General features: G+C 41.8%; 52 protein-coding genes, 2 tRNA genes, 1 other RNA gene and 1 pseudogene (1 of these 56 cut by a window edge). 35 read left to right on the plus strand and 21 right to left on the minus strand.

All coding sequences use genetic code 11. The features are described 5' to 3' along the window. The first annotated feature begins 277 nt into the window (after positions 1-277). The 4 genes from ME3_RS06695 (at position 278) to glmM (ending at position 6771) form a co-directional block, all read left to right on the plus strand. Positions 278-1129 carry a tol-pal system YbgF family protein gene (locus ME3_RS06695; RefSeq protein WP_156785844.1) on the plus strand — a complete coding sequence of 284 codons (852 nt, stop codon included), beginning with the start codon at positions 278-280 and terminating at the stop codon, positions 1127-1129. After that, positions 1114-2733 (plus strand): tRNA lysidine(34) synthetase TilS, encoded by a 1620-nt coding sequence (gene tilS, locus ME3_RS01765; RefSeq protein WP_007476561.1) that lies wholly within the window; start codon positions 1114-1116, stop codon positions 2731-2733. The genes ME3_RS06695 and tilS overlap by 16 nt, the downstream gene beginning before the upstream one ends. A gap of 137 nt (positions 2734-2870) precedes the next feature. Continuing rightward, complete coding sequence (gene ftsH, locus ME3_RS01770; RefSeq protein ID WP_007476563.1) at positions 2871-4904, plus strand: ATP-dependent zinc metalloprotease FtsH; 2034 nt, start codon at positions 2871-2873, stop codon at positions 4902-4904. Between the two features lie 517 nt (positions 4905-5421). Next, the gene (gene glmM, locus ME3_RS01775) at positions 5422-6771 is read left to right on the plus strand and encodes a phosphoglucosamine mutase (RefSeq protein WP_007476564.1); all 1350 of its coding nucleotides are present in this window, start codon (positions 5422-5424) and stop codon (positions 6769-6771) included. 455 nt (positions 6772-7226) lie between these two features. Here glmM and ME3_RS01780 read toward each other — a convergent pair whose 3' ends face one another. Both ME3_RS01780 and ME3_RS01785 read right to left on the minus strand, forming a co-directional pair. Then, entirely contained in the window at positions 7227-7664 is a 438-nt protein-coding gene (locus tag ME3_RS01780; protein ID WP_007476567.1) for a phage holin family protein, read from the minus strand. A 3-nt stretch (positions 7665-7667) separates the two neighbouring features. After that, positions 7668-7997 (minus strand): ElaB/YgaM/YqjD family protein, encoded by a 330-nt coding sequence (locus ME3_RS01785; RefSeq protein WP_007476569.1) that lies wholly within the window; start codon positions 7995-7997, stop codon positions 7668-7670. A gap of 937 nt (positions 7998-8934) precedes the next feature. On the opposite strand from ME3_RS01785, the gene exbB reads away from it, so the two are divergent. Both exbB and ME3_RS01800 read left to right on the plus strand, forming a co-directional pair. Beyond that, positions 8935-9747, plus strand: coding sequence for a tonB-system energizer ExbB (gene exbB / locus ME3_RS01795; RefSeq protein WP_007476574.1), 813 nt, complete (start codon positions 8935-8937; stop codon positions 9745-9747). Further along, positions 9744-10310, plus strand: a complete 567-nt coding sequence (locus tag ME3_RS01800; RefSeq protein WP_007476576.1) for a biopolymer transporter ExbD — start codon at positions 9744-9746, stop codon at positions 10308-10310. Before exbB ends, ME3_RS01800 begins: the two co-directional genes overlap by 4 nt. Before the next feature lie 304 nt (positions 10311-10614). On the opposite strand, the gene dut is transcribed toward ME3_RS01800, so the two are convergent. From dut to ME3_RS01820, 4 genes and pseudogenes are all read right to left on the minus strand, one after another. Continuing rightward, positions 10615-11205 (minus strand): dUTP diphosphatase, encoded by a 591-nt coding sequence (gene dut / locus ME3_RS01805; protein WP_007476579.1) that lies wholly within the window; start codon positions 11203-11205, stop codon positions 10615-10617. Positions 11206-11635: 430 nt separating this feature from the next. Continuing rightward, positions 11636-12386 (minus strand): annotated as a pseudogene (locus ME3_RS01810) (VIT1/CCC1 transporter family protein). A 446-nt stretch (positions 12387-12832) separates the two neighbouring features. Then, the gene (locus tag ME3_RS01815; protein ID WP_007476584.1) at positions 12833-13402 is read right to left on the minus strand and encodes a disulfide bond formation protein B; all 570 of its coding nucleotides are present in this window, start codon (positions 13400-13402) and stop codon (positions 12833-12835) included. A 34-nt stretch (positions 13403-13436) separates the two neighbouring features. After that, positions 13437-14039, minus strand: coding sequence for a YqaA family protein (locus tag ME3_RS01820; RefSeq protein ID WP_007476586.1), 603 nt, complete (start codon positions 14037-14039; stop codon positions 13437-13439). Between the two features lie 235 nt (positions 14040-14274). Between ME3_RS01820 and ME3_RS01825 the strand changes: the two genes are divergently transcribed. After that, positions 14275-14359 (plus strand) — tRNA-Leu (locus tag ME3_RS01825). Positions 14360-14550: 191 nt separating this feature from the next. Here the strand turns inward: ME3_RS01825 and ME3_RS01830 are convergent. From ME3_RS01830 to ME3_RS01840, 3 genes are all read right to left on the minus strand, one after another. Further along, the gene (locus tag ME3_RS01830) at positions 14551-15126 is read right to left on the minus strand and encodes a hypothetical protein (RefSeq protein ID WP_007476593.1); all 576 of its coding nucleotides are present in this window, start codon (positions 15124-15126) and stop codon (positions 14551-14553) included. A gap of 395 nt (positions 15127-15521) precedes the next feature. Continuing rightward, the gene (locus ME3_RS01835) at positions 15522-17459 is read right to left on the minus strand and encodes a toprim domain-containing protein (protein WP_007476595.1); all 1938 of its coding nucleotides are present in this window, start codon (positions 17457-17459) and stop codon (positions 15522-15524) included. Positions 17460-17617: 158 nt separating this feature from the next. Then, on the minus strand, positions 17618-18673 hold the full coding sequence (locus ME3_RS01840) for a YdaU family protein (RefSeq protein WP_007476597.1): 1056 nt from the start codon (positions 18671-18673) through the stop codon (positions 17618-17620). A 420-nt stretch (positions 18674-19093) separates the two neighbouring features. Between ME3_RS01840 and ME3_RS01845 the strand changes: the two genes are divergently transcribed. The 4 genes from ME3_RS01845 (at position 19094) to ME3_RS01860 (ending at position 21377) form a co-directional block, all read left to right on the plus strand. After that, positions 19094-19411 (plus strand): transcriptional regulator, encoded by a 318-nt coding sequence (locus tag ME3_RS01845; protein ID WP_007476598.1) that lies wholly within the window; start codon positions 19094-19096, stop codon positions 19409-19411. A gap of 349 nt (positions 19412-19760) precedes the next feature. Next, the gene (locus tag ME3_RS01850; RefSeq protein WP_007476600.1) at positions 19761-20150 is read left to right on the plus strand and encodes a hypothetical protein; all 390 of its coding nucleotides are present in this window, start codon (positions 19761-19763) and stop codon (positions 20148-20150) included. Between the two features lie 6 nt (positions 20151-20156). Continuing rightward, complete coding sequence (locus ME3_RS01855; protein ID WP_007476602.1) at positions 20157-20345, plus strand: hypothetical protein; 189 nt, start codon at positions 20157-20159, stop codon at positions 20343-20345. Positions 20346-20726: 381 nt separating this feature from the next. Further along, positions 20727-21377, plus strand: a complete 651-nt coding sequence (locus ME3_RS01860; RefSeq protein WP_007476603.1) for a YqaJ viral recombinase family protein — start codon at positions 20727-20729, stop codon at positions 21375-21377. A gap of 446 nt (positions 21378-21823) precedes the next feature. Here ME3_RS01860 and ME3_RS01870 read toward each other — a convergent pair. After that, positions 21824-21898 (minus strand) — tRNA-Thr (locus ME3_RS01870). Between the two features lie 202 nt (positions 21899-22100). On the opposite strand from ME3_RS01870, the gene ME3_RS07295 reads away from it, so the two are divergent. The 3 genes from ME3_RS07295 (at position 22101) to ME3_RS01880 (ending at position 24048) form a co-directional block, all read left to right on the plus strand. After that, positions 22101-22235: a hypothetical protein gene (locus ME3_RS07295; RefSeq protein WP_280641479.1), complete on the plus strand. Its 135-nt coding sequence runs from the start codon at positions 22101-22103 to the stop codon at positions 22233-22235. 247 nt (positions 22236-22482) lie between these two features. After that, positions 22483-23778: a UDP-N-acetylglucosamine 1-carboxyvinyltransferase gene (gene murA / locus ME3_RS01875; RefSeq protein WP_007476604.1), complete on the plus strand. Its 1296-nt coding sequence runs from the start codon at positions 22483-22485 to the stop codon at positions 23776-23778. 90 nt (positions 23779-23868) lie between these two features. Next, positions 23869-24048, plus strand: coding sequence for a hypothetical protein (locus ME3_RS01880; protein WP_156785846.1), 180 nt, complete (start codon positions 23869-23871; stop codon positions 24046-24048). Between the two features lie 29 nt (positions 24049-24077). Here the strand turns inward: ME3_RS01880 and ME3_RS01885 are convergent, their stop codons facing one another. The 4 genes from ME3_RS01885 to ME3_RS01895 all read right to left on the minus strand — a co-directional run bounded on the left by ME3_RS01885 (position 24078) and on the right by ME3_RS01895 (position 26863). Further along, positions 24078-24941: a TIGR00282 family metallophosphoesterase gene (locus tag ME3_RS01885; protein ID WP_007476606.1), complete on the minus strand. Its 864-nt coding sequence runs from the start codon at positions 24939-24941 to the stop codon at positions 24078-24080. Positions 24942-24944: 3 nt separating this feature from the next. Beyond that, entirely contained in the window at positions 24945-25553 is a 609-nt protein-coding gene (locus ME3_RS01890; RefSeq protein ID WP_007476607.1) for a 5-formyltetrahydrofolate cyclo-ligase, read from the minus strand. Between the two features lie 383 nt (positions 25554-25936). Further along, a non-coding RNA gene (gene ssrS / locus ME3_RS06775) (6S RNA) lies at positions 25937-26097 on the minus strand. Positions 26098-26167: 70 nt separating this feature from the next. Further along, the gene (locus ME3_RS01895; protein ID WP_245256336.1) at positions 26168-26863 is read right to left on the minus strand and encodes a tetratricopeptide repeat protein; all 696 of its coding nucleotides are present in this window, start codon (positions 26861-26863) and stop codon (positions 26168-26170) included. A 28-nt stretch (positions 26864-26891) separates the two neighbouring features. Between ME3_RS01895 and ME3_RS07130 the strand changes: the two genes are divergently transcribed. Further along, positions 26892-27188: a hypothetical protein gene (locus tag ME3_RS07130; RefSeq protein WP_039952367.1), complete on the plus strand. Its 297-nt coding sequence runs from the start codon at positions 26892-26894 to the stop codon at positions 27186-27188. A 45-nt stretch (positions 27189-27233) separates the two neighbouring features. On the opposite strand, the gene ykgO is transcribed toward ME3_RS07130, so the two are convergent. From ykgO to purE, 3 genes are all read right to left on the minus strand, one after another. Then, positions 27234-27359 (minus strand): type B 50S ribosomal protein L36, encoded by a 126-nt coding sequence (ykgO, locus tag ME3_RS01905; protein WP_034990194.1) that lies wholly within the window; start codon positions 27357-27359, stop codon positions 27234-27236. 774 nt (positions 27360-28133) lie between these two features. Then, positions 28134-29246 (minus strand): 5-(carboxyamino)imidazole ribonucleotide synthase, encoded by a 1113-nt coding sequence (locus tag ME3_RS01915; protein WP_007476609.1) that lies wholly within the window; start codon positions 29244-29246, stop codon positions 28134-28136. Further along, the gene (purE, locus tag ME3_RS01920) at positions 29230-29745 is read right to left on the minus strand and encodes a 5-(carboxyamino)imidazole ribonucleotide mutase (protein ID WP_007476610.1); all 516 of its coding nucleotides are present in this window, start codon (positions 29743-29745) and stop codon (positions 29230-29232) included. The genes ME3_RS01915 and purE overlap by 17 nt, the downstream gene beginning before the upstream one ends. Positions 29746-30653: 908 nt before the next feature. Between purE and infA the strand changes: the two genes are divergently transcribed. The 17 genes from infA to ME3_RS02015 all read left to right on the plus strand — a co-directional run bounded on the left by infA (position 30654) and on the right by ME3_RS02015 (position 51189). Beyond that, positions 30654-30872, plus strand: a complete 219-nt coding sequence (gene infA, locus ME3_RS01925) for a translation initiation factor IF-1 (RefSeq protein ID WP_004857577.1) — start codon at positions 30654-30656, stop codon at positions 30870-30872. A gap of 306 nt (positions 30873-31178) precedes the next feature. Further along, entirely contained in the window at positions 31179-31808 is a 630-nt protein-coding gene (locus ME3_RS01935; RefSeq protein ID WP_007476637.1) for a Maf family protein, read from the plus strand. Between the two features lie 353 nt (positions 31809-32161). Next, complete coding sequence (gene yacG / locus ME3_RS01945) at positions 32162-32341, plus strand: DNA gyrase inhibitor YacG (RefSeq protein ID WP_007476638.1); 180 nt, start codon at positions 32162-32164, stop codon at positions 32339-32341. A 518-nt stretch (positions 32342-32859) separates the two neighbouring features. Beyond that, positions 32860-35442: an ATP-dependent chaperone ClpB gene (clpB, locus tag ME3_RS01950; RefSeq protein WP_007476639.1), complete on the plus strand. Its 2583-nt coding sequence runs from the start codon at positions 32860-32862 to the stop codon at positions 35440-35442. 1150 nt (positions 35443-36592) lie between these two features. Next, the gene (locus ME3_RS01955) at positions 36593-36922 is read left to right on the plus strand and encodes a hypothetical protein (RefSeq protein WP_007476640.1); all 330 of its coding nucleotides are present in this window, start codon (positions 36593-36595) and stop codon (positions 36920-36922) included. A 393-nt stretch (positions 36923-37315) separates the two neighbouring features. Continuing rightward, on the plus strand, positions 37316-38641 hold the full coding sequence (locus tag ME3_RS01960; protein WP_007476641.1) for a phage terminase large subunit: 1326 nt from the start codon (positions 37316-37318) through the stop codon (positions 38639-38641). A 437-nt stretch (positions 38642-39078) separates the two neighbouring features. Continuing rightward, positions 39079-40935, plus strand: a complete 1857-nt coding sequence (locus ME3_RS01965; protein WP_039952459.1) for a portal protein — start codon at positions 39079-39081, stop codon at positions 40933-40935. A 515-nt stretch (positions 40936-41450) separates the two neighbouring features. Next, positions 41451-42245 (plus strand): hypothetical protein, encoded by a 795-nt coding sequence (locus ME3_RS01970; RefSeq protein ID WP_007476645.1) that lies wholly within the window; start codon positions 41451-41453, stop codon positions 42243-42245. Positions 42246-42391: 146 nt separating this feature from the next. Then, complete coding sequence (locus ME3_RS01975; protein WP_007476647.1) at positions 42392-43510, plus strand: N4-gp56 family major capsid protein; 1119 nt, start codon at positions 42392-42394, stop codon at positions 43508-43510. Between the two features lie 159 nt (positions 43511-43669). Beyond that, positions 43670-44383: a phage adaptor protein gene (locus ME3_RS01980; protein WP_039952462.1), complete on the plus strand. Its 714-nt coding sequence runs from the start codon at positions 43670-43672 to the stop codon at positions 44381-44383. A 119-nt stretch (positions 44384-44502) separates the two neighbouring features. Continuing rightward, entirely contained in the window at positions 44503-45966 is a 1464-nt protein-coding gene (locus tag ME3_RS01985) for a hypothetical protein (RefSeq protein WP_007476650.1), read from the plus strand. 168 nt (positions 45967-46134) lie between these two features. After that, positions 46135-46659 (plus strand): hypothetical protein, encoded by a 525-nt coding sequence (locus ME3_RS01990; protein WP_007476653.1) that lies wholly within the window; start codon positions 46135-46137, stop codon positions 46657-46659. Then, positions 46656-47780 (plus strand): tail fiber domain-containing protein, encoded by a 1125-nt coding sequence (locus ME3_RS01995; protein WP_007476655.1) that lies wholly within the window; start codon positions 46656-46658, stop codon positions 47778-47780. The genes ME3_RS01990 and ME3_RS01995 overlap by 4 nt, the downstream gene beginning before the upstream one ends. After that, a complete protein-coding gene (locus tag ME3_RS02000; protein WP_007476657.1) occupies positions 47777-48760 on the plus strand; it encodes a tail fiber protein in 984 nt (327 codons plus the stop codon). The genes ME3_RS01995 and ME3_RS02000 overlap by 4 nt, the downstream gene beginning before the upstream one ends. Positions 48761-49031: 271 nt before the next feature. Continuing rightward, positions 49032-49286 (plus strand): hypothetical protein, encoded by a 255-nt coding sequence (locus ME3_RS02005; protein ID WP_007476658.1) that lies wholly within the window; start codon positions 49032-49034, stop codon positions 49284-49286. 65 nt (positions 49287-49351) lie between these two features. After that, entirely contained in the window at positions 49352-50014 is a 663-nt protein-coding gene (locus ME3_RS02010; RefSeq protein ID WP_007476660.1) for a lysozyme, read from the plus strand. A gap of 728 nt (positions 50015-50742) precedes the next feature. Then, positions 50743-51189 (plus strand): hypothetical protein, encoded by a 447-nt coding sequence (locus ME3_RS02015; protein ID WP_007476662.1) that lies wholly within the window; start codon positions 50743-50745, stop codon positions 51187-51189. A gap of 480 nt (positions 51190-51669) precedes the next feature. Here the strand turns inward: ME3_RS02015 and fdhE are convergent, their stop codons facing one another. After that, positions 51670-52569, minus strand: a complete 900-nt coding sequence (gene fdhE, locus ME3_RS02020) for a formate dehydrogenase accessory protein FdhE domain-containing protein (protein ID WP_007476664.1) — start codon at positions 52567-52569, stop codon at positions 51670-51672. A gap of 604 nt (positions 52570-53173) precedes the next feature. Between fdhE and ME3_RS02025 the strand changes: the two genes are divergently transcribed. The 3 genes from ME3_RS02025 to ME3_RS02035 all read left to right on the plus strand — a co-directional run bounded on the left by ME3_RS02025 (position 53174) and on the right by ME3_RS02035 (position 55507). Next, positions 53174-53413 carry a hypothetical protein gene (locus ME3_RS02025; RefSeq protein ID WP_007476666.1) on the plus strand — a complete coding sequence of 80 codons (240 nt, stop codon included), beginning with the start codon at positions 53174-53176 and terminating at the stop codon, positions 53411-53413. 239 nt (positions 53414-53652) lie between these two features. Next, positions 53653-53979 (plus strand): hypothetical protein, encoded by a 327-nt coding sequence (locus ME3_RS02030; RefSeq protein WP_156785848.1) that lies wholly within the window; start codon positions 53653-53655, stop codon positions 53977-53979. Between the two features lie 820 nt (positions 53980-54799). Further along, complete coding sequence (locus tag ME3_RS02035; protein WP_007476670.1) at positions 54800-55507, plus strand: DUF4167 domain-containing protein; 708 nt, start codon at positions 54800-54802, stop codon at positions 55505-55507. 11 nt (positions 55508-55518) lie between these two features. Here the strand turns inward: ME3_RS02035 and ME3_RS02040 are convergent, their stop codons facing one another. The 3 genes from ME3_RS02040 to ME3_RS02050 all read right to left on the minus strand — a co-directional run. After that, entirely contained in the window at positions 55519-55974 is a 456-nt protein-coding gene (locus ME3_RS02040; RefSeq protein WP_007476672.1) for a hypothetical protein, read from the minus strand. Positions 55975-56522: 548 nt separating this feature from the next. Continuing rightward, positions 56523-57563: a PAS domain-containing sensor histidine kinase gene (locus ME3_RS02045; protein WP_007476674.1), complete on the minus strand. Its 1041-nt coding sequence runs from the start codon at positions 57561-57563 to the stop codon at positions 56523-56525. After that, positions 57563-57671 carry the end of a response regulator gene (locus tag ME3_RS02050; RefSeq protein WP_007476677.1) on the minus strand. Its footprint extends 686 nt past the window's final position, so 109 of the gene's 795 nt are visible here — the last part of the coding sequence; its start codon lies off the right edge, out of view; the stop codon is at positions 57563-57565. The genes ME3_RS02045 and ME3_RS02050 overlap by 1 nt, the downstream gene beginning before the upstream one ends.

Genomic DNA, 57671 nt, shown 5'->3' on the forward strand with positions numbered 1-57671 from the left:
CCCGCCTCTCCCCCCGAGCAGGGGTCCATCTTCTGATCAGAGTTTGGGCACATTGGTTGTCCAAAGCATGGGTCCAACTCTTCCCCCGAGTGTGGGCCCGTCTTCTGGTCAGAGTTTGGGTACATCGTCCGCCCATAGTATGGACCCGCCTCTCCCCCCGAGCAGGGGTCCATCTTCTGATCAGAGTTTGGGCACATTGGTTGCCCAAAGCGTGGGTCCATCTCTTCCCCCGAGTATGGACCCACTTTTTGTTTACAGTGTAGATGTGGCGCAAAAGGTGGCTGCGGATCGTCAGGATACTCTTCTTAAAGACAAAGATTTGGATCTTCTTTTGCGTGCGATACAGGGGGTTCTAGAGCGCGATAAACGGGGAGAGAGGGAAGAGCATTTGTTTCGGCAACACTTGCTTGATCTTTTTAATCAAGAGGGCTCTTTTCGTTATTATTGCCCTTCGAATAACCCTTATTTAAAGGAGGCAGCTCAGGTGATTAAGGGGCAAGGTGGAAGCCAAGATGAAAGTCAAGAGGAAGCGGTTTCAACTGGCAAGTACAATAAGGAGCAAGGGAGGAAAAAGAAGCACAGCAGAAAAAGGGGTAAGAGTGGTGTTGTTGATGGTATGGATGATGAGCGTAAAAATGGCATAAAAGCAGGGCATGGTGAGTATGTACAGCGTGGGGAGCAAGAGCGCGAAAAGGATGGTGTTGCCAAACAGGTGGACGGGGATGAAGACCAACGCTTATTGCCTAAGAAACTCTACAAGAAGGGCTATCATTTTATTCTTTCTGCCAATTATGCTGAAGCTGAAAAAGCTTTTTGTGCTTTTCAAAAGCGTTATAAACAAGACCCTTTAGTTGGTGATGCTGTTTTTTGGTTAGCAGAATCTTTGCTTGGGCAAGAGCGCTATCATGAAGCTGCGCAGGTTTATTTGTATGTATGGTATACGTATAAAAATACCTTATATGGTTCTGAAATTTTGCTAAAATTAGCGATGAGTGTGTCTGCTCTTGGTCAAAATAAAGCGGCTTGTGATGTTTTTGCTGACATTCCAAAACACTACCAAACGTTAGAGTGCGTTTTTTGTAAACGCCTAAAACAAGAACAGAGTCGTTCTCAGTGCTCATTCAATTAGCAAAAATTTTTAAGAAGTCAGATTTTTCCCATTGTCAGAAGTTGATTGTGGCAGCTTCTGGGGGGGGTGATTCGCTGGCTTTGTTGTTTTTGCTTAAAGATTATTTTAAGATACTGCTTTCTCCCCCTGAGATTATTGTTGTTACGGTTGATCATCAATTGCGTGAAGAATCAGCGTGTGAAGCTCAGAAGGTGGCAGAGATTTGTCGCGCTTATCAGATTAAGCATGTCATTATGCGGTGGGAAGGCACGAAGCCAAAGACAGATATTTCTCAAAAAGCACGTGTTGCACGGTATGATTTATTGTTCCAAGAAGCTGAAAAACAGGGTGCAACGCTCATTATGACAGGGCACACTCTCAATGATCAGGTTGAAACCTATTACATGCGCTGCCAACGTGTCTTAAAGGATAAAGCGGTTTCACAACAGGGCGGGCGGGGTGATGAGGTTTTTGCTTTAAGATCAGAAGGTGGGAGTTTTGTTAGTGTAGAACAGGGTGATGAGGCTGCTGGTGCGCGGTGTGGTGTTGAGGTTGTGGGTGTTTTACGAGAGGGGGAGCGGGGTGATTATAATAATACGTGGGAGGAAATGGATGTGATAAGCCCGTTAAAAGACACTAATGTTTTGAAAGACAATGGTGAATTGATTGAACGTGGTTTGTCTTGTATTGCGCGTGAAGCATTGTTGCGCCGAAAAGTGCGTTTGATTCGCCCACTACTTGGCATTAAACGCGATACATTACGCGCTTATTTGCGTTTGCGAGGAATAGCATGGATTGATGATCCGACGAATGATGATTTACATTTTGAACGCGTACGTGTGCGCCGTTCTATTCATTTTAAAAACTTTTCCGAAGTTGCTCAAAAAGTCAATGAAGCTGCATTAAAACGGCGTCAATACGCGCAGATGATTGCTGATTTGATTCTAGCCTTGGATGTTGTTGTTGAGTATGGGCGATGTTTTATTGAAAGGCCTGCGCCTTTTTTATGCCGTCATCCCGGTTTTCCATTTGTTGTGGGGTTATTTGCTGTGTTGATGGGAGGCAGCTCTTATTTGCTTGCATTTCAAAAGTTGAGCGCTCTTAATCAAAAACTGTGTTTCCACTCTTTAGAAAAAAAGCGCTTTACTTTGGCTGGGTCTCTTATCGAATATAGTCAAAAGGGGATTGCTTTTTGGCGTGAAGCACGAAATATTCAAGAAGCAATCATCCTTCCTGGGCAAACCCTTTTATGGGATGGGCGCTATCAGATCACCAATCATGAGAGAGATGCCCTTAAAGTGCGCGCAGCTGATCTTGTTCATTTAAAACAGTTTTTTAGGTATGGAAAATATTGTTCCAACACTCATATAATTAAGGAGGGTGAGGTGATTAGGGATATGGTTGATTTTGAAGCTATGGTTGATCGTAAACGACCTCATTTTCCTTCGTTGCAATCTCTTCCATTGGTTTTAGGGGCCAAAGGCATTGATATTCCAGAGCTTTCTCACCTCTTTTGTCGCCATAAAGTGACCGTGCAGCGCATTCTTGCACCCTTTAACTGGCTATCGTTACGCGAAGATGCCGCTCTTATTAATGTTGTAGAACCTTTTTTTAACATTACGTGAAAACATTATGTGAAAAAGATGCAGAAAAATCACTTTAAAAAATGATAAACATCTTATTCATGTCTTGGCAAGGCGTGGACAAGATTATATGTTACTCATTATTCTATAAAAATTTATATCTGATAAATGGACTGAATATGAATTCCAATTACCGCTCCCTCATGATTTGGGGGTTCATTGCCTTAGTACTCATTGCGTTATTTTCTTTTTTTAATGGAAGCACCCAGCGGACTGGGAGTAGTGAGCTTTCCTATTCTGATTTTTTAAAGAAAGTCGAGAATAATGAGTTTACAACTGTGACCATCCAAGGTCAAAAATTAACAGGACAGACTGCTGATCGTCGAATCATTTCAACTTATGCACCAAGAGATCCCTCTTTGGTACAGAAATTGGAAGATAAGAAGGTCAATGTGAAGGCTGTGCCTGAAAGTTCTGGGAATAGTATCTTTCTCAATTTATTGTTCTCTCTTCTTCCTGTTATTATTATCGTTGGGGCGTGGATCTTTTTTATGCGACAAATGCAAAATGGATCACGTGGTGCAATGGGTTTTGGGAAATCAAAAGCAAAATTGCTAAGCGAGGCGCATGGACGGGTCACCTTTCAAGATGTTGCTGGTGTTGAGGAAGCAAAGCAGGATTTACAAGAAATTGTTGATTTTCTACGTGATCCACAAAAATTTCAACGTTTAGGGGGGCGTATTCCCCGTGGGGTTTTACTCGTTGGGCCACCAGGAACCGGAAAAACCTTGCTTGCACGCTCTGTTGCTGGGGAAGCTAATGTTCCATTTTTTACCATTTCAGGGTCAGATTTTGTGGAAATGTTTGTGGGTGTTGGGGCAAGCCGTGTTCGTGATATGTTTGAACAAGCTAAAAAAAATGCTCCTTGCATTATTTTTATTGATGAAATTGATGCGGTTGGGCGTCATCGTGGTGCAGGACTTGGCGGTGGAAACGATGAACGTGAACAGACATTAAACCAATTGCTTGTTGAAATGGATGGGTTTGAACCTAATGAAAGCATTATTTTAATTGCTGCAACAAACCGGCCAGATGTGCTTGACCCTGCTTTGTTAAGACCAGGGCGTTTTGATCGACAAGTTGTTGTGCCAAACCCTGATGTTGCTGGGCGTGAGCAGATCTTGAAAGTTCATGTGCGCAATGTGCCTTTAGCGCCCAATGTTGATTTGAAAGTTTTGGCAAGAGGAACACCAGGATTTTCCGGTGCTGATTTGATGAACCTTGTTAATGAAGCTGCTTTAATGGCTGCAAGCCGCAACAAAAGAGTGGTGACAATGCAAGAGTTTGAGGATGCAAAAGATAAAGTTATGATGGGGGCTGAACGCCGTTCAACCGCTATGACACAAGAGGAAAAAGAATTAACCGCCTATCACGAAGCAGGGCACGCTATTGTGGCTTTAAATGTGCCTGTTGCTGACCCTGTTCACAAAGCAACAATTGTGCCAAGAGGAAGAGCTTTGGGGATGGTTATGCAATTGCCTGAAGGCGATCGTTATTCCATGAGCTATCGGTGGATGATTTCACGCTTGGCTATTATGATGGGTGGAAGAGTGGCCGAAGAATTAAAATTTGGGAAGGAAAATATCACATCTGGTGCGGCTTCTGATATTGAACAGGCCACAAAATTGGCACGTGCTATGATCACACGGTGGGGATTTTCTGACATGCTTGGCAATGTTGCTTATGGCGATAATCAGGATGAAGTTTTTTTAGGTCATTCGGTTGCAAGAACGCAAAATGTCTCTGAAGAAACGGCACGTATGATTGATGCGGAAGTGCGCAGACTCATTGATGATGCTTATAAAAGTGCAACAAAAATTCTTACAACAAAAAAGAAACAGTGGTTCGCCTTGGCGCAAGGCTTGTTAGAATATGAGACATTAACTGGTGCAGAAATTAACGAAGTGATTGCGGGTAAACCACCTTCACGCACACAGGGTAATGATCATGTGCCTTCACGTACTTCATCTGTGCCTAAGACAGGTGGTAAGGGTGGAAAAGAAAAGCCCAAATCTTCTGCTGCGGAAAAGAAAACGGATGTTACTGAGAAAAAGGTGCGTAGTTCTAAAAGTGCTTCTAAAAATACGCTAAAAGCAAGTGATGACAAGAAGGTGAAAGCAAAGAGTGATTTTAAGAAAAATCCAGATGCTTAAAAATGGATGGGTGGTGCTCAATACAAAAACTTCCCCTTAAGATTTGAGTAAAGTAGTAAGCAGCAGGGTTTTAGTGACTTAAGTCGGGGATTTTAACGATAAGTGAGAGGTTTTTGGCTGGTGTGTAGGCTTTCTTGTGCATGCAGACAAGTTTTGAAGAGATGGAAGAGTGTTAAGGTGTTGCTTTAGTGGATTATCTATTGGGAACAGGATTTTTGTGCGTGAGTAAAGGTTGTTTATCTCAATAGGTTCGTGCGAGAGGTTGGTCTTTTTTTAGAGATTGGGGGCTTTGTGAGAAGGGGTTTAGGAGTGGTCCTGAAGAGCGAGGTTTGTTGAGAGCGGTTGGTAATTTGGCAGAGATTGATGGGGGCATTTTGGTGAGCTGAGTGGTTTGTGGTTTAAAGGGGTGATAGCTTGAGGGGGGCGATGTTTCCTGAAGGGGCTGTGATAGAGTGGTTGGTAATTAATTTGAGAGGTTAATGACCCAAAGGGTCTTCTGGGTGGAAAGGGAGAAAAGATGGCGCAAAAATATTTCGGAACAGATGGTATTCGGGGGAAAGCCAATTGTTTTCCTATGACACCAGATTTTGCCATGAAAGTGGGGATGGCTGTGGGTGTTTTTTTTCGATCACAAGGGCAGCCGTGCCGTGTGGTGATTGGTAAAGATACTCGATTGTCTGGTTATATGCTCGAAAATGCTTTGGTTTCAGGATTTACCGCTGCTGGAATGGAAGCTTTCTTGCTTGGGCCTGTGCCAACCCCTGCTGTTGCCATGCTTTGCCGTTCTCTGCGGGCAGATATTGGAGTGATGATTTCTGCTTCTCATAACCCTTATTACGACAATGGAATTAAGCTTTTTGGCCCTGATGGTTTTAAGCTTTCAGATAAAATTGAAGCAAAAATTGAACAATTACTTGAGAAAGATCTTTCACATTCTTTAGCAAGTTGTGCAGAAATTGGGCGTGCAAAACGGGTTGAAGGGGATATTTACCGTTATATTGAATATGCAAAACGCACGCTGCCGCGTGATGTGCGTTTGGATGCTTTGCGTATTGTGGTTGATTGTGCCAATGGTGCTGCATATAAGGCTGCACCACTTGCTTTATGGGAATTGGGTGCAGAGGTTATTGCGATCAATCATGAGCCTAATGGTTTTAATATTAATCAAGAATGTGGATCCACTGATCTGACTTCTTTAAAGGAAAAAGTTCATGAGGTACGTGCCGATGTGGGAATTGCTCTTGATGGGGATGGTGATCGTGTTTTGATGGTTGATGAAAAAGCCCAGACCGTGGATGGTGATCAATTGATTGCGGTGCTTGCTGAGCATTGGCACAAAACTGAGCGGCTACAGTGCAATGGTGTTGTGACAACCATTATGGCAAATCTTGGACTGGAGCGTTTTTTAAATGCTAAAGGGTTGGATTTGTTACGTACTAAGGTTGGGGATCGCTATGTTGTCGAAGCGATGCGTGAGAAGGGTTATAATGTTGGTGGGGAAAATTGTGGACACATTGTCTTGAGTGATTTTGGGACAACAGGTGATGGGTTGGTTGTTGCTTTGCAGATTTTAGCGTGTATGAAAGAAAGCCAACTTTCGATGAGCGAGCTGTGTAAGCGTTTTGAGCTTGTGCCTCAAATTTTGAAAAATATAACAATTAAAGACAAAAATGTATTGAATAAATCTCCGGTCAGAGCTGCGATTGATCAAGTAATAGAAAGGTTGGGAAAAGAAATACGATTGGTTATTCGTGCTTCTGGAACCGAGCCGTTGATCCGTGTGATGGTTGAAGGTGATGATACTAAAGCCATTGAAACTATTGCGGCAGATATTGCAGATGTTATTGTGCGCAATGATCGTGTTTAGAATGCTTCAAGTATGGCTGTAGAATGCCCTTCCTGTGGGAGGGGATGTTTTAAGAGAGATCTAAAGCGCCTTATCTTGTGGGGGATTTTGGGTGGTTGAGGATTACTCTTTCCACTAAAGGCTGGTGAAAACAAATCGCGGCTATAAGCTGAATTAAATCAATCCTATTCGTTTATCATTCTGATGAGGGTAATAGGGTTTACTTTATTCGTATCTTTATGTGCTTGAGGTTTTCTCAATATTTCATGAGCGAATTTGGTTAAAGGCGTGTGTGCTTTTTACACAGGTGAATGTGCGGGGAAGAAGATGAGGGTGCTTTATTAAGGGAGCGTACTTGAGAGGGGACAGATGTGCTCTTGTGGGACAAGGTTGTGCTTTTTGCAGAGGAAAAAGGCACATTCTCTCGGTATAGAAAGAATGTGCCTTTGGGGGGTGAATCACAATAGCTATATGTTTTAAAAGTGATCTTTTTTATCTTTTTGCCACAAAAAGTAAGCTGCAAGTCCCAAGACTGGCAATCCTAATTTAACAAGAGGCAAGTATTTTCCCAGCATTGCGATGCTGGAAAGAGTTGACTCTGTCATAAACTTACGGTGCTGTTCTTTATAGTATCTTTGAGAATTGCGTTGTTGATATGCTTTGAAAAACCGACTTAGCAAAACACTTAATCCTGCAACAAAAAACCAAATGAATACCATTGTTGTGGCTGCTCCAACTGGGTGCATTACTAAACGCAATGCAAGAAAGCTCAAGACATTTAAAAACACTAGAGCTATCAATAATGAAAACCCAATAATCCCAAAGCAAATTGCTTGGATACGGATCTGTCTGATCAGATTTTTGAGATTTCCACCAGTCAATTGGTATAGTAAGGATATAATAGACATTTGCATGGGTTAACGGCGGATCAAGTAAGAGAGAACAAAACCAATACCCGCTGCAACTAAAACACTCTTGCTAGGATTTTTACGTACATATCTGCTTAAATTATGTTCAAAATCACTTAAAACGTCTTTGGCTTGTGATGCAATGTCTTCACCATTGTCTTTTATTGAGGTGTAGAGTTTTGTTGCTTTGTTTTTGGCTTCGCTTAATAATGTATTTGAACCAAGGTCACTTAGTGCTGAGGTTATGTTTGCCATTTCACTGCGTAATTGTTTCAATTGAGCGTGCAGGTCTTTTTCTGTTGATGTTGCTCTGTCATCTACTGTTTTGTTGTTTGCCATAATGATTCTTCTTTCTTTTTCTTGGGTTATTTTTGATTCATGGTGAAGGTCATCACCTGAGTCAAAGATTTGAACATTCGTTAATGTTTAATGCCGCTAAATCATATTGGTTCCATGTGTTATACAATTTATAAGTGTATTTTATAAATGTTGTTTTTCTTCAAGGAGTCTTGATGGTGTAAGATAGGTTACGCAAAAATTCTTTCATGGCATGGACAAAATTTTTATGATTCTTTTTTTCATGAGGTTTTGCGACAGTCTATGTCCCCCTTTGTGATTGAACTGTTAGATTTTATAAATAAACCTATGATTGTATATGCGAACTTGTGGGGGTATGGGCTCTCTTTAAGAGAAATGCATAAGCGCATGAGAGGGGTATGCATGCGGGGTGTGAGTGGGGGGGTGCTGAGGCGTGAGGGGGTAAGGGTGGTGCTGGGGCTTAGGTTTGAAAGGGTGGGAATAAACGGGCAGACTTGGGAAGAGGAGTGATGATGTGTGGGAGAGAGGAGGTTCTGGGTGTTGTGTGGTGTGCGAGCTTGGAGGAATGTGGGTACTATTGTGGGATTAGTGTGAGTGGGAAAGATGGTCAGGGTAGTTAAGCAGGAGAGGGTTTGGAGTGTGCTTGAGAGGGGGAAGATGTGTTCTATAGGGGTAGGTTGGGTGCACCGATATGGAGGTGCGTGAGGTATGGGGATGTTGAAGCGTGAAAGGAATATGCGTTGAGGGGGAGGGATATACATGAGGTATGTGAGTGTATGGTTGGGGTTTTAAGAGAGGTGTGTGAACGGCTTTAGGTTGTGTGGGTGAATGATTGGGTTTTGTGAGCAAAAGTGATGGTACTTTTTATTATAAACTGGACTTGATTTGTCTTCTTTTATTTTTTATAACCTGTTTTTTAAAGGAGGGGGAGGATCATTTTGGAGATTTGTGAGAAACAATGGAATCTGCAACAGGGGCTTTAGATAAGAGTTTTACTCTATTTTCGGCGGGTGATTTTTCTCCCTTGTCGATGTTCATGGCTGCCGATAGGGTTGTACAGGCTGTGATCGTTGTGTTGATGCTTGCTTCTCTTATATCTTGGACGATTGCTCTGGCTAAAATTATTGAAATAACATGGGCAAAGCGCAAAGCACGTCGTACATTGCAGTTTGTTCTAAACGCTCAAACTTTCACACATTTGACCTCTGATTTCAAAAATCAGCAAGAAACAAATTTGGTTTTTCTGGGGGCAGGTGCAGTCTTTTTGGAAGAAACGCTCAAAGAGGTAAATCTTTCTACTCAGCAGGTTGTCTTTATCAAGTTTCAAGGTTCCAGAGAGCGCAGAGATGACGATGCTACTTTGTGTGCTTTCAATGAGGGGGTGAAAGAACGGGTACATTTGCTTTTAGCTCGGTGTGTGCTAACTGCTACAAGACGCATGGCTTATGGGACTGCTGTTCTTGCAACCATTGGTACTATTGCGCCTTTTGTTGGGCTTTTTGCAACCGTTTGGGGGATTATGAATGCTTTTATTGGGATTGCTCAAACTCAGACAACGCGCTTGGATGTTGTGGCGCCCGGAATTGCTGAAGCTTTGCTTGCAACGGCTGTGGGGCTTTTTGTCGCTATTCCTGCTGTTGTTATGTATAATGGTTTAACGCGTGCTCTTAATGGATATCGAAATGATTTAGGGGATATTGCTGCTACTATTGAAAGGCTTTTGAGCCGTGAACTCGACCAACAAAGACAGCAAAAAAGCCGCAAACAATGAAAACAGACTATCATAATGAATATGAGGGCGATGATTTTCAGGTTCAAAGTGAGATCAATGTAACACCTTTTATCGATGTTGTTTTGGTGCTTCTTATTGTGTTTATGGTGGCTGCACCTTTGGCAACATCTGTTATTTCTGTTCAGTTGCCCTCTGTAACAAAAACACCTGTTTCCCAACCTGATAAGCCTCTTTATATTACCTTACAAAAGGATCATTCTTTTTATGTTGGCGACACTCTTGTGGAGGAGGGAGAATTTATTGAGATCTTGTCTAGAGAAACTCAAGAAAATTTAGAGACAAAGATTTTGATTCAAGCAGATGAAGAAATCGACTATGGCCGCGTTGTCAATGTGTTGGATCAGTTGCAAACAGCTGGATATACAAAAATTGGTCTTGTGGGAATGCACAAAACTTTAAACCATGATGAAGGGAGAAATGGTAAGGAAGAAAACAGGGGTGATAGGGGGAATAATGGTAAGGGGGATGGTAATGGAAGCAGCAATGGTGCAGGGAGAAATGGGGGTAATGGAGGGAACAATGGTAATGGAGATAGCGGGTAAAGAGCCTGCAGCTGATACCACGTTTTTTCATGAATAAGGTTTTTTTATGAGCCTGAAAAGAGAAGAGCCTTTCTCTTGAAGATAGTGGGCAAGGTGTTTTTTCAGATAAAAAAGCTTTCGTTTTCCAGAAGTGGAGAGGGGTTTGTTTGTGTTACTTGCGTGGTGATGGGAGAGGCATTCTCTTATAAAAATGCGCTAAGAGGTTGCGTTTTAAAGCAGGAGAATAGCTTTTTAAAAGCGCGGGGGGTCTAGCACTTTATAGAGGTGCGGGGGGGGATAGATATTAGGACCGCGGGGGGGATTATTAATTGTGCCCTGTTGAGCCAAAGCCGCCTGTTCCACGCCCTTGTGTGTGGTTTTCTTCGTGCGTTCTACATGGGGTGTTTTCTTGATTTGGTTCGATGACATGGACATCGACTTGAGTAACGGGTGCGATGACTGTTTGTGCAATGCGCATTCCACGTTGAATGGAAAAATCTTCTTGCCCTAGATTGATGAGAAGAACTTTTACTTCACCACGGTAGTCACTGTCAATGGTTCCGGGGGTGTTTAAGCATGTGATGCCATGTTTTAAAGCCAAGCCAGAACGTGGACGTATTTGTGCTTCATAGCCAGATGAGAGGTGGAAAATTAAACCTGTGGGGATGAGGGCACGTTGCCCAGGAGTTAAAACGATTGTTTCATTTTCTGCCAATGCTGCCCGCAAATCAAGACCAGCAGAGCCAGCTGTAGCATATTGGGGAAGATCTAAATTTTGTCCGTGGGCAAGGCGTTCTACTGAAAGGGTACGCTTTTGTGAAGAGGTGGAGGAAAAATCACAAGAAGAGGTACTCTTTTGGCTGTGTGCATGAGCACTGTGAGAAGGGTGAGACGAAGTGGAGGAGGGGTGAGGCATAACGTAGAGTTTCCAAAATATAAACGACGGCAACTCACTTTAACAAAAGCTTCCAAGCAAAACAAGCCGGCAAAGATTTGCAGGTGGAGGGTTATGTGGGGGTGCTAATAATGGCCTACTGATGAAGGTATGCCGATGAGAGGTTACTGATGGAGGTTTGCCCGAGAAGAGGCTATCGGTGAGGCACAAGGAAGTATGAGAGGGGATGAAAAAATCACAAGAAGAGGTGCTCTTTTGGCTGTGTGCATGAGCATTGGGAGAAGGGATGTGAGATGAGGTGGAAGAGGGGGGTGAGGTGGTGAAGTCGAAAGAGAGGTGAAGAGGCGATGAGGTAGAGGGATGAAATGAAAGATGGGGTGGAGAAGCGTGAGATGAAGCGGGAGAAGGGGGATGATGAGGTGGGGTGGGAAGAGGAATCAGGCGTTTTTGTTTATATGCTGCCAATTAGGATACCTGTTGCAAGGACTAATGCTCCACCCACGATGACTTGGAAAGAAGCGCGCCAGAAAGGCGTGGCCATCAATTTATTTTGAATCCAGACAATAGCTCAGAGTTCAAAAAATACGATGAGACAAGCAAGGGTTATTGCAAGGTAAAAGTTGTCAATAAGATAAGGAAGAGCATGGCCTTAGCCCCCCAAGCATTGTCATGACGCCGTTGGCAATGCCTCTTTTTAATGGAGAACCACGCCCCGATAATTTTCCATCATCATGGGCTGCTTCGGTAAAACTCATTGAAGGACCTGCACCAATTGCAGCAGAAAAATCTATCAAAAAAGTTTGATAGGTATCACCTGTTGCAAAGGCTGCTGCAAAAGTGGGGGCAAGGGTTGAGACAGGTCCATCCATTAAGCCTGCAAGGCCAGGTTGAATCCACGTTAAAAGTGTTTGTTTATGTGTTTGCGTTTGTGATGGGGTGGCTTGATTTTCTCCTTGTGCTGTTTGAAAATTTGCTTCTTGGAGGGGGATATCTGAAAGGGAGGGCTCATTAGGTGAGGGGTGTAGAGTTGTTGCATGAATGTTGCAAGCCATGCGCAGAGATTTTTGAAAATGCTCAAGCTCTTTGGTGCCCATTTTGGCAAGGATTGCAGCTTGCTCTGGGCAATGTTCTTGTAAGGCTTTGGGATATTTTAAATAAAGTGCTGCTTGTTTTTCTTGTAATTTGAGAACACAAGCGACCATTTCTTGGCATAAAGGGGGCTCAAAGGCATTATGAGATGAAGAGGGGGAAGAAGATGAAGGGGGCTTTGACATTGTTGCTCTCATTATTAGAATAATTCTAAAATGTAGGGCATAAAACAAAAGTCAATTTTGGATATCACTGGATATCAAAACTCAATCGTGGGTGTGAAATCAATCTTGAATGTAAAGTCTAATTTTGGGGATGGAGTTAATTTTAAGTGTAGAGTGCCTTAAAGTTTAGCTGCACTGTAGGGTACGGGTTGTGTTGTAGGATGCAGTTTGGGTTATGGGTGGTGTGAATTTGTGTAGGGTGTGTAGAGAAAGGGATGCGCTTAAGAGGGCGTGCGGGTGTGTACACGGGTGGCGCGTGTTAGAGGGGGGTATGTGCCTTGTGTTAGAAGGTAGCGCTATAGCTTTGCAGATTTTTGCTCTATGGTGTTTATTTTTCATCCATCATTTGAGAGGAGCCCTTTGGATGCTACATACAGACTAAGGAGCATGAACAACAAACTGGCAAGGACATTCCACCCAGCAAATGACAGAAAAAGGAAGCGCATTGGTGCTTGAGCACAAGAGGGAGATGCTGGAGGCTTTTCCAGTGAAGTAAAAAGCTGGTCTACACCTGTTGTGAGTGTTGTTGTATTTAAGCTGCAGTGGGCTGGTGCTGGCCAAAAGTGATATTCAACACCGGTATGATAGATTGCAAGCCCAAGGCTTGTTGCCATGAGTACGAAAACGCATATGAATAAAAACCGTACCAGAGAGGGTAGGCAAGAAGCCCATGCTAAAAGGCCTGCTAAGATTAAAAGCGGGAGAGCTCCATAATAGGGAAGGCGCTCAAGCAGGCATAAGTGGCATGGAAGATAACCACCGATAATTTCAAAGCTTAGTGCGATAGCCAGTGTGGCGACAAGGCAAAGGGTTAGAAAAAAGGCCCACAAACTTTGCTCTTTATTGCTTTGTTTGCGATAAAGATGTTTCTTCATAAAGCATTGGCAAGACAAAGAGGCATTCATTTAACATATTCCTTTAAGTGGACGAGGAATGATTTTAAAAAGCAGAGAACAATTTATAGACTAAGAGGTTATAGACTAACAAGAGAAGAATCAAACCAATGGGCACAAACCACCTAAAGTGACGAAGGAGCAGATCGATCGCTTTTTGACCAAAACGTTGAATAAACCAGGCAAAAAGATAAAAACGAGCCCCACGCGCTAAGAAACAGATGACAATAAAAAGCGGGAGAGGTACGCCCATGACCCCTGATAAAAGCGTGACAAGTTTGATGGGTGGAAAATGGAAAAGCCCTGATGTAATCAGTAAAATTACGAGAAATTTTAGTGTTGCAGCATTTTGAAATGTCTGAAAACTTTCATATTTACCGTAAAATTCTAAAATCGGTTTAGCGATGGTGTCGTAAGCATAAAAACCTATAATCCAACCAAATGCTCCCCCTAAAGTAGAGCACAATGTGCCAATTAATGCATAGTGATAGGCTTTTTGCGGGCGAACAAGCGCCATTGGAATACACAAGACATCAGCCGGAATCGGAAAAAAGGAACTTTCAAAAAAAGCAATAAACCCAAGCCAATGTGGCGCTGTGCGACGCTGTGCTAATGATACGACCCATGCTTTTAATTTGGTTAACATCATGGTTTTAAAGCCCCTATAGTATAGTTTCCCCTATAGTTTTTTCACATATTTTAAAATTAAACCAGGTCAATTCAATAGGTTAAACATGATGCATAGACTTTAAAAAACAAAAGTCCAGTTAAAAAATAAAAGTCCAGTATTGACGAATCTCTACTTCTTCATATAGTGCAAGAGAAAAGGGCACAAGCTTGTCTTGTGTCTTGATAAAGCTGCAGTGTGATAAAAACTACAGTGTGCGGGTGTGGTGGAACTGGTAGACGCGCCAGACTCAAAATCTGGTTCCGAGAGGAGTGTCGGTTCGAGTCCGACCACCCGCACCATAGACAAACTTCTTGCAGACATGGATGTTTGCTTGGGTAAATGAAGAGGTGCGTTTACTTGAGAGAGACCCGAGGGTGTATGCTGTTTTTTCAATTTAGTGCAGTGGGGAGGGATTTCGCTCCCTTTGTTGAATGGGGGCACTGTTTTTGGAGTTGAGGTGGGGGAGTTTTTAGCGTTTATTTAAGACTATTTAAGTTTTTGCATAACCCCAATAGGTTGCCATTAGATCTAGACAATCGCGTAAATGATCGGCAAGAGAATTTTGCCTGCGTTTTAAAGGGCTTAAATCTTTGATTGATTGGTTATAGCCGATTACTTGCTCAACAAGTTGATAGCCAAGAACACCCAGTTGAATCTTAATCGCTTGTAATTGATCTGTTGCTTCCATTTGGCGTTCAAGGGTATCTGTATAATAATGTCCGCCATCGACTTTTTGACGGGTGTAATCGATGCCCATGTGTGTGTTACCTTGTTGTATGTTCCAATAATAATAAAAACGTTCTGCTACTTTATATTGTGCTTTGCTGATATGTCCTTTTGCATATAAAAGGGCAATGGGGCGGCTATGGGCGTTAGAAACTGCAACAATGGTGCGTGGGTTGCTGGGGCTTTCTTGATGGGTTGGTTGAAAATAAGGATTGCTTGTTTCGATAAGCATTTCTTCTGTTTTTAGGTGGCCAATGCGCTGGTGTTTTGTATATGGGTGTGCATAATTTACAGCGTTCTTTTTGAGTGCACTGGTATTTTTATCGTGTTGATATTTCATTGTTTTCCTCCTTTAAGATGAAAAATGTATCAGAAGATTTTCAAATGAAAGTGAAAGGGATTAAATGAGAATGGGGTGGGAGGGTTTTTAAATAAGAATGGGGGTTTTAAGAAAATGGGAGGGGATGAGTGAACATAAGAGGGTGATCAGTAAAAATGATAGGGGTTAAATGAAAATAAGGGGGTAAATGAGGGTGATGAGGATGAGTGAAAACGGGTTTTAAGTGAGAAAAAATTACTAAAGTGGTGTGTGTTAACATGGGCTCTTTATGGTGTGAGTGTTTTTTACGCTGTGGAGTGTTTTTAAAGATGGAGGAGTATTCTTTAGGGGATGGTTTTGTTTTTTAGGGGTGATTTGTTTTTAAGGTGTGACGTGTGTTGGGTGGTGGGTGTGCTTTAAGGGGTGAGGCAAGGCTGCATTGTTGGGCAGGGTTGTAAGAGAGGGGAGGTTGTATGTTCCTTTTGTGATTGTGAGGGTTGTGTGTTTGTGTGCTCTTGGGGATGTGATAAAGAATGAGGTTGTGATGAGGGATGTTTGTCTGTGAATTCAAGATAATGGCGAGGTTCTTGGTGGGGTGTTGAAGAACAACGGTAGCGGTAGGTTTTAGGGTCAAACCAAAGGCCGATTTTTCCTTCAAAATCGCCTGAGCGTTGTTTGGCGATGTTCATAATTACCCCGGGGCGGGCTGCTAGTTCAGCTTTTTCTGTTGCACGTTGGGCTGAAAGAATTTTATCCTCTAAAGAGCGGTTGCGCCAGATGGTAATGATATTAAACGCATTGGCTCCAATTTCTGAAGCTCCTTTTATGTCTTCAGTGCCAGGAATATCTTTCTCTATACCACTTTTGCGTGCATGGGCGACAAGGTGAACGTGCACTGCATTTAAGATTGCCCAGTCAACAATTTTATAGACTGCTTGTTCTTGTCCTGTGTAATCATCTGCTGCGATTCCAAGCCGCATTAAACTGTCGATAATAAATTGATCACAGCCATATTTTGCACGGCAATAGTCAAAGACATCAAGCAGGGTTTGGATGCCTGATTTACCTACGTGTTCATACAAAATAAGACCGTCATCTAAAAAGTGAAGAATCTGTTCAATCATGGTTTTTGTTGGTTGGTGTTCTCCCCCTGTTTGCCTGATGAGACGGCGAAGCGATTGTTCCCCCTTCATTTCGAGTGAGGCTAAACAAAGACGGCTTTTTTGTGCAATCCAATGGACAATACAGTCTGATAACAATTGGCTTTTGCCGGCACCGCTTGCACCGCTCCAAAGGGTTAATTCTGCTGGGCGAAAATACAATTTGCCATTTAACTTTGGATAGGGAAGTGTGTAGCCGAGATGTTGTTTGGGAGTGGGCCAAAACAACTCGATCACCTGGTTGTGATAATCAGATGCACGTTTTAATCCCTCTGGTGCAAAGCTTTGGGCTTTTGAAAAAGCTGCTTTTATGGTTGAAGTCTCGACACCTGCTTTTAAACAGTCATTGGCATCTTTACAGGGCAAGTGGACACGATAACATCGATGGCGACCAAGCCTATGGGCAATTTCAAGGGCTGCTTCTTCACCTGGCTTGTCCATGTCGGTTGCTAAGAAAATTTTCTCGAAAGGTTCTAGATGATCGAATTCATTTTCAATCCAAGCGTGTTTTCCCCCCTTGCCCCCTCCAAAGGGGACTGATAGGGCTGGGTACCCATAGGCTGCTAATGAAAGTGCATCAATTTCTCCTTCGGTGATAACAAGGGTGCGCTGTGTTGGGCAGAGAGCCTGCCAGCCAAATAAAATCGGTTCACAATGAGAGGCTGTAGGTTTTGCTTTTGCACCGTCTTGTGCGGCGCGCACTTTTACCAAGGCAAGTCTGCCATCGGGCTTATAAAATGGAAAAATGATCTGGTTTCCATCTTCTTGGATGCGATAACGTTTTAAAATATCCAAGGGGATATGCCGTTTTGTGTGTAAATAATTTTTCACCTCATGGCGGGGTTCGCCTCCTTTTGGAACAGGGGGAAGGCGATAGGGATGACGTGGGGCCATAAAGGGTTTTGGGCGTGAAAGATTTAAGTAAGAACGGGCTTCATTTAATGCTTGAGAAAGGCTGATCCCTTTAACAGCACACCATAGGTCTAAAAGGTCACCGCCACTTCCTTCTGCAAAATCATACCACAGACCTGCTTTGCTGCCTTTTAAACAAAGTGATAAGCTTTGACCCGGTTCACCTTGTGTGCTGCCCACAATCCAATCATTACTGCGTTTTTTCCCTTGTGGGAGAAGTATTTGTGCAACCGATTCTACTTGAGATGCAAGCTTTTGTTTGATTTCAAAAATCGTGTTCATGTTCCCCTGCTTGTAGTAGTCTATATCGTGTTTGTGTTGTGTTTGAAGTTTATGTTTGTGTTGTGTTTGTATGGCACTTGAAGTTATGTTTGCATTGGTTTGCTGGTGTTACTTTGTTTGTCTGGTTGTATTGGCTTGGGTTTTGATTTGGGTTTTTGTTACTTTGCTTGATAATTGATAAGGTTGCGGTAAAGGGCATCTTCTTGAGTGCTGTGAGGCAGTGTGTTTGAGCCAGGTGATAAAGCGCAAAGCCTTTCTTGATTTTCTTTTAATCGCTCGATTTCACGCCGATACCAATTGCGCCATGTGGCTGACCAGTCGACCTTTAGGGCTTGTTTGCCGCTTTTAGCATGCCAATAGTCGCGAAATTTCTTTTCTTGCCAGCGGGCTTGTTCTTCGCTCAGACCTTCTGAGATTGCTGCGTGAATGTCGCCCATCCAGTTGGCAGGAAGGCGGTGGCCTTTCAAGCTTTTTGCGGTGGAAGAATGCGCGCTGGAGTAGGATTTTGTTTCAGGATATGTGGTGGCAAGGTTTGGTGCGAGGAGTTCAGTGGCGATGTGCTCAGTGGGGAGGAGCTCGATGGATGATGAGAGGGTGGTGGAAGAATGAATGGTGGATGGGTATAGAGCGGTCTGCTCAGTGGAATGCTCAGCGGGGTGCTTTGTGGAGTGGGATTGTGTAGGGAGATGTTTTGTGGAGTGGGATTTGGTATCAGAACAGACATCCTTCTTTTGTGAAACACCGTTAGGTGTTTTTTTTTCTTCCTTCTGAGCTTTTGAGTTAAGTTCATCATCTGTAGGGCATGTGTTGAGCAGATGTTGAATTTTTTCATTGATTTTTTTACGTTTTTGTGCCGAAAAACGACCTGCAGAAGATTTTTGTTCAAGCAATTGTGCGCGCTCACGGAACACATTTTCGCATCGCTTATTCCATAATCCACAGGTTAAATTTAAAATCTTGCCTTCTGCAATCAACATTTCTAAAACATTAATAAAAGTTCGCTTATCACAACCACAAAGGCGTGCTAAACGTTCTTCTGATAAATCTAAAGGACGGCCCCTTGCATAAATTTCATTAAGAAGAATTGTATAAATTCCAATTTCGTGTGCACGCATTCCACGTACCCCACCTAAAAAGTCATTTTGATACCAGCAAACATAAGGAAGTATAGACGGTTCATAATTGGGAAATTCAGATTGTTCAGCTTGTTTCATGGGAGATAAGCTTTCTTAATGGGAGGTTAAGCTTTTTAAAGGTTTTGTTTTTTTGTTTAAAATGTTTTTGATTTGTTTTGGTTTTATTTCATTTTGTTCTATTATTTGTTAGAGTACTGTATTTATTTTTTGTATTTATCTTAAGTCATCTGAAAGTCAGTCGTGTTTACTAGAAGAGATGGAGTTTGCAATTTGAGGTTGCATAAACTGTAAAGGATAAATAATACATACAGAAGATGCATAGGCTTTGGAGGTGGGCTGCGTGTAGCTTTTGGGGTGTTTTATTGTTTTTTGATAAAATGTAGAATTCACTCCCTAAAATAAAATTTATTTATAATTTTATATCCTCTTTAAAGGATATTGCAAGTCAATTTTATGAAAGACTGTGTATTTTATTGAAGACAGCTAAGGGTGAGACTTATGAATATTGATGGTTGGCGTCATAGATTAAATGAGGCACTTATAAAAAGTGGACGATCAAAGCGCTCTATTTCCCTTGCAGCAGGAAAAGGGGCGGGTTATCTCCATTCTATTCTTTCTGAAGGGAAAGACCCTACGATTGAATCGCTTTCGGACGTGTGTCAGACAATTAATGTGAGTATGAGCTATATTCTTTATGGAGAAAATCCTGCCCCTGAAGATCGTGAATTTATTGATCTTCTTGCAAAAATTTCTCCTGAGGAACGACAGGCAATTTTAACTCTCTTGCGCAGGCCAACTGACGAAGTAAAACCATAACAGCTTTTTGACTTTCAGGCTCAAGATTTCTCCAATACTGTATCAATTTTAAATCACTCATTTCAGCTCTCCCAATCTGTTTGTGTCTATTGACACATCTGTTTTTGTCTATTTATTGTGCTCTTTTGTTTGTTTTTGTGTCTATTTAGAACAAATAGAGAACAACGAAAAATGGGATAGAAAATTAGTCAATTTTTACGCACTGTTAAAATGTTCGCAAAAATTAAAATATATCTTTTATTAAGAATAAAACAGTTGACTTATCTTCCATAGAGGAGATAAGACTAACGCTATATTTGACTATGTCAAGACAGAGTTTAGCTTTATCAACTGTCTAAGGGAGAAATTTATGAAAGACATTCCATTCATTAAAGAGGATGAAATCCTCATCATTCTTGGTGAGGATGCAGATGATGATGTTTACGTTGGGCCTATTGATCACCTTGAGGAGGTTTTGGATCTTATGGAGCAATGTGATGCTGTTCAAAGATTTTTACGGCTCGATTTAAAGACTCTCCATGCTGATGATGTGAGTGAGCAAGTTGCTGAAGTGTATATGAAATGTCACGATCTTGATGAGCAAGATGATTACTTTCATCCCTTTATTCTCGATAGTGATGTGTATCATGAGTATTTAGAAGACAAGGCTAGCCGTGTGTATCAGGATAATGTCTATGGGTCTTATGAAGAACAGCATCGCTTGCGCCCGTGTGATGTTTTGGACCGTTATTGGAGGTAAATTATTATGGCAAACTATCTTCAAACAATTTATCACGGGGTTCCCCTTTATTATGCTGGAACTCTTCGCAACACGATTAAGCTTGAACCACAAAAACACAAGGCAGTTCCTTTTATTTCGCGAAAGGTTGCTCAGCGTGTTGCTTATAATTTGAGCTGCCGCTCACCCCAAAACGATTTTTATGTAGTGCCATAGGTTGATTGTTTTATTCTCCTCTCTAAGGGAGATTTTCCTTGGAGAGGGGGGGGGATCTTTATGTATGGGGGCCTTTGGGGACGTGTTTGGGAGGGCCCTCTTCGAGAGGATTTTTAAAAGAACATATGATGTGGGGAGATGAGGCTGGTGTGAGTGGAGAGGATAGATAGGAATGGTTTTGGGAGGAAGATGGCGTTTGGGGGTGAGGGTTGGATATGTTGGTGGAGGAAGATGAGAGTCAGGTTGGGTTTGCCGCGGTGGTGGGGCGGTTATTTGAGATGTACTGGTGGAAGGATTAGGTGAAGTTTGATGACGGCTGTGGGAGATGGCTAGGGGGTGTGAGAAGAGAATAGAGAATAAAGAAGGGGAGATGGAGAGATAATGCCAATTATTATTGATTGTGTTCAAGGAACAGATGAATGGCGTCAGGTGCGAAATGGTTTGATTACAGCTTCTTTGTTTGAGATGGTTATTGCGCGCAAAAGAGATGGACAAAAAACACAGAAATATCAATGTGTGATGATGAAACTTGCAGGAGAAAGAATCACAGGAAAATCTGTAGAAGAGGGGACAACAGTGTCTATGCGACGTGGTACACAGTTGGAACCAAACGCGCGCCAGCTATATGGGATGTTTACGCAGACAGAGCCTGAATGTATTGGTTTTGTTTTAGCTGATGATCGCAAGAAAGGTTTTTCGCCCGATGCTTTTATTGGGGCAAGTGGTCTGTTGGAAATTAAAACGAAAAAACCTGAAATTTTGATCCCTCATTTTTATCAAAATACGTTTCCTGTTGAGCATAAGGCACAATGCCAGGGGGGGTTATGGATTGCTCAACGTGAATGGGTAGATTTGATGCTTTATTGGCCTGATATGCCGCTTTTAATTAAACGTGCTTATCGTGATGAACCATATATTCGTAGGCTTGAAGCTGAAATTAACCGTTTTAATGATGCTTTGGAAAATATGGTGCATAAAATTCAACAAGCTGACACAAGGGTTCTTCACAATACGTCGAGGAAATGGACTTAGAGAGATGCGTTAAAAGGTGGATCTGGAAAAGTTTAGCTGTGTCGGTAGTTGGAGTTGAGGGGGAAGATTGGGCTCCGGGGAATTTTCTTTGGAAAGGGGGCTTGTTTGTGGGGGATTTATGGTGTGCTTGAGAAGGGCTATATCTAGCAAGAGTCTGGAAAGAGGGGGGCGGCAGGCAGATTGCGTTGGTAGAGAAAAGGCTGAGGGGGTGGAAGATTGGGCTTTGCCGGTGATGAGGTGGTTGTTTGAGGTGTACCAAGGAGGAGAGGTCAGGAAGTTGAGAGGATGGGTGTTGGATGGCGTTTGAGGGTGATGATTGGGTGTACTGGGGGAATGTTTAGGAAGGGTGTGCAAAAGGGGGTGCAAGGCAGATTTGCATCGGTGAAGAAAAGGTTGAAGAGGTGGGAGATTGGGCTGTGCCGGTGGGGGAGAAGAGGTTGCTGGAATGGTGCTACGAGAGAGGATTGAACTCTCGACCTCTCCCTTACCAAGGGAGTGCTCTACCACTGAGCTACCGCAGCACTTGTCGGTCTTTGCGCTGCTTTGTGCCATATTGTTATAAAATAGGCAAGAGAGCATTTATCTCTTCTTGCAAGAAAACGCTTCTTATGGCATGACGTAGATGTTTTTTAAAGAAATTCTTGACTTAAAATATATTATTCTTCCAAAAGGTTATAAAAGCAAAAAGCTTATGAAAGCTAAAGGGCTATAAGAGTTATTGCTATGACACATCAAAACCAGAATACACAAACAAAAGATGCCCAAAATGATAAGAAAAAACAACGTGAGCAAAGGCTGACAAAGCAATTGCGCGACAATCTGAGACGGCGAAAAGAACAAAGTCGAAAACGCTCGTAGGAAGAGTGCACAAAAGAATTTTCAGTTTACGAAAAAGAGCGTGTGGTTTAAAAAATGTGACGCCAATTCTTTACACTACACTCTTTACACTATACATCAGTGTGATTTTAATGAATGAGTGCTAAACCATAGCAAAGAATCACTGCCCCAGAAATGACATTATTGTGAAAAGAGAACTCAAAAGATAGAATAAGGTAGAATAGACAATAAGGTAGAGTAAGATAGAATAGGATAGAGTACAAATACGATGGATTCGATTAAAATTATTGGAGGAAATACACTCCAGGGGGTTATTCCTATTTCGGGTGCTAAAAATGCTGCTTTGCCTTTGATGATTGCGACATTGCTTACTGAGGAAACATTGATTTTAGATAATATTCCTCATTTGAGCGATGTTGAGCTTTTGATCCGAATTTTGAATAATCATGGTGTCGGTTATGCTGTTGAAGAACGGAAAGTTCATAAAGATTGCGCCGATTCAAGAACAATCCATTTTACTGCAAAAACAATCACATCAACGCGTGCTCCTTATGAACTTGTGACAAAAATGCGTGCAAGCTTTTGGGTTATCGGGCCTTTGCTGGCACGGTGTCGGGAAGCAAATGTTTCATTGCCTGGGGGATGTGCTATTGGAACAAGGCCGGTTGATTTTATCCTCGATGGGCTCAGATGTTTAGGCGCGCAAATCACCATTGAAAAGGGATATGTTCATGCGACAGCACCCCAGGGATTAAAGGGGGCGCAATATCAATTCCCTAAAATCACTGTTGGGGGAACGCATATTATGCTGATGGCTGCTACCCTGGCACAGGGCAAAACTGTTCTTAAAAATGCAGCTTGTGAACCTGAAGTAACAAACCTTATTCAAGCACTCAAAGCGATGGGGGCTAATATCATCGGGGAAGGTACCTCAACCCTTACAATCCATGGGGTTGAAAAATTGCACGGTGCACGGGTTGGTGTGATTGCTGATCGAATTGAGGCAGGAACCTACGCAATGGCTGTGGCAATGACTGGTGGACAGGTGTTGTTGAAACATGCAAACCTTGATCATCTCATTGAAGTGCTTGAAGTGTTGCAAAAGGCGGGGCTTACTATTAAACACAAACCAGATGGTCTTGAAGTTACCCGTGATTATACACAAACAAAGATTACGCCAGTTGATATCACAACTGCCCCTTTTCCTGCTTTCCCAACCGATCTTCAAGCACAATTTATGGCCTTGATGGTGTGTGCTCAAGGGTGTGCGAGGATTACTGAAACCGTTTTTGAAAATCGATTCATGCATGTGCAAGAATTGGTGCGGTTGGGTGCGCAGATTACGCTTGATGGAAACATGGCCATTATTCATGGAACCAATCATTTGCAAGGGGCACAAGTGATGGCTACAGATCTACGCGCTTCCGTTTCTCTTGTTATTGCTGCACTGGCTGCACAAGGAGAGACAATTATAGGTCGCGTTTATCATCTCGACCGTGGGTTTGAACGGTTGGAAGAGAAATTGTCCAATTGTGGGGCCAATATTGAACGTATAACGGCTTGAGTAATGCCCTCTTCTGCGTCTTCTTCGAGGGGTTTTTTCTTTGGTAGGGCCCCTCTTTTTAAAGAGCATGGAGGAGAAGGATGTGAGCTAGTGCAGGCAGAAAGAAGTGCGGGGTATGGGGAACGTGTTTTTGAGGATGAATCTGGTGGAGGCGTGAGTGTGGGAGGTTGCATAAGTTGGGAAGAAAGGGGTGAGGGGCTTAAGTTCAGGAGAGGAGGAGGCTTGAAAGGCCGTGTGGAAAAGAAAGGCGTGGGCATGAATTGGGAATAAGGTGAATGGTGCTGGGGAGAAGTGTGGTCTTAAAGCTGAAAATTTTCTGGGAGAGCTTCCCAGAATTCTGGGATCTCGTTCTTTAAACGGGGACCTAAGCGTACGGCTGAAACATGTTGGGCAAGGCCTGTGCGATCTGAGAGTTCAACGGCAAATCCACAAAGTGTTATCGGGCCTTGCGCGGGTTCATAACGACTCCGTTTTTTCTTATAAAGAAAACGGTATAAAGGCTCTTCCTTATCCATACCAAGAGAGGAGTTGTAATTTCCGCACATTCCTGCATCTGATAAATAAGCGCTGCCTCCTTCTAAAATCTGTGCATCAGCTGTGGGGATATGTGTATGGGTTCCTACGATAACGCTGACACGACCGTCAAGAAAATGGCCAAAACATTGCTTTTCACTTGTGGCTTCTGCATGAAAGTCAAAAATAATAGCGTCTGCCTGTTCACGCAAAGGGCAGGCGGAAACAATCTTTTCGGCTGCTTCAAATGGGTCATCGGCGGTACATGGCATAAAGACGCTTCCCAAAACATTGGCGACAAGAACTTGTGCTCCGTTTTTTGCTGTTATGAAACAAGAGCCTCTACCGGGGGTACCTTGGATAAAATTGGCAGGACGTAAAAAACGCTCGCTATAAATGGCAAATTTCAGAGTTTCTTTATGGTGAAAAGCGTGATTTCCTGTAGTGACAACGTCAACGCCTGCTGCTAAGAGGTCTTGATATACATCTTGCGTGATACCAAAGCCATGAGAAGCGTTTTCACCATTTACAACAACACAGTCAAGTTGCCAATGTTCAATGAGCTTGGGAAGTGTGTGACAAACAGTGGAACAGCCTATTTCCCCCACAATGTCTCCTAAAAATAAAAATCGCATAAGCATTTTAAGCATAATTTAGCATTCTATAAAACCCTTTTCTGTGAAAATTTTCTGTAAAACGAGGTCATGCTTTCTTTTAGAGATAGACTCCACTTCCTGACACGAGAAGCTTAAGCCCCATAAATGTGCACGGTGCCCATGTTTTTGAAGATGCTCAATGGCGCGATCGTAGTAGCCTGCACCATAACCAAGGCGGTGGCATTGGTTGTCAAACGCACAAAGCGGCACAATGATCACGGTGGGGGCGACAACTGCATTGTTTGCGCTGGGGCCAAATGTGTTAAACCGCATGAGCTCTAGCTGTGTTGTTGATGCAAATGTTCGAAAAACCATTGTTGTTTCATCAATGATAGCGGGCAGTGCTACATGCCCCCCACGCGATGAAACAAAATCGAACAAAGGGCGTGGGTCTATTTCTGAATGGATTGGCCAATAGCCGGCAAGAATTGTATGTGAACAATCCCCAATCATTTGTTCAAGATAATGTGCGATGTGGGAACAGGCACGATGCGAAAAGGTGGTGCGCTTATGTGCACAAAGGGCATTACGCTGCGATATACCAAGAGCACGCAAACGTGATCGGTCAGACGAAATGGATTGCGAACGTTGGGAGGTTGTGGGCATTGTTCAGTTTGTTATCTCTTCAATCAATAAAAAGTAATCACATTTGAAAAATGTTTTAGGTGGGAACGGGCTGGTTATTTCAATCAGTATAAAAGAAAGGATAGGGAAAAGGAAGGTGTTACGAAGATAGATGTGTAAGAGAAAGAGCGGGTGTGGGCTCTTAAGGGTAGACTTGAGTGTGCTTGTTGAGGGGATGTTGGCTTAACATTGGTGTGTGGGAATTGTTGTGGGGGTGGGTGAGATTGATGCTGAGGGGGAGGTTTTGGAAAAGAGAGCTTGAGGGAGTGTTTTGGGAGGAATGCTCTGGGTGATGGAAGCAGGGTTCGTTGTGTTGTGGAAGAGTGTTGGGGACGGGGAGAGGGTACCCCGAGTGGAAGGGAAAATGGTGAACCGCGACAACCGATGGAAAAGTTTGATTCCGAGAACCTAGGCTACTAGGTGGGTGCCGTGTGAAAAAGCCCACGAGCCTTCTCAGGGACAGCTCCCTTGGGAATCAATAAGGTCTCAGGAATATGTTATTTCCTGTCGAGAAGCGCAGAACACCACCTCTCATTATAGGGTAGTTTAATGATTTCTACTAGAAAAAAAATTACTTTATGATTTTTTAAAATGGTTCAAATATTTTGATCAAAATATTTGCTTAAAAGCGTATCAATACGGTTTTGGACTTGTTGCATTTGTGGGTAAAATGTTAAGGCTGTTTCATAAGCTTTGATGGCAAGTTCTGGCCTTTCTGTTGCTTCCATGACGATTCCAAGCTCAAAAAATGCAATATAATTGCGAGGTTCAAGTTGAAGGGCGTGATGAAGGTCTAGCATTGCTAATTTGAAGTCGCTTAATTGGATGTGTATCCATGCACGTCTGCTCCAGGCTTCAGCATAGGTGGGGGAAAGTGCAATTGCTGTGTCAAGATAATCTAAGGCAAGGCCATAATTTTCTGCGCTAATGCCTTGTTCAGCCCATGTCATCAAAAGATCAATGGTTTCGCTGCCAGATTGCGACCATAACCGTTGAATTTGCTGACTTATAGTTTTAGCTTCCTTTGCATTGGCGCAGTATTTTAATTTTTTCAGTAAACGCACAATCTCTTTTTCTTTACGCTGTTTAGTTTGATGAGCGTGGCCGTGGTATGGCGATTCTTGATCTTCTAAAAGAGTTGTAGCCGCATCTGGCTCATGAGGTGTTGTTGATGATTGATTCGGGATGAGATCATCCAGCGGTAAGAGTGATTGTGGGGAAGGTTCTTCAAACGGTGAAGATGGGGAAGATGCAACAGAAACAAGTGGAGTAGGTGAAAATGAAGAATGCACAAGTGAAGGCGGTTTAGGTAAAAACGCAGTGAGTAGAGATAGTCCTCCGGGTAGAGGTGGAGTGGGTAGAGATGCAACGGAAAAAGATGATGAGAGAAGGGACGCGGTGAGAGAAGATGGGGGTGAAGTTATAATTGGCAAGAAGGGTGAGGTTGTGGGTGAAGATGAGACAGGAGTGGATGAGGCGAATGCGAATGGAAGGATATATTCATTACCGCGAGAAAGCAAAAAAAGAATGCTGACACAGCTCAAAATAAACATCTGTTTTTTCAAAGTTTTGAAATACAGAGGAAAAAAATGTGTCATCAAAAAAGATATGTTATAAGAAAAAACTTTGAGAGCCTCAAAAAACAGCAAGGCCACACCATTATTAACCTTGACGTGCTCTAAACCGCGGATTGGTTTTATTAAGGATATAAATACGGCCTTTGCGACGCACCAACCGATTATGGCGGTGACGTGTTTTGAGTGCTTTGAGCGAATTTTTAATTTTCATAATAATCACCGTTTATAACGCATACTCATGATATGATACCCTTTTGGCATCATCACGTAGTTTCTCTCATCACCGCTAAAAAAACACCACGCTTCTCTCAAAGAGATAACACCATTCATCGCTAATGAGTAAGAAAAAAAATAAATTTCTAACAGGGTGTCTTAGTTTTGTCAACTAAGCATTTGCTGTGAAATTAAGGAAAAAGGGAAGGGTATTGAGTGCATTGTTGAGCAAGGAAAGGTTGGTGTGGGGTGTAAAGGCAAAGAGAGCTTGGGGACAAGTGAGGGAGGAGAGCTTGAGTGTGTTGGTGGGAGCAGGTGGTGGTGGGGTGTTCTGGTAGGGAAGTTTGTGCTGGGTCAGTAAAGAGGGCGCGGGCTGTTTGTGTGTGGGAGATAAGTTGTGGGGGCTCTGTGTGGGGTTGGTGTGAGTGGGAGGGATATTGAAGGCGAGGGTGGAGAAGATATGGGCGTTGTGTAGGTGGGTGATGTGTGGGGGGAGAGGAGTACTTAAGGGCGTTGGTGGGAGCAGGTTGGCTGTATTGGTGCGGAAGAATGGTGTGTGGGAAGGGGGTGTTAAGGTGGTCAAGAGGCGAGAGGGTTTGTGGATGGGAAGTAGGAGAGACGTTGAATGCACGGTGTGCTGGGTAATGGGAGGGTATAGGTTAGAAGGTAAGGAGGAAGGGTTCGGGTAAAGAAGGGAATGCTTGGGAGGGGAAAGATATGGGGCGTGGGTGAAGGTGTAGGTAGGGGCTTTATGGGGGAGAAGGGGGGTAGATTATGGAAAATGAGGAGAGGGAGTGGCTGGCCCTGTTAATTGGATGACATGACCCATCTTGCGTTCTGGTTGTACAGAGTTTTTACCATATAGATGGACTGATGTGCGTTCTTGTGTGAGAAAATGTTTGAAGTCATCCAAATTATGGCCAAGAAGATTGGTCATTTCACAATTACTGTGGCGGTATGTGCTACCTAAAGGAAGGCCACAAATGGCACGGATATGCTGTTCAAACTGTGAGGTTATGCATGCTTTTTGCGTCCAATGACCAGAGTTGTGTACACGAGGGGCAAATTCATTCACAAGAAAACGGCCATCTGCTAAAATAAAAAATTCAATGCACAAGACACCAACATAATCAAGCGTGTGCATGACCATAGAGCTTACCTCTTGTGCGGCTTCTTGTATGGCATATGAAACTTTTGATGGAACAAATGTTTTATGAAGAATACCACTTTTGTGCTGATTTTCAGGGCAGTCATAGACGGCAGAAGCTCCCTGGGGTGAGCGGGATGAGACGACTGAAATTTCCGATGAAAAGGGCACAATTTCTTCTAAAATCAAGGGCTGATAGTGAAGGGCACTTAAAGCTGAATCAATGGCCTGTTCACTGGGGTGATGAAGGACAACCTGGTTTTTGCCATCGTAACCAAAGCGCCTTGTTTTCAAAATGCCATGTCCACCCAATGCAGACAGCCCTGAAACTAAAGAAGCGCGATTATGGACTGTATACCATGAAGCTGTGAGAATGCCTTTTTCATTTAAAAAGGTTTTTTCAAGAACTCGGTCTTGTGCGATTTCCAAAGCTTTAGATGAGGGATAAAGGCGCTTTTCTTTCTCAATATAATGAGCTGTTTGGAGAGGAAGATTTTCAAACTCATATGTGATAACATCACACATTTCAATTAAACGATCTAATGCTATCTCATCATCATAAGGCGCAATGATATGATGATTGGCTGTTTGTGCTGCTGGGCAATGTGCTTCAGGACAAAGAACAACTGTGCGGTAACCAAGTTCTGCTGCTGCCATCGTTAACATGCGAGCTAGTTGCCCGCCACCAATTAGGCCAATCATACTTCCCGGTTGTAAACTCTCAGGAGGATGGGGCATCTAAAACCTCATTCGTAGGGTATTCAGCAATATTTTCTGTTTGTTGTTTTCGCCATTTTTCAAGACGCTTAGCAAGACTTTCATCATAAACAGCCATGACTGCTGCTGATAAAAGCGCTGCATTAATAGCACCTGCTTTGCCTATTGCCAATGTGCCAACTGGTATACCTGCAGGCATTTGCACTATGGAAAGTAAAGAATCTTGACCCGATAAGATGCGGGATTGCACGGGAACGCCAAAAACAGGCAATGGAGTTAAGGCTGCAAGCATGCCGGGAAGATGTGCTGCCCCCCCAGCACCTGCTATCAAAACTTTAAAGCCTGCTGCTTTTGCCCCTTTTGCAAAGTGATAGAGCCGATCAGGGGTACGATGGGCGGAAATGATCTGTGAGATATGAGAAATGCCAAGCTGTGTTAAAATATCCGCGCTATGGCGCATTGTTTGCCAATCTGATTGGCTGCCCATTACAATCGCGACGTCAAATGCGTGTTTGGTCATTCCACATCCTTTTTGTTGTCAGACTTTATGTGTTATCAAAGGGATCTACTTTCTTGCTTGCTTAAGAGATCCACTTTCTTGCTTTTTAAAAATTCACCATTCTAAAAGTTTTCCATTTTTTTGCAAAGTTAATTTTTGCACAGTCAAAGTAATTTTTTGCAGAGTCGAATAATAAGCGTCAACAGTTTTTCTTTAATTGACTCATTTCAGGTCGTACTTTGCGGGAGGCAAATAGAGATAGTGGAATAAGGTTATTAGGCGATGGGAGTGTGGGGGTGTTTTTGGGTGAGTTTAGGAGATGCATGGGAAGCAAGCGAGTGTTGATTTTGGAGTAAGTTGAGTGCGTTGGTGTAGAGGAATGCTGGGGAGAAGATGGGCTGTATTTGTAGAAGGGTATGAGTTGTAGGTGCTGTGTGGGATAGTGCGAGTGGAGGATGTTGGGGTGGTGAAAAGTATGAGAGGAAGGGGTGTTGTAGGATTGGAAGGGGATGTTTGGGAGAAAGGTGCTGGGCGTTGAGTGTATGCTGGGAGGCTTTGGTTGGAGGGATGGGTTTGCAAGGGTGGATCTGAAGGGAGCGTGATGTGCAAAAAGGGGGATGTTGAAAAGAGGCGGGAGAGAGCAATGAAAGTAGGATTTTTAAATCGAAACTCTTAATCAAAACAGGCAAGAAAACCCTAAATCAACCTTATTTTGATCATGATTGTTAATAAATGCAAAGGAAATTTCATTCTTTGTTAAATCCCTGTTCACAAAACCGTAAAAATACGATATGAGTACTCTCCAATAATTTACGATGTATAAGCAATCAATAAATTTACATTAAATTTGCATTATAAAGTCAGTAAAATAAAAATAAAGTCAGTAGAATAAAATTCAATCAATTCATTATAAAGAAAGCCTTTTATTTATGTCCAAAGAAGAAGTTTTGGAGTTTTCTGGTATTGTAACCGAGCTCTTGCCTAATGCAATGTTTCGCGTAAAACTGGAAAATGATCATGAAATTATTGCTCATACCGCTGGAAGAATGCGTAAAAACCGTATTCGTGTGTTGGCTGGTGATAAAATTATGGTTGAAATGACTCCTTATGATTTGACAAAAGGGCGTATTACATATCGCTATAAATAAAGGGATGCAAGGGCTACTTTCTCAAAACTTTCCCAATTGCTTCAATAAAAGTTCATAAAGTTGTTCAAAAATGCAGAAACTTTAAAACGATTTGGTGCATGTGTTCAAAAAATTCCAAGTTGCAAGTTGTTTGTGGGGGAAAAGCAGGTCATAAGCAAAGTGGGAGTGTGGCATAAAGTATCACACATAAAGTTTGATGGTTGCCAAAAAAGTCTGGTGGCTCTAAAAGGCTCCTTTTGTAGGGGGAAGAGTGTTAAAGTAGAGTCAGGTGATGCGTTTTAACGCAATCTCAAAGGGGTTTTCGCTATGGAAATCGATTTGGTACTTGCTTCTGCTTCTCCGCGTCGTTTAGAACTTTTAGCACAAATTGGTGTTAATCCCAGCCGAGTTTATGCGGCTGTGATCGATGAAACGCCAAAACCAAAGGAGCATCCTGCTCATTTGGCTAAGCGCTTGGCATATGAAAAAGCACTCAAAGCTTATGAAAGCCTGTTATGTTCTGATCATGTTTGCGAACATGCTGTGTTGTCGAAAAAATGTCTGATTTTGGCTGCCGATACTGTTGTTGCTGTTGGACGTGTTATTCTTCCTAAACCCAGTGGAAAAGAGGAAGCTTATGAATATTTGAGCTTTCTGTCTGGGCGTTCTCACAATGTATATAGTGCTGTTTGTGTTGTGAACGAATGTGGGAGAAAAACTGTTCAATTGGTTAAAAGTTGTGTTCGTTTTCGATGTTTGCTCCCTTCAATGATTGAGGCTTATCTAGCTTGCCAGGAATGGGAAGGAAAAGCTGGTGGTTATGCTATTCAAGGCAAAGCTGGGGCTTTTGTTACCAATATTTCTGGTTCTTATTCCAATGTGGTTGGTTTGCCATTGGCTCAAACAATGGATCTCTTAACATCTTATCATTACCCAGTTCTCTCCAAGTGGGTTTAAAGTATACTTTGAAAATGAGAGGATAGATAGCACAAAAAGGAGGGCAGTAAGCGGGAGAGGGTATTGTGTGGTGAAGAAGAGTGCGCGTAAGAGGGTAAGTGATGTGCGGGAATAAAGGGGAGGTGTGCAAGTAAGGGAGGAACTGGAGGCAGCAGGGTTGTCTGCATTGGTGGAGGCAGGGTGTAAGAGGCTGGGGATGAGATTGTGGGGAGAGGTTGAGAGCTTGGGGGAGTGTTTGGAAGAGGAAGGGTGTGGGGAGGAGATGTGGATGAGAGGGGAGAGAATGAATTTGAGGGGTGAAAAAAAGGGAGATAGTGTATAAGGGGAAGGCAAATGCATAAAAAGGAGAGACGATGCAGGAACAATCAACACCACGGCGTCCATCGCGCCCTTGTCCAGAATGCGGAAAAATGTCACAACAAAATTCTTATCCTTTCTGTTCCTCACGATGCCGAGCAATCGATTTAAATCGCTGGCTTTCAGGTGCTTATATTTTACCACCACCACCGTACAATACAGATGAAGAAGAATAAAGGATTGGTAAAAGTTACACTATTAGTGGAGTAGTATACATCACTATAGTGGAATAAGTGATGGGGATTGGAATAAAAATATTGATATCTATAGAGTAGCGTAAAAGTGGAATAGAGTGAAAATTGAGTAAAATAAAATAAAGTAGATTAAAAGAAATATGGTGGAATAAAGAAGCATAGCGGAATAAAAGAAATGTAAAAAGTAAAAGAAAACTTGAGAAAAAGTGTGCTTCTTTTGCGCATCACTATGCTTTTAAATAACGCTGTTTTTTATCTTTTTTTCGCTATACTTATTATTTACCACCTTTTTGCCATGATTAACACATTTCCCTCTTGCGATGATTATTGTGAAAACCCATATTTTAAAGTGTAACAATTTAGTTACAGTGTATTCATTCGTTACAGTGGAGTGATTGTTCATTGTGTCGTGTGAACAATTGGAGTGTGTTTTTGAGAAGGCTCTTTTAAGGTGGGGTCTTTAAGGATGGACGTGTAAGAGCGCAGGAGAAGGAACAACAATGAACGTGGATAAATATAGCGAACAGCTGCAAATGTTTCTACAAACAGCACAAGGGAATGCTCTTGCTTCTGATCATCAGCAATTTATGCCTGAGCATTTGTTGCAAGCACTGTTAGAGGATAGTCAAGGTTTGGCTATTTCTTTGATCCAAAAAGCTGGGGGTAATTTGGCCGCGCTCAAAGATGCGCTTAAAGACGTGCTTGGTGCTTTGCCTAAAGTGCAGGGGGGAAATGGCCAGCTTTATATGTCGCAACCTTTGGCAAAAGTTTTAAAAATGGCTGAGGATTTAGCACAAAAAGCCGGTGATCAGTTTGTGACTGTAGAACGTGTGCTACAAGCGCTTGTTATGGAGAAAACGGTTAAAACTGCCGATATTTTATCAAATGCAGGGGTGACACCACAGGCTCTTAATCATGCGATTAATGCAATGCGAAAGGGAAAAACGGCAACAAGTGCACATGCTGAGAGTCAGTATGATGCTTTGGAAAAATATGCGCGCGATTTGACAAAAGATGCACGTGAAGGAAAGCTTGACCCTGTTATTGGTCGAGAGGAAGAAATTCGCCGGGCTATTCAGGTGTTATCACGTCGGACTAAGAATAATCCTGTTCTGATCGGAGAGCCTGGTGTTGGAAAAACTGCAATTGTTGAAGGTTTGGCGCTGCGTATTGTTAATGGGGATGTCCCTGAAACCTTGCGCGATAAACATCTTTATGCGCTTGATATGGGGGCACTTATTGCGGGAGCAAAATATCGCGGTGAATTTGAAGAACGTTTAAAGGCCGTTTTAGCAGATGTGCAAGCTGAAAATGGGCAGATCATTTTGTTTATTGATGAATTGCATAATCTTGTTGGCGCTGGAAAATCTGACGGACCTATGGATGCTTCCAATTTGCTTAAACCTGCTTTAGCCCGCGGTGAGCTCCACTGTATTGGGGCGACAACGCTTGAGGAATATCGCAAATATGTGGAAAAGGATGCTGCTTTAGCACGCCGCTTCCAGCCCGTTTTTGTATCTGAGCCTACACTTGATGATACGATTTCTATTTTACGCGGGATTAAAGAAAAATACGAACAGCACCATAAAGTGCGTTTGGCTGATAGTGCTTTAATTGCTGCTGCACGCCTTTCAAACCGATATATTACCGATCGCTTTTTGCCTGATAAGGCGATTGACCTGATTGATGAGGCGGCGGCGCGATTGCGTATGCAGGTTGATTCCAAGCCAGAAGAGCTTGATCATATTGATCGGCGAATTTTGCAGTTAAAGATTGAGCGAGAGGCTTTGAAAACGGAAGTTGACCCTACAGCAAAAGAGCGTTTGCAGACGGTACAAGCTGAGCTTGATACGTTGGAAAAACAGTCTTCTGAAATGACACGAACTTGGCAGGCTGAAAAACAAAAACTGGGACATGCCGCTGATTTGAAAAAAAGGCTTGAAGAGGCACGAAATGCTTTAGCCATCGCACAACGCAATGGGCAGTTTCAACAAGCTGGAGAATTAGCTTATAGTGTGATCCCTGATCTTGAAAAACAACTAAGCGCTGCTGAAAATGATGAGCAAGGCAACAATCTGATTGAAGAAATTGTGATGGCTGAACATGTGGCGCAAATCGTTTCACGTTGGACGGGGGTGCCTGTTGATCGGATGCTTGAGGCAGAACGTGAGCGGTTGTTGCGTATGGAAGATGAGATCAACCAACGTGTTGTGGGGCAGAAAGATGCTGTTCAGGCTGTGGCCCGTGCTGTGCGCCGTGCCCGTGCTGGATTGCAAGATCCCAACCGGCCTATTGGGTCTTTCATGTTTTTGGGACCAACCGGTGTTGGAAAAACCGAATTAACAAAGGCTCTTGCGGCTTTTTTATTCCAAGATTCTAATGCAATGCTGCGTATTGATATGTCTGAGTATATGGAAAAACATGCCGGTGCACGGCTAATTGGTGCACCCCCCGGATATGTCGGATATGAAGAAGGCGGTGTGCTGACAGAAGCTGTAAGACGCAGGCCCTATCAGGTTATTCTTTTTGACGAAATTGAAAAAGCACATCCTGATATTTTTAATCTCTTGTTACAAGTGCTTGATGAAGGGCGTTTAACCGATAGCCAAGGGCACACAGTTGATTTTCGTAATACTTTGCTCATTATGACTTCTAATCTTGGGGCTGATATTTTAACGGCTCTACCTGAAGGACAAACAACCGATGCGGCTAGAGATGATGTGATGCGTATTGTTAAAGCGGCATTCCGCCCAGAATTTTTGAACCGAGTTGATGAGATTATTCTCTTTGAGCGATTGCAACGTAAAGATATGGAAGCGATTGTTGATATTCAGATCAAATATTTGCAAAATTTGCTTGATGAGCGCAAAATTACAGTGCAGATCGAACAAGAAGCGAAAGAATTCTTAGCTAATAAAGGGTATGACCCGCTTTATGGAGCGCGGCCTTTAAAGCGCATTATCCAAAAGGAAATTCAAGATCCTTTGGCTGAAGATATTTTGCTTGGAGCTATCCACGATGAAACAACAGTTGCTATTACAAAAACTGGTGATCGTTTGACTTTTGCTCCCATTACGGGTTAGCTCACAAGTGCTTAGAATCAAAAGAGAAAAAGTTAATAAGAGTTGACAAGGTGAACGTAAACTGATATTATTATAGCATAATCACAATTGTATCTTTCATCCATAAATGTTTGAAAATAGATTTTCGTGGGGAGGGTCTCTGCCATGTTATCTGCCGCGCAGGGGTGTTGTGTAGTGTGATTGTGGTGGTGGGGATTTTATGACAAATGTCGGTGAAATGTTGATAATGTAAGAGTTATCGAGAGTATGGAAACTATCGGCGACGTAGGGGTGTTGACGATATGAGGGGACACGGTAGGTTTTATGCCTTTCTTGTGAAAAGGGGCTGAGGTGTGAATTGTGAGGGGGAAGTTGCTTGCAATTGCTTGTTACTTTGGTGAAGTTTTTTAAGTAAGAGCTTTTTTGAAATAAGTTAAGAGCTTTTTGAAGGTGTTTGGGGCACAGACGGGCCAAAGAGGTTTTTGTGGCTTATGTCTGGGGTTTATGCCTTGTGTTTTGTGCGTGGTGTGTTTAGAGCTTTTCTCGCTTATTTCAGATTTATCGTGTTTTTGTAGTTTGCGTGTCATTTTTTGATTAGGTTTTGCACTTTTCTTGTTATTTGAGTGAGATTTTTACTCACGATTTTATGTGTAATTGAGATTACGATTTTCTCAAGTTTTCCTGTGATAGGTTGATAGTTTTATAGTCTGGTGGGAGTGCTATTTGCTTGTCATTTGAGTGTATCTTCTGTGGGTTTATGGGGGAGATTATTGTCGTGGTGGGGTTAGTGAGGAGGAGTGACTGGAGTGGTTGTACAGGTCTTTGGGCGTAAGATGCCTTGAGAGGGGAGATTTTTTACCTTTTCATGCGTGGTTATTTCTTTGTGGGGAAATTGTATTGTTATTAGTGGGGCGTGTTGTTGATACGATGTGTTTGGCAACGTAAAATGAGAGGGGCTTTTTTGTTGTTGGGTGGTGCCCATTCTTTATTGTGGGAAGTCCTTATTGTTAGAGGTTATGGAGTTCTTCTTGTTTGGAAACATTAGAACGCTTACTGATTGTTGGTATTGGATTTCGAGCTTTTTTACATAAAATAGGTGAATGAGTGGCTTGTGTTAGAGTTTATGAGGGGCTGCGATAAATTTGTTTATAGTCGATAAAGGAATGTTAATGTGACGAACGAACAGTCTGTGCCTGTGCGTGGAAGAGGGCGGCCTAAAGGCTCATTGAATAAAAACACAAAATTGCTCAAAGATGCTCTTTTGGCGGCTGCTACGCAAGCAGGCGATCACTATGGTCGTGATGGCTTGGTGTCTTATCTTGAATATCATGCGATTAATAATCCGGTGTCTTTTTTCTCGCTTTTAGCAAAGGTTTTGCCTTTGCAAGTAAGTGGGGAAGGAGGGAGTGATGTTAAAACAGTGTCGCGTGTTGAAATTGTGCCGGTAGCTCCTAAAGCTGCAATAATGGATGATCGTAAGACATCTGTTTTCGATGTATGACATTCTAAAATTTTTGCTCTGTTGGTTGTGGGTATTTTTGTTAGCTGTGGGGTTGTGTTCAGTTTCTCGTGCATTTTAACACTGAGTTCTATTTTTTAAGTTTATGTGAAGCTCTTGTTCGATGGTGGAGCAGTGATTTTTCGGTGCAGACAGTTTGGCTGTAGGGGTGAGAGGTTTTAATGAAGAGGGCTCGTGTGGCGGGGGGAAGTTTTGTGTAGTTGGTGAGGGGTTGTGTGTGGTTGGAGGATCACCTGCAGTAAAAAGTGGCTGTATGCATAGTGGGGAAGACCACGTGGCGAGGAGGGCTGGGCTCTCATGAGGGGATGGGATGGTACTGTGCTTGATCTGCTGTAGGGTTGGCTTATTCTCATGATGTTATAATGATATCTCGTAATGACGACTGTTCAAATTGCTCTTATTCCGAAATTGATTTCTGTTTTTTCTGGTCAGGCTGATGTGCGTGCTGCTTGGGGAGGACGTGGATCTGGTAAAACACGCTCTTTTGCCCTGATGTCGGCTGTGATTGGATATCGACATGGAAAGGCAGGGGAGAGAGGCATTATTTTATGTGCAAGACAGTTCCAAAATTCGCTGAATGAAAGTTCGCTAGAAGAAATTAAACGCGCTATTGAATCTTACAGTTTCTTGAGAGACTATTATGAGATTGGTGATAAATACGTTAGATCAAAAGATGGACGTATTGTTTATGCATTTGCTGGTTTAGATCGCAATATTGCAAGCATTAAATCAATGGGACGCATTCTGCTTTGTTGGGTTGATGAGGCTGAACCTGTTACTGAGGCTGCTTGGCAAACATTGATTCCAACTTTGCGGGAAGAAGGGGAAAATTGGCATTGTGAATTATGGGTGACGTGGAACCCTTTACGCGAGAATGCCCCTGTTGAAAAGCGATTTCGTGCTGTGAAGGACTCTTATATCAAGGGGGCTGAAATCAATTGGAGGGATAATCCTCAATTTCCTGATAGGCTCAATCGTGCCAGGGAAGCTGATTTCACGCAAAGGCCTGAGCAGTACAATCATATTTGGGAAGGAGAATATTTACAGGCTGTGCAAGGGGCATATTATCAAAAATTATTACTTGAGGCTGAGCAGGAAGGACGCATTACTCATGTGCCGCGTGACCCGCTCATTCAGATCAAGATTTTTTGGGATATTGGTGGAACGGGAGCAAAGGCTGATGCGACGGCTTTATGGGTTGCACAATTTATTGGACGGGAAATCCGTGTGCTCGATTATTATGAAGCACAAGGACAGCCTTTATCCGAGCATATTGGATGGGTGTGCCAAAGGGGATATGACAAAGCTTTAATGGTTTTGCCTCATGATGGAGCGACAAAAGATCGTGTTTGTAATGTTAGTTTTGAAAGTGCTCTCCAACATGCTGGTTTTCAGACCAAAATTATTCCCAACCAAGGAGTGGGCGCTGTCAAAATGCGTATTGAAGCTGTGAGGCGTTTATTTCCAGCTATATGGTTTAATCGTGATACAACGACAGCAGGACGAAAGGCGCTTGCGTGGTACCATGAAAAGCGCGACGAACAGCGTAATATTGGTTTGGGAGCTGAACATGATTGGGCAAGCCATGGGGCTGATAGTTTTGGGTTGATGTGTGTTGCTTATGAACAGCCCAATATTCAGCCGCGAAAAAATGTTTATTGTTCTTCTCAAAGTTCTTCAACTTCGTGGATGGCTTTTTGAGCGCATAGATACTTTGAAATGTCATGGGTGATTTGTGGGGTTTCATGGGGGGTTGAGGCGTATGAGGGATGAAAGCTTGTGAGAGGGATGAGAATGGCTGTGAGGGGGAAGGTTTGTGAGGGGGAAACCATGAAGGCGGTTTGAGCTCGTGGGAAATTGGGGCTGGGAGAAGGATTGAGACCAGAAAAAGAATTTAGGTTATGAGAGGAATTGAGGATATGAGGGGTCGTGGGTGTATTGGGTGGGTTTTTAAGCTTATAGGTGTTTTAAAGCACATGGGTGTTTTGAACGATATGAGGGGAGTGAAGACCACGAAGGAGAAAAACCGTGAAGACGAGGATTGAGTTTGTGAGGGGGTAAGGTTTGTGCGGGGTTTTGCACATTGTAAGTGAATTTACCATTGTGGATGGGTTTTTAACATTATGGGTGATTTTTTTATGGACCAACAGACATCTTTCATCAATCCGATCGAGACGCTTCAGCATCAGGCACTGTTTAAAAAGCTTGTTGCCTGGTATCAGGAAGATATTGCGCATGTCGAACAGTGGCGAAAAAACGCTCAAGAAGATTATGATTTTTACAATGGACGCCAATGGAATGAGCAAGATCTTGCAGTGTTGCGAGAACACAATAGACCTGTGATGACTTTTAACCGCATTGCTCCTTTGGTGAATGCTGTAATTGGGGCTGAGCGCAACAATAAACGACAGGTTCAATTCATTCCTCGGCAACCAGGAGCAGCTCTGGCCAATCAGATTTTAACGGGAGCTGCTGAATGGTTTCGTGATGAGGCTGATGGAGAATATGAAGATTCTGACGCTTTTCAAGATGCCATTATTTGTGGAATGGGTTGGACTGATACGCGGCTTGATTATGAAGATGATCCTAATGGAAAACCTGTAATTGCGCGCTTGGATCCTATGAAAATGGTATGGGATGTAAGTGCTGTTAAGCCTAATCTTATTGATGCGCAGCGTCTATGGTATATTGATGAGAAGCCTTTAGAGATTGCGCAAGAAATGTTCCCCGATGTTCATTGGAGTGATCTGCATGCCGATTGGGCACACCATCTTGTTTCAACACGCTCTGGTAGAAGTGGTGCACAAAGTTATGGAGATACGATCGACGATGAATTTAGCTATCATGAACGCACAATGGTGACGCTGGCTGAATGCCGGTGGTTTGAACGTGAGGTTTATTATAAAGTTTTTAACTTGGAAACAGGGCAATATAGCGATTATTCTGAAGAAGATTTTCAATTTTTGCGCAAAAATAATCCACATATCCAAGCAACAAGATTGACGAGAAAGGTTGTTAAACGGGCTTTTTTGGGTAAAAGATTGCTTGAAGCCCCTGATAAGCCATTGGTGCCACCTAGTCAATTGGGGTGGGAGTGCATTACCGGCTATTTTGATAAATTCAGTCGACATTTTTATGGGGTTGTAAAACCTGCAAAAGATCCACAGCGGTGGGCTAATAAATATTTTAGTCAAGTGATGCATTTGCTCAATAGCCAATCCAAAGGTGGGGTGATGGCTGAACGAGATGCTTTTGATGACGATCGCCAAGCTATGGAAAGTTGGGCAAGGGCTGATAGTATTACGTGGCTTAAGAGTGGTGCTTTGGCTGGTGGAAGAATACAGCCAAAACCTGCTGGGCAATTTCCCAACGGTTTTTTCCAGCTTTTTAATGAAGCAAAGGGGGCTATTTCTCAAGTTACAGGATTGTCTGCGGAATTTGTTGGAACACGTGCGGTAAACCAACCGGGCGTTCTTGAAGAACAACGCCGCCAATCATCGCTTAATTTATTGGCATCCTTCTTTGATGGTTTGCGACGCTATCGACAGCGACAAGGAAAAATTATTCTTTATCTTATTCAAAATTATCTTTCTGATGGGCGATTGGTGCGCATTGCTGGGGAAGAAAATGCTCAGTATGTTCCGCTGACACGGGAAGTTATTACCAGTTTGGAGTATGATATTGTGGTGGATGATGCTCCAACAAGCCCCAATGAAAAAGAGCGCACCTTTTCTATGATTATGCAATTGCTCCCTTTGATGCAAAATTTTGCGACACCAGATATTATGCTCGATTTATTGCGCTATTCACCTTTGCCAGCATCGCTCATTCACAAAATTGCTACAAAGGCTGGGCAGCAACAAGAGCAATTGCACAGTGATCAGCAAGTTGGAGCACAAAACGAGGGCATACAAGAAAATGGGAGTGCGCAAGAGACAAAGCAAGCGATCCAAGCTCTTTTGCGTATGGCGCAAAATGCACAACAAACTTCTTAATGGGTAAGGAATGTATCTTCATTGTCCCTTATTGCTCGCTTTATTGCTTGGGGGGGCTGATGGGTGGTTTTGTTGAGGAGAAAGGTGTTGCCTTTAAAGGGGAGGGGCACATTGGATTGAGGGGACGTTTGTGGCTGAGGGATGAGGAGGTATTGTTTGAGGCGATGAGGAAGCCTTGTTTTAAAGGGAGGAAGGCTTATTGCCTGGGAGAGACTGTTTATTACCTGTAGAGGCATGCGTGTGAGGAAAGAGCTGGTACAGTGGATAGGGACACTGGATGAGAAAGCGTTGTGTCTGAGGGATGAGGAGGCGTTGTGGCTGGAAAAGAGCAGGGCAAGTGCATGTGGGATTTTCTTGAAAGACAAGTAGAGAGAGTGAAGCGATAGGGGAAGGCAGAGGCACACCTTATTGTTTGAGAAGAAGGGCATTGTTTTTAAAAGAAGCATTGCCTGAGAAGGCAGCATTACAAGCATTATTTGAGAAGTAAGCATTATTGAAGAAAGAAGATTAGCACAATGGATGAAGAAATATTAACGCCCGAAGAGCAAAACCAACTCGTACAAGATCCTCTTCAAGAAAATAGAGAGGGTGGAGCGATAGAAGAAAACGAGAATATACCTTTTGATGACAATTCTCAAAAAGGTAAAGTTTCTCAAGAAGCATTAGGACTTCAGGGGGGTGAGGTGCAGCCAGACCCCAATGCAGATTTTATGGGTTATGTACAGTGGCTGGGGAAAAAAACTCAAACACAACAGGGGCAAATACAACAGGAATTGGTGCAGGCGCAAGACGACAAAAACACCTCTGTTCCCTCGGAGGCAGAGCAGTTGCGTTCCTTTTTTAATCAGTCTGTTGCGACTATTAAGCGCGAGCATCATGATTTTGATCAAGCTGCTGATTTTGTTTATGATATGCGCGCAAAGCAGTTGGCTTCTTGCGCTTCTCTCTATCCTGAGAGAGCCAATCCCAAAGTTATTGATGCATTGATTGGTAATGAGTTGAAGCAAATTTTACGCGATTGTGCGCAAAACAAACAAAACCCTGCGCAAGTGATTTACTCTATTGCGCACAATATGGGATATACAAACAAGCAAGGCAACACTGTTGCCTCTATGCAAAATGTTGTTGAGCATGTGCAGGAAAGGCAAAATTCTGCACGTACACTTTCTGCTTATAATGGTTTGAATCCAAAGGGTCCTATGTCTTTGGAAATGCTCGACAAAATGTCTGAGGCAGAATTTAGCACTTGGATTGATGATCCTAACAATAAAGCTGCTTTTAATCGTTTAATGGGCGATGTGGATCTTTAAAAGAAGAGGTGGAAATCTGCCAAAAAACACAACGCATCATTAAGTGACCGCTGTTCTGGTTATCAGGCATCTGGTTATCAGATATGGGGAAACATTCGGCAACCGGCTTTTGGCCGGATTTTTAATCAAGACTATAAGAGGAAATAATGGCTGTAACGAGTATCGACGTCAATAACGCATTGACTGTAAAAGCATGGTCCAAATTACTTAATCGGGAAATTTCAAAAGCGACTTCCATCGCTCCATTAATTGGGAGAGATTCCAATAGCATCATACAGTTGAAGGATGAGACCACTAAGGCAGGTGGTGATTCTATTACCTTTGGTTTACGTATGCATTTGTTTGGTGAAGGTGTGAGTGAAGGGGAGGCACTTGAAGGCAAAGAAGAAGCCTTGAAATTTACAAACGATCGCTTGGTTATTAATGAACTTTCTCATGCTGTGCGTGTCAAAAATGAAGGAACAATCGATCAGCAACGTGTCTTATATAATTTACGTGCAGAAGCTAAAAATGCCTTGGTTGATTGGTATGCTGACCGTTTAAGCATGATGTTCTTTATTCAGGTGTGCGGATATTCGGCAGAAAAGATAAAGTTTGAAGGACAAACATTTAAATTAAAACCTGTTCATTACGGGTTTAACGAGCCAACGGCTCCAACTGATAAACGCATCATACGCCCTAATGGGAAAGAGAGAGATGAAGATTTAAAGAAAGGCGATGAGTTTAATCTGAAATTGATCGATCAAGCGGTTGAACGTGCTAAACTTGCCGCTCCCAAAATTAGACCGGTGCGTGTCGATGGGGAAAGTGTCTATGTGATGTATCTTCACCCAACGCAAGTGACACAATTGCGTACCAATACAGAACCTGGTCAGTGGCTTGATATTACCAAAGCGATTTATAGTGGAAGCCGCATGAAGAACCCTATCTATAATGGGTCTCTTGGCATGTATAATGGCGTTATTTTGCGTGAAGCTGCGCATGTGACTGAAGGTGTAAAGGCAGTTTTAAACAATGAGTCTGCTGAGAATACACGCCGTGCTGTTTTACTTGGAGCGCAGAGTGCGGTTATTGCTTTTGGTAAAGACCGTGGGGCCACACGCTATAAATTGGTTGAAGAGCTTTTTGATTATGAACGTGAGTTTGGTGTGGCTGCCAAAACGATTATTGGGATGAAAAAACCGGTCTTTCAGTTGCCAGGAAGTGGCCAAGGAAGGCAGGATTTCGGGACGATCGTTATCTCAACTTATGCAGCACCTGTTTGAGGTCTTTAAGGTGAGCTTGTATTTAACTTTAAAGCTTAAGGTGCTTTTTATTTAAAGCGCACCTATTTGGGAGTTTGGACAAGCTTTTAACATGTTCTTTCCCAACAGAGCATTTTGTTGGGGGAGAAGATAACACATACAAAGAGAGTGTTTATGCCAATGACTATTCCAGCTATCGATTCTCATCTTCTTGATTTTAAATCAAGCTGCGCGACAACTTTTTCCCGCATGGTTGAGCTTATTCAAGATGAGATTGATGATACAATGGGTGAATATTGTGTTCAAATTTATGATTCCATTTGTGCTGCTTTGCGCATATGTGAACGGGAACCTTTTTTCTTTAATGAGCACAAAGAGGTTACTTTCAAAGCACAAAGTGGGCAAACATGGTATGGGCAAGAAGACGATGTTTTAATTAAGACGGTAGAGGGCTTAATTAAAACAGTAGGGGCTCTGGAAGGTGTGTTTTTAGAACATGGTGGTGCAACACGAACACAACTTATCTATAAAACTGCTAAGATGTTGCAAAAAGATTATGGATCCAATCCACCGCAGGGGATGCCTGTTTTTTATACTTATTGTCAGCGCAAAATAGGTCTCTTTCCGACGCCTGAAACTGTTGGAACAGTTCGTCTTTCCTATAGTGCTTTGCGTTTTGTTGAAGAGGGCATGGAAAGGGAAGATCATCCTTGGTTTGTTCATGCTTTTGATTTTATTAAAGCGCGGGCAAAATACGAACTTTATAAAAATATCCTTAAAGATCCTGAATGTGCTGCTGTTTCTTTGGGCGATTTTCAAGAACAGCTTCAGATTTTGCGTTATGAAACATCGCGTCGAAAGGGTTGCTCACAAATTATGCCAACAGGGTTTTAGAGCTTGGTTTGAGGTACTTGAGTTTAAGTGCTTGGTTTTAAATGCTTGGCGAGAGTTTTGATGACTGTGGGTTTATAGGTGATTGTGGGGTTTAGATGATTGGGTTTATGGGGTTTTAAATGGCTTTTTTTTCAGTTGCTGAATATAGACCTGATATTGCTGATATTAATGGTCTTTTTACTGATGAGCTTGTCAATGTGCTGCCTGCTGATGGGTCTTATATTCCTATGCCAAGCTTTAGTTCTTTGTCTCAGCCTTGCCCTGATACAATTTTAGGCGCTATTGCTGTGAGAGCAAAAGGTGGTGTGTCTATTATTGTTGGGACGGAACAAAAAATCTACCTTCTCAATAATACAAGCATGCAGTGGAAAGATATTAGCCAAAAGGGCAAGAGTTATTTTGCTAATGTCGATGCGCCTTGGTCATTTGCTTTGTTTGGTGATTATGTCATTGCTGTGAATGCCAATGATAAACCACAAGTCATTGATATTGATCATGATGAAACTTTTAGAGATTTAGGAGGAAACCCGCCACAGGCTGGTATTGTGCGTGTTTGGGGTGATTTTGTTTGTTTGATGAAATTAACTGAGCACCCCCGACGTGTGCATTGGTCTGGGTTAAATGATGCGGAGTTTTGGACTGTAGGCAAAAGAAGCTGCGATTATCAAGATTTTCCTGATGGTGGATATGTGCAAGGGGCAACAGAGACAACCAATCCACTAATCTTTATGCGTTCGGCTATTTATGCTGGGTCCTTTATTCCTGGGTCTAAGATTATCTTTAGTTTTCAAAAGATCCACGATAAACGAGGTGCAAAAACTTCTGAATCAATTGTGTGTCGAGGCGATCTTGCTTTTTTTATTGATGAGGGGGGATTTTACCAAATTAACATTGATGGACACATTACACCCATTGGCTTTGAAAAAGTCGATCGGACTATGATTACAAGAATTAATCAAAGTAGCCTACCTATTTTATGGTCTGCGATTGATGGTGTTTATACGCGTGTTTATTGGATGATTGATCTTGATGAGAGTACGCAAGAACGTACCTTGCTGATTTATGATTGGGGTTTGCAAAAGTGGTCTGTGGCGACTGTTAACATTGCAATGATTTTGCCTATTTTTTATGCTGGATACAGCTTAGAAGGGCTTGATCGGGTTTCTTGTAGTTTGGATGATTTGCCATTTTCTCTCGACAGTAAAGTTTGGCAAAATGAAGCGCCTGTTCTTGGTGCGTTTGATCAACAGGGGAGGCTTGGGTCATTTTCTGGTAAACCAATGGCGTGTGTCGTGACATCGCAAGAAATGGGTCAGACAAGTGGCGTGATGACCCGTGTGAGCAATATTATGCCCCAGGTCAATAGTACGCAATTTTATGTGTCTGTAGGGATGCGTTTGCGCCAATCAATCGAGGAAAAAATTGTTTGGTTTCCAGAACGGCAACCTTCCTCTCATACAGGTCAGATTCGTTGTCGCGTGAGGGCGCGGTTTTATCGCTTTAAGTTGCGGATCCCTGAAGGGGCTAACTGGTCACATATAACCGGATTTGATGTGGCGTTAAAATCTGCTGGTCTGCGGTGAGCCGTTAAACAAGAGTGTGGGTGAAGCAAGTAGCCAAGTAAGTAATGGGCTGGTGCACAGCCAAGTATAAGGGGGCTGGCGAGTGGGCAAGTAAGGGACTGGCGAGTAGGCAGACAAGAGTATGGGAGCGGATGGATGGGTAGAAGATGTTGGAGGAAAGTGCAACAAATGGTGAAGGCAGTTGGGCGAAAAGATGCTGAGATTGATTGCCAAAAGGGTGAAAAAGCTCAAAATGTAATTGCTCAACAAGACAGTCAAAATTTGTATTCTATTCATCTTACAAATCAATGGCCGTGGGAAAAAATAGCCCTTTATCAAAAGGCTATTAATGCGGCGATGCAAAAATATGCCAAGCGGTTTTCCGATGATGTGTGTTTGGACACTATTGCAAAAGAGATTGCTGGTGGACAAGCACAATTATGGTTGATCTTAAAAAATGAAACTCAATTTAGTGCTTTTGTGATCACTAAAATTGAAATGACGCACACTGGGAAAAAACGCGTTGTTATTTTAGACCTGGCTGGAAAGGGAGGGCTGAAATTGGTCAAATTGATTGATCAGGTTGAAAAATGGGCTCGAACAATTCACGCTGATGAAATGCTGACTATGGGAAGGTTTGGGTGGTCTAAAATGCTTGGCCAACGTGGACATGCTATCAATCTTATTCATTATAGAAAGGTTCTCATCCCATGAGTAGACGAAAAACCCCGCAAGTTCAAACAACAACACAAACAAATGCTCCGCCAATATGGGCGCAAGGTATTTTGCAACAAGCAAGTTCTGATGCTCTTGATTTGTATAATCAAGGTATTGGAGGAAATGTTTATGAAGGTGATCGCCATGCCGGTTTGAGTGATGCAACACTTAATGCAATTAAGGGATTGGGAAGTGCTGCCAACCAGTTTAACAACCCAACGATCAATCAGTGGTTAAATAACCCCACTCAAAGTCAACAAAATCTTAACAATATGGCAAGTGGTGGTTGGATTGGAAACAATAGCAAATTTAATGATGCTCTGGACAATGCACTTTCTAAAACTTCTGATGCTGTTAATCAGTCTATGGCGGGGGCAGGGCGTTATGGTTCTGGGGCGCATACTGGTGTGTTAACTGATGAGTTGGGGGCTTTGGCAACAAATGCAGCAGCGCAACAATATAATCAAGATGTGCTCAATATGATGAATGCCAATCAGATGATTGATAAGGCTACGCACAACCAGATTAATGCGGCAAACAACTTCTATCAAGGACAAAGCAATGCTCAAAGCAATGCTTTAAAGGGCGGCATGGTGCAAGATGCCAATAACCAGCATGCTTTGGATGTTGAGCGCGAAAAATGGATGGAACAGGACAATCAGGCGTGGAATCGGTTAGAACAGTTGCTAAAAGTGGGTACAACAGCAGCTGGAAATTACGGTACTCAGACAGGACAGAGTGTGGCAGTACCTTCAGTTACCAAAGATCCTTTGCGTGATGTACAGCAATTGCTTGGATTAATTGGTGGCATTATGGGTCTTTCTGATGCCAGAGTTAAAGACAATATCGTGTCTGTAGGGGAGAGAAATGGTTATCCGCTTTATGAATTTAATTATAAAGGAGATTCTCAGCGTTATCGCGGGGTGATGGCGCAAGATCTGGTGCGTTTGAAGCCTGACGCTGTTTATATGGATGACAAAACACAGTTGTTATATGTCGATTATGATAAAATTGGCTTTGAAATGGAAAAAGTTACAACACCTGAAAGTAAATACTCTTCCCCTTCATCTCCCCTTTTTTCTGGTATTGATTTGGTGCAAGAAGGACAAACTCTATGAGTTCGATTTATGATTGGTCGCTAGTTGCACACGAAAATGCACGTGCTGATGACATCATTAACTGGGCAGAAGGACAACCACCAAGCTCAGTCAATGATAGTGCGCGTGCAATGATGCAACGCATTAGAGAGTATTTAACGGATAATGGCGGAACAATTGAAGCAAAATTTACTACAGAGAAAGATGGAAATGAAACATCTATTCGTCTGGTTACTAAGTCTCCTATTGCCGCTTATACAAACGATATTATTGTTCGCTTTAAGGCGCAGGGGGTTAATACTAAAACAACAAGTGTTGTGTTAAACAAATTATCTGCTCAGCCTGTTTATAAGGTAACACCAAATGGATTGGTACTTTTAAGTGGCGGAGAGATTCAAAAGAACGGTCTTTATGAACTTGTTTATCAGTATGGTATTGGTGGAGAAGGTAAAGATGGTTGGTATTTAACCAATCCCACACCTGCGGCTGCTCCAAAACCAGTAAGTAGTTTTCCATCAGGTTTCATTGCGACTTTTGCCATGGAAAAAATTCCTGAAGGATGGCTTTTATGTGATGGTAAAGCTTACTTACGCAAGAATTATGCAAGTCTTTTTGTAGCCATTGGTGAAACATGGGGTAGAGGTGATGGAACAACTACATTCAATATCCCTGATTTACGTGGAATGTTTTTGCGTGGGCTTGATAGTCAAAGAGGGATTGATAAAAACCGCGTTTTAGGAAGCAGACAAAACGATCTCTTTAAATCTCATACGCATACAGGAATAATCCATAATGCGGGTGAGCATAAACATGAATTTGCAGAACAAATTTTTACGGTAGATGCGGCTAGAGGAAGTGCTTTGCCCAGATATCATAGTTATGAAAAGCGGGTTTTAACAAAGCCTGCGGGTGATCACACACACACATTTACGCTCAATAATACAGGTGATATAGAAACGCGTCCTGTCAATGTTGCAGTTGTTTACGCCATTAAGGTATGAGAATTTGAATAGTAAAGCATGACAGAAAATTGGCGGGTGGCATCTCATTTGAGAAAATAACAGGTTCGTGTTTTTTTTGAAGCCTTCTCTTTTCTCCAAAAAGAAGGTGGATGTTTGGTGTGGCTTGAGCTTATCTAGCGCACTTTTTTGAACGGTTAGTTGATGGCCTTGTGGTTTGCTTGAGTGTTGGGCAAGCTGGTTTATGTTTGTGGACATTTAAGCGTTTTCCAAAAGGGTTGTTTTTTAGCACTTAAAAGGGTGAGAGAACGAAATGGCACTTTTTCCATTTTCTATTGCTGATATTGCTGATCCTGAACATATTCGCTTGGTTCTTTATGCAAGTGGGAGAATGGGCCATGCTCCTTTAAATGCTCTCTTGAAACATATGCAGCAGGAGATAAAGCGCGAAAATAAAAGAAATACTCAAACCACTACGCAATTATTGCAGCGTGTTTCTGCTTTAGAAGAACAATTAGCGACAATTCTCCAGGACAATGGAGGTAAAGATACTGCAAGCAAGGCGTAGACAGTGTCAGCAACAATTCAAGGTGATGAGCATAAACGCTTGGGGGAATTTTATAAGGATAAAAAATGCGGACAATATCAAAAGAAGGGTTAGCGTTGATTAAAAAATGGGAAGGTTTACGTTTGCAGGCCTACCAAGACGCTATTGGTGTGTGGACAATTGGTTATGGTCACACAACTAAAGCAGGTGAACCCGTTGTGCAAGATGGTATGAAGATCACAAAAGCTAAAGCAGAAGCTATTTTGCGAAAAGATTTAGCGCAATTTGAACAAATAGTTGAGCAGGTGGTTTCTCAACCTTTAACTGATGAGCAATTCGCCGCTCTTGTATCTTTTTGCTATAATGTAGGAATAGATGCTTTTTGTAACTCTACACTTTTAAGAAAGCTTAATAAAGGTGATTATGAAGCTGTGCCAGCTGAATTGCAAAAATGGACAAAAGCAGAAGGGCAACGCTTGCAAGGTCTTGTGCACCGACGTGCTGCTGAAGCGGGATTGTGGGCTAAAGGGGCTTATGTTTGTTCCAATTATCAAGTGGTGGAAGCTACAGGCGATGTTTCTATTTTAACAGCAGAATTTTTAGCGCCAGTCATTGGGGCCCTCTCAGGTTTAACGGGGCTTTTTTCCGGATATGGGCCTGTACAATGGGCTTTAGCAGCCATTATGATTATCGCGATGATGGTGGGTATTTTCGTGTATCTTTCTCGAATAAAAGAAGAAAAATTGTGATCTTATTATCACGTTAGAGCTTGATTATTGCTTGTATTATTGCTCTCGTATGAGGCTTTTTTTATAAACGCTCTTTTGAACAGATAAAAATGCTTATCCAAACCATGTTGGCTTTTTTGTTTTTTTGGCGGGGTGCCAAATGAGTGATCCACTGTCTTGAGTAGATTGGATGAAACCACCTCTCATTAACAGGCCAGCACATTTGCTTCAAACAGAGCCGTTATTATTGTGGGTACAAACCATTTTGATAAAACGCAAAATGTTGGGAAAGCATAGATAGCACAAACGATAGATTTAGTTTAGATGGGTGAAGTGATATGGAGCTATCTTTGATCTTTATAGGGTTTTAAGGATATGTACCAATATCTTTAGTGGTGTTTTTATATATTCTTTATGTATATTTGCCATTTTTAAAAAAGAGAGTGGGTCCTACAAGAAGATGGGGGATGCACGTTTGTTTCATTAAATGATGAGTAAAAAAGGTTGAGAATATTTAAAAGAGCTATAGAATAATTTAAAGCTTTACTTTCTTTTGATTATGACTTCTTGATTACGAAAAGGGCGGTGGCTTTATAGAACGAGTGATTGCTTTTTGGTGCAAGACAATTCATAATGCTATTGATTGTTCATGGATCTTTATGGATCGTTATGCTCGTCGCACTATTTACTGTTCAAAAATTGCCATGATCGATTAAAATTTGCCATAGTCGGTTAAAGGCAGACAGTTCATGGACAAAAAAATCTATACAAGGTTAAGGTATTATCGTAGAAAAGCATATCGTAAGATTGCTGTTGTTCTCTTTGCGTTTTTTTTGTGTGTGTTGGTTTTTTATTTTGCAGTTCAAAAAATTGCTGATCACTTTTTTTCCACAAAACAGATTCCGCAACATGTGCCTATTAAGCTCGTTATTCCGGAATTTGATTTGTACATTTATTGTAAAGAAATTGCTGCTTCAGTTTTGCCTGATATGAAGGGTGAGGTTTATTCACGCTGTTTGCACTCAGAGAGTAAAGCCTATTTTACAGTTCGTGAAATATGGGAAGAGGTTTCTGATAGCTCAAAGGAAAGATGTATCAAAATGATCAGACCAGGGGATGGAAATTATTTTCTCTTACGGGATTGTTTAATCAATGAACAAGATGAAAATAGTAATAAAGTGCGTAATCATTTTTAGATTATTTATGAAGAATTGAGAACATATAAAATACGCTGAAAGGTAGATGTGTGAGCCAATGGAGTATTGCTCAATTTAATGTTAAGCTGCTTATTTAACGGTAAGCATGGTGAGTGGGAGTCGCTAGTTTTTTAATAATGCTGTAAGTGAATGCTTATTTTAAAGAATATTGGTTAAGTAGAAAGGCTGGTTTGAAGCATATTAAAAGCAAGAGGCTTATCTTTTTAAAATGATTATTGGGCTTTTTATATTAGGAAGTGCAGTGGTACGTGGACTATTTCTTTACAAGGCAATGCGTTTGTTTGTGGACAAAAATCTTTTTAAAAGATGCCAGGTGTTTTGATTTCTTTAATTTTTGATGGCTGTAATAGAGCAGCGGCCATGAAGGGGGGTGCAAGGTGAACACTTTCTATTGATGCACATGAGGTGGTTGAGAAAAGGGGAACACTTAACCGTTTGTGCTTTTTAGTTTTAAAAGGGTTAGAGTTCTTCTGCTTCAAATGAGGGTGAATTTTCAAGAAAAAATCTGGGATGAGTTTGCTCATTATCATGAGCACAAACATTGAGAGATGAATTTTCGTGTTGATTGAATTGGCTGTAGTCATGTCTACACACTTCACAGGTTTCAATGAGAATATTGTCTAGTAGAATGTTTTTTGAATCTTTTTCAAGGTTATGGTGAAATGTGCTGTGTGCTGCGTTACAAATAATGCATTGAAAATGTGCAGAGCGCCATAATGTGCCACAATAAAGGCAAGAACAAAGCCGTTGTTTTTCTTCCCCTTTCCAGTCACCCACGATGTTGGCCAGGTGTGTGCCTGCGCAGGCTGGGCAAAGGTTATTTTGTTGTGGGATCAGTGTTTGAGGATCAAGCTGTGAAGAGGTGAGGCAATAAATAATTTGCAAAGCACCGGTGATGAAAATATGTTCTGCTAAATGTTGGTGGGAAAGTGGATGATTTAACAGATTATGCCCCCATAAACGCCATTGGTCTTGCTGCTGTTGTACTTTATTGAAAGCTTCTTGATATTTCACAGGTAATGCGCTGGTTGAAATATGATTTAAAAAATTGTGCACAACGCTATCATAAAATCCTAGGCTCAATATTTTTGATCTATCAAAAGGAGGGGCAGACACAGTTGTAAAACGGCTAAGTGCTGTGGAAAAATCTCGCAATGTGTTTGTTAATTGTTGCTGTGCATTACAAAAATGAGCCCAAAATAAGAGATCTTCTTTATTGGGGCTGGTTGTGGCTAAATGCATAAAACGATGTGCGCGCTTTTCGAACAAAGTTTCTCTGTCAGGTAGTTTGGCCCAGGGGAAGGGGTGAACAGCATTACTCTCGCTCTTCTTTTCTAAAAGAGTATTGCGTTGTAGCATGATAATTATTCCCCTTGTTTATTTTTGCAGAAATTTGTGTTTATTTTTAATGCTTGTGTTTTTCTTTTTTTCATTATTTAGGTGTGTTTTTTACACTCTAGAATTTATATTAGAAACCACTGCTGATTTTCAGTATGCGTCATAATTTATTGAGTACCAGACCTTATTATGAATCACTGGTTAAACCACACTATATAATGATCACATTTATAACACAATTAGAGAGTTCCATTAAAAATTTTGATTTATGAATAAAAGTATTGTTTGAGTAACACCATTAGTTAGCTGATTTACACATAACAAATTATTAAAGATTTCACGCACAAGCAAATATAAGGCAGTGAGCGGTTGAAAAAAGCTTCTGATGATAGAGTGAGCTTTGGTTTATTCAGTGTAATGAGGGGTTGTCGAGAGGCTGTCTTTATTGTGCTCTTATGAGGTTTCATGTGTGAAGAGGTAGCAAGATATCGATAGTTTTTGTTAGGGGGAGTGCTTTGGGAAAAAGCACTTAAAAATGCTCTTTGCACTGTGTGATGATACTCATAATTTAGAGCTTAAATTAATAACAGCATATGTATATCTACATGAATAATGGGGAGATTTTATGAGAAAAACTATACTTAAATCATTTATTTCTTTAATGATTTTTATATTTTCGTATTCTGCTTTTGCCAATGACGTCAATAAAGTCTATCAGGCAGATATGGATACTTTTGAGAATGTAGGAAACGGGAATGTTGATCCATTTGTTCTCAATCCAGATACAATGAATGATTATGAGCAAGTTTTTCATCATCAGATGTACAATCACAATGAGCTGGTTTTAACAAGCTGGTTTTTCTGATGAGCATCGGGCTTGGGAAGAATACCCATGAATTGAATTTGCTAATTGCAGATCAAAGTCATTTTGTTTTTCTACTAAATCAGCACAGGAATTTGGAGCGAAATTATTGTGGAAAGCTCAATACTCTATACTTAAGGTAGTTGTTTTTATTCTTGGTTCAAGATAAGTATTGTAAATATAGTTCTTGCATAAGAAATAAAAAATAAGTTTATTTCAAATGTTAAATGATGAAAATTATTATGAAAATTAAACAAAAAATACTTCTATTTTTGAGTATATTTGTTTTAATGGTAGGAACAGCTTTCGCTGAATTGTATGGAGAATATGCAGAAACGGGCTTTATAAAATTAGTTACTACTACTGATGAAGGGTTATGTAGGTTATTATTCATATCCAAATTACACCCAGATAATCAATCGTCAGGGGATTGGTGGTGTGGTACATCGAGTGGAAAAAACATTCTGGATTTAGCTAAAACAGCACTCATTCAGGAAAGACGAGTAATAGTCGTTTTTAGGGATAATGGAAAGAAAGTAAAACAGGTATTAGGCATTAGTTTACAATAGTATAACAAGTTATAATTTTGGAAAGTGCTCTAGAGAGTTTGAGAGGTTTCTAGTCTCTCATTAATTAGGTGAAAGTAGGGAATTTATAGCGGGCGGCGTGTACTGCAAGAAAGCTACTATTTAGCTTTGTATCAACTCAAGAAACAATTTATACAAAAACGCCAATGAGCAGTGAAAATAGAAAGCGAGAAATGCTTTTTCTTTATTTGATTTGGTTCTTGATTATGCTTGTAATTATAAGGGTGTTACAACTCGTGATATGGTGTGTGAAAATTGATACAAGCCTTAATATGCTTAAAGTGCAACCTTTACATCATTCGTTAAAGAAGGTCATTTGGTACATTGTGGTTAAGGGTGATTAACTTGGTTTTTTGCTTGTTATCTCAGACTTGCGTTCTCATTTGCGAGGTTGCAAGGAGTGGGAGTGCAGCATTTATTCTGCCTTTAAAGGAAGTGTTGGTAATAGGAAAGTTAGAGAAAACATCAGAAAAAACTATGCTTGTTTTTACTCTTTTTCCACAAGATGATCACTTTTTTTAAAAAATATGGATTTTTTTAAAAAAAACACTTGGAATTTTATGAGAACATCGTTACGTTTCTGCTTATTAGCAGGTAAATTGGGAATTATACTGAGGTGCTCCCTGCTGTGTTGGGTGGTTTTCAAAAAATATGTGCTTTTGATATGATATCAATTCAATATCATTTAAGTTAAATAAGACGGGGATAGTCTCATAACCGTATTTTAAACACGATCAGCATTATTAAAGAAATAATGCGATAAGAGAGATCAATTAAAAAATATAATCCAAAAGGGATACATATGAGGTCACAGCAAAATAGACGGGTACGCAATCGTAATAATAACAATAATCGTCGTGGCTCTAATCCATTGTCCCGTAATTATGAAAGTAATGGACCGGATGTTAAAATTCGTGGTAATGCCCAGCAAATTGCTGATAAGTACATAAGTCTTGCACGTGATGCACAAGGTGCTGGTGACCGCGTTATGTCGGAGAATTATCTGCAACATGCTGAACATTATTTACGTATTATCCTTGCAGCAGTTGGACATAGCTCTCAACCTGTTCAGTGTGATGAAAATGGTGAGAAGAGTTGTGAAGAGGCAGGTGCTGAAAATATTAAAATAGATGATAGCAATGATGAAAAGCCTGTGACGCACACGCAACAACAAAAACACAATGAGAAACGAAAAGGTAGCAAAAAAAATATACGCTCATCTGATGCATCAGAAACTAAGAGTTCTGAATTAACTGAAACTGTTGAACAAAAAAAACGAACTACTGAAGAGAGGGGTGAAGCTGCCAAAAAATCGCGTCGTTTGCCACGTCGGCATGCTCAGACTCAAGAGTCCTCTTCTGGTGACTTGTCTCAAGTGGCCGTACTTTCTGAAAAAAGGAGTGAATCTGCAAAAAAAATTGCTTCTCTTTCTTTACCTGGTGAAGAGGCACCAAAAAAGCCGCGTCGACGCAAGGTAACAACAACGCGTTCAGTAGGGGAAAAAGGCTAAGCTTGTGTTGATTATTGCGCTTGAAAAGGCTTTGTGACAGCTGTTTCTTGTGCCATTGTCACGGAAAGATTTGCAATAAGAGCGCCTGTGCGATAATTATAAATCATGAAATGTGTTTGCCCGTTTGGCATTAAAACTCTCAGTGCGATGTGATGGTCTGACAGGCTTTGCGATATGATCTGCGCTTTTGGTGGCAGTAAGAGTGTGTGATGAGCAAAGGGTAAGTTATCGCTTTGAAGAACAAGAGGCTTTGTTTGTTTGGAAGCTGTTTCAGGTGTTATAATTTTATAGATTACGCCTGCCAACACAAAAAGAATAAGAATGATTGTGATTGAAATGGATATGATCATTAAACGCATGAGTTTTTTTCTTACCCGTTCTACTGCAGGATCTAACGGTTCATCTTGGGGTAGGGTGCGTGGTTCTTTATGGTTTTCTTGAAAAGCACGCGTATTATTGTAGGTCATGATGCATTTTTCCATTGTTCTTTTTTAAGCTTAAAGAATTTATGCTTTAAATGATTTTTTTACAATGGATAAGTGTTTAGAAAAAAACAAGAAAGAAGTCAGAAGGCGTTTGTTTAAAGATCTGTTTTCTCGTTACCATTGTTATGGAGACTTTGAAGCAGAAAATTGCCTTGGCTTGTGACAGACCAAACAAGAGAGACTTTTTGTTGTGTTGAGTTTATTGGTATGTTTGTGCATTGGGCAAAAATTTGCTTGCCCGGACGTAAGTTTTTTAATTGATGGTACGATATCTTTCTCACATATTTGTGCTGTTGGGTAGAATTTCACCATGGAGTCATTGGAAAACAGCTGTTCAAATCATCGTTACATGAAACAAGCAGCAGGACGGTAACGATAGGATTTATAAAATACTTTCTAGAAAAAATGTTGATAGCTTTTTTAAGCAATCTTTAAGAAGGATGCAATAGATATTGATGGGCATCAAAGTCATTTATCATATTGGAAATGGTAAGGGGGTTTTGTGTATTTCTTCGTGTTTGAAATGTTCTTTAAGAAAACGTATCAAGATCAAAATAAGTATCAGGCACAGATAAACAATAAACCACTCCTTCTTCTGTTACTTTTAAAGAGGCTGATCCATTTACAGAAATGGGAACAATTTTTTCTAAAACTGTACTGCCAAAACAGGCTTTATTGTGCTCAGAAAGAGTGGTTCCAGGTTCAAAATTTTCATGCCAGGTGATTAAGAGGTTTGTTGGTTTATGAGTATTTGCTTGAATTTCACAGCGCACAGATACACTTCCCCTTTCTTGCGACAGGGCACCAAAAGAGAGTGAATTGACAATGAGTTCATGAAAAGCCAAACCAATATGTAAAGCCGCGTTTGGAAAGAGATAAGGATCAGCACCTTCAATAGAGAATCGCTCTATTTCTTTTACAAGATAACCCAAAGCTTGTGATTGTACCAATTCACGAAATTGTGCTCCACGCCAGTTGGAATCGGTAATGAGATCTTGAGAATGGGAAAGAGAATGCAGACGCCCTTGGAATTTGCGCAAAAAAACCTGGAGCGATTCTGTATAGCGTGCAGTTTGGCTAGCAATACTTTGAATGATAGCCAAAAGATTTTTAGAACGGTGACTGACTTCTCGGAGCAAAATTTTCAGTACTTGTTCGCGTCGGCGCAGGCCTGAAATTTCAACACCAGTTGTAATCACGCCGATAATTTCTCCACGATCATTGCGGTCACAATCAATCGAGAATTTGTACCAAATTTCTTGTTTTGCCATATCTTCAAATTGCACTTCAATGGTTTGCATTTTTCCAGTGGCTAAGACCTGCAATTTGATCGTTTCCATATTATCGGCAAGATCGGGTGAAAAAAAATCATTATCGCGGTAACCCACTCGCCATTTATTGTGCAAATGCTGAGGCAAATTTTCAGCCCATAGATGGATCAGATTTGTTGTCTGATAGAAAACACAAACATCAGCGCTACGGATGGCCTGTATGAGGGCGCTGAGATGGGATCTGTCCATAGGCAGAGTAGAAATAGGGTTGATGCTCATAATTGAAATATTGCTTTCCATTATGCAGCTTTGGAAGCATTTTCTTGAAAAAATAAAGCCTGTGAAATGAGTGCTTTTACCATATCGGGATTAAAGGGTTTGGTCACTAAAAAAGTCGGTTCAGGACGT

This window comes from Bartonella melophagi K-2C (genome assembly GCF_000278255.1).
Classification (GTDB): Bacteria; Pseudomonadota; Alphaproteobacteria; order Rhizobiales; family Rhizobiaceae; genus Bartonella; species Bartonella melophagi.

Coding starts and splice junctions, on each gene's coding strand:
- ME3_RS01780 (WP_007476567.1), bottom strand. CDS start 7,664: ATGCAAATGTCTATTATATCCTTACTATACCAATTGACTGGTGGAAAT.
- fdhE (WP_007476664.1), bottom strand. CDS start 52,569: ATGCTACAACGCAATACTCTTTTAGAAAAGAAGAGCGAGAGTAATGCT.
- ME3_RS01935 (WP_007476637.1), top strand. CDS start 31,179: ATGGAAATCGATTTGGTACTTGCTTCTGCTTCTCCGCGTCGTTTAGAA.
- ME3_RS07295 (WP_280641479.1), top strand. CDS start 22,101: ATGACACATCAAAACCAGAATACACAAACAAAAGATGCCCAAAATGAT.
- ME3_RS02040 (WP_007476672.1), bottom strand. CDS start 55,974: ATGACCTACAATAATACGCGTGCTTTTCAAGAAAACCATAAAGAACCA.
- ME3_RS02000 (WP_007476657.1), top strand. CDS start 47,777: ATGAGTTCGATTTATGATTGGTCGCTAGTTGCACACGAAAATGCACGT.
- ME3_RS02035 (WP_007476670.1), top strand. CDS start 54,800: ATGAGGTCACAGCAAAATAGACGGGTACGCAATCGTAATAATAACAAT.
- ME3_RS01820 (WP_007476586.1), bottom strand. CDS start 14,039: ATGATGTTAACCAAATTAAAAGCATGGGTCGTATCATTAGCACAGCGT.
- ME3_RS02025 (WP_007476666.1), top strand. CDS start 53,174: ATGAGAAAAACTATACTTAAATCATTTATTTCTTTAATGATTTTTATA.
- ykgO (WP_034990194.1), bottom strand. CDS start 27,359: ATGAAAATTAAAAATTCGCTCAAAGCACTCAAAACACGTCACCGCCAT.
- murA (WP_007476604.1), top strand. CDS start 22,483: ATGGATTCGATTAAAATTATTGGAGGAAATACACTCCAGGGGGTTATT.
- ME3_RS01885 (WP_007476606.1), bottom strand. CDS start 24,941: ATGCTTAAAATGCTTATGCGATTTTTATTTTTAGGAGACATTGTGGGG.
- ME3_RS01960 (WP_007476641.1), top strand. CDS start 37,316: ATGACGACTGTTCAAATTGCTCTTATTCCGAAATTGATTTCTGTTTTT.
- ME3_RS01995 (WP_007476655.1), top strand. CDS start 46,656: ATGAGTAGACGAAAAACCCCGCAAGTTCAAACAACAACACAAACAAAT.
- ME3_RS01990 (WP_007476653.1), top strand. CDS start 46,135: ATGGTGAAGGCAGTTGGGCGAAAAGATGCTGAGATTGATTGCCAAAAG.
- ME3_RS01860 (WP_007476603.1), top strand. CDS start 20,727: ATGCCAATTATTATTGATTGTGTTCAAGGAACAGATGAATGGCGTCAG.
- ME3_RS01850 (WP_007476600.1), top strand. CDS start 19,761: ATGAAAGACATTCCATTCATTAAAGAGGATGAAATCCTCATCATTCTT.
- purE (WP_007476610.1), bottom strand. CDS start 29,745: ATGACCAAACACGCATTTGACGTCGCGATTGTAATGGGCAGCCAATCA.
- ME3_RS02030 (WP_156785848.1), top strand. CDS start 53,653: ATGAAAATTAAACAAAAAATACTTCTATTTTTGAGTATATTTGTTTTA.
- ME3_RS01980 (WP_039952462.1), top strand. CDS start 43,670: ATGACTATTCCAGCTATCGATTCTCATCTTCTTGATTTTAAATCAAGC.
- infA (WP_004857577.1), top strand. CDS start 30,654: ATGTCCAAAGAAGAAGTTTTGGAGTTTTCTGGTATTGTAACCGAGCTC.
- ME3_RS01840 (WP_007476597.1), bottom strand. CDS start 18,673: ATGAAACAAGCTGAACAATCTGAATTTCCCAATTATGAACCGTCTATA.
- ME3_RS01845 (WP_007476598.1), top strand. CDS start 19,094: ATGAATATTGATGGTTGGCGTCATAGATTAAATGAGGCACTTATAAAA.
- clpB (WP_007476639.1), top strand. CDS start 32,860: ATGAACGTGGATAAATATAGCGAACAGCTGCAAATGTTTCTACAAACA.
- ME3_RS02005 (WP_007476658.1), top strand. CDS start 49,032: ATGGCACTTTTTCCATTTTCTATTGCTGATATTGCTGATCCTGAACAT.
- ME3_RS02010 (WP_007476660.1), top strand. CDS start 49,352: ATGCGGACAATATCAAAAGAAGGGTTAGCGTTGATTAAAAAATGGGAA.
- ME3_RS01970 (WP_007476645.1), top strand. CDS start 41,451: ATGGATGAAGAAATATTAACGCCCGAAGAGCAAAACCAACTCGTACAA.
- ftsH (WP_007476563.1), top strand. CDS start 2,871: ATGAATTCCAATTACCGCTCCCTCATGATTTGGGGGTTCATTGCCTTA.
- yacG (WP_007476638.1), top strand. CDS start 32,162: ATGCAGGAACAATCAACACCACGGCGTCCATCGCGCCCTTGTCCAGAA.
- ME3_RS01815 (WP_007476584.1), bottom strand. CDS start 13,402: ATGAATGCCTCTTTGTCTTGCCAATGCTTTATGAAGAAACATCTTTAT.
- ME3_RS01975 (WP_007476647.1), top strand. CDS start 42,392: ATGGCTGTAACGAGTATCGACGTCAATAACGCATTGACTGTAAAAGCA.
- ME3_RS01785 (WP_007476569.1), bottom strand. CDS start 7,997: ATGGCAAACAACAAAACAGTAGATGACAGAGCAACATCAACAGAAAAA.
- ME3_RS01855 (WP_007476602.1), top strand. CDS start 20,157: ATGGCAAACTATCTTCAAACAATTTATCACGGGGTTCCCCTTTATTAT.
- dut (WP_007476579.1), bottom strand. CDS start 11,205: ATGCCTCACCCCTCCTCCACTTCGTCTCACCCTTCTCACAGTGCTCAT.
- glmM (WP_007476564.1), top strand. CDS start 5,422: ATGGCGCAAAAATATTTCGGAACAGATGGTATTCGGGGGAAAGCCAAT.
- ME3_RS01985 (WP_007476650.1), top strand. CDS start 44,503: ATGGCTTTTTTTTCAGTTGCTGAATATAGACCTGATATTGCTGATATT.
- ME3_RS01890 (WP_007476607.1), bottom strand. CDS start 25,553: ATGCCCACAACCTCCCAACGTTCGCAATCCATTTCGTCTGACCGATCA.
- exbB (WP_007476574.1), top strand. CDS start 8,935: ATGGAATCTGCAACAGGGGCTTTAGATAAGAGTTTTACTCTATTTTCG.
- ME3_RS01965 (WP_039952459.1), top strand. CDS start 39,079: ATGGACCAACAGACATCTTTCATCAATCCGATCGAGACGCTTCAGCAT.
- ME3_RS01830 (WP_007476593.1), bottom strand. CDS start 15,126: ATGAAATATCAACACGATAAAAATACCAGTGCACTCAAAAAGAACGCT.
- ME3_RS01915 (WP_007476609.1), bottom strand. CDS start 29,246: ATGCCCCATCCTCCTGAGAGTTTACAACCGGGAAGTATGATTGGCCTA.
- ME3_RS02015 (WP_007476662.1), top strand. CDS start 50,743: ATGGACAAAAAAATCTATACAAGGTTAAGGTATTATCGTAGAAAAGCA.
- ME3_RS01800 (WP_007476576.1), top strand. CDS start 9,744: ATGAAAACAGACTATCATAATGAATATGAGGGCGATGATTTTCAGGTT.
- ME3_RS02045 (WP_007476674.1), bottom strand. CDS start 57,563: ATGGAAAGCAATATTTCAATTATGAGCATCAACCCTATTTCTACTCTG.
- ME3_RS01835 (WP_007476595.1), bottom strand. CDS start 17,459: ATGAACACGATTTTTGAAATCAAACAAAAGCTTGCATCTCAAGTAGAA.